This window comes from Cupriavidus sp. IDO, assembly GCF_000812465.1.
In the GTDB taxonomy this organism is placed as follows: Bacteria; Pseudomonadota; Gammaproteobacteria; order Burkholderiales; family Burkholderiaceae; genus Cupriavidus.
The window spans coordinates 1-56,909 of sequence record NZ_JWMA01000073.1; the positions used below are offsets into that span (position 1 = coordinate 1).

Below are 56,909 nucleotides of genomic sequence, written 5' to 3' on the forward strand. Positions count from 1 at the left end.
CCCATCCCCCCGGGCTCCCCGCCCCGCCGCTGACGCAGGCCACCACGCTGACGCCGCTGACCGCCCTGGCACCGAACCCGGCGCCGCCGCCGGCTGCAACGTCCACGACGCCCGCCCAACTGGTGCGCCTGCCCGGTGAAGCCGGGATGCCCACGCTGACCGCCTACTGGTTCGTCCCGCGCGAGGGCACCGTGCCGCGCACCCAGCCCTTTCCGGTGGTGGTGGCGCTGCATGGCTGCGGCGGGCTGCTTGGCACCACGCGCACCGACGGCCGCGGCAATGCCGCCGAAGGCGCCGATGCCGGCATCGCGCTGCAGGGCCGCTATCGCGAATACGCACAGTGGCTGACCGAACGCGGCTACGCCGTGCTGATGCCAGACAGCTTCAGCGCCCGCGGCAAGCCGCAGGGCGTATGCCCGGAGCCAGTGGAATCGCGCGCCATCGACGACCGCACGCGCCGCGCCGATGCGCTGGCCGCGCTGCGCTGGGTGGCGCGCCAGCCCGGCATCGACACCGGACGCATCGTGCTGCTGGGCTGGTCGAACGGCGCACAGGCGGTGCTGGCCACGATCGACGCGAGCCGGCCGTGGCCGCTGGATACGCCGCAGGTCGAGCGCGCCGTGGCGTTCTACCCGGGCTGCAAGCGCGCCGTGCAGCAGCACAATTTCAGGCTGCGCGCGCCGATGCTGCTGATGATCGGCGGCGCCGACGACTGGACGCCGGCCACCCGCTGCGCGATGCTGCAAAGTGCCGTGCTGGCCCGCCAGCCGAATGCGCGCTTCCGCCTGGAGATTTACCCGGGCGCGTATCACGGCTTTGACGGCACCAGCGAACTGCACATGCGCCGCGACGTACCCGGCGGCACGCGGCGCGGCCGCGGCGTCACCATCGGTGGCGATGCCATGGCACGCGTGGCCGCGCTGGCGCAGCTCGATTCATGGCTGGCCAGCCCCGACCCCTGACGCCGCTCAGCAGGCAAGCCTCGACAAGAACATGGGCCAGGCGGATGCCTCCGCCGCCCGGATGCCACAACAGAAACAGACAGAACCGAACAGGAATACCGCCATGCAATGGGAAGTGGTGATCGGCCTCGAAACGCACACGCAGCTCTCGACGGCCTCCAAGATTTTCTCCGGCTCCTCCACCGCCTTCGGCGCCGAGGCCAACACACAAGCTTCGCCGGTGGACCTGGCGCTGCCCGGCGTGCTGCCCGTGCTGAACAGGGGCGCGGTCGAGCGCGCCATCCAGTTCGGCCTGGCGATCGGCGCCACCATCGCGCCTCGCAGCATCTTTGCCCGCAAGAACTACTTCTACCCCGACCTGCCCAAGGGCTACCAGATCAGCCAGTACGAGATCCCCGTGGTACAGGGCGGCACCATCACCATCCAGGTCGAAGACAAGCAGGGCGAGGTCTATGAGAAGACCGTGAACCTCACGCGCGCCCACCTGGAGGAAGACGCCGGCAAATCCCTGCACGAAGACTTCGCGGGCATGACCGGCATCGACCTGAACCGCGCCGGCACGCCGCTGCTGGAAATCGTCACCGAGCCCGACATGCGCAGCGCCGCCGAAGCCGTGGCCTACGCCAAGGCGCTGCACTCGCTGGTGGTGTGGCTCGGCATCTGCGACGGCAACATGCAGGAAGGCAGCTTCCGCTGCGACGCCAACGTCTCCGTGCGCCCGGTCGGCCAGAAGGAATTCGGCACCCGCCGCGAGATCAAGAACCTGAATTCGTTCCGCTTCCTGCAGCAGGCCATCGAGTACGAAGTGCAGTGGCAGATCGCCGAGATCGAAGACGGCCGCAAGATCCAGCAGGCCACCGTGCTGTTCGATCCCGATACCGGCGAAACGCGCGCCATGCGCACCAAGGAAGACGCGCACGACTACCGCTACTTCCCCGATCCGGACCTGATGCCGCTGGAAATCGACGCGGCGTGGGTCGAGCGCGTGCGTGGCGAACTGCCGGAGCTGCCCGCCGCGATGCAGGCGCGCTTTGTGTCGCAGTACGGCCTGTCGGCCTATGACGCCAGCACGCTGACCGCCGCCAAGGCGCTCGCCACGTACTACGAGGCCGTCGTCACCGCAGCCGGCGTGGCCAATGCCAAACCCGCGGCCAACTGGCTGATGGGCGACGTGGCCTCGCAGCTCAACCGCGAAGGCATCGCCATCGACGCCGCACCGGTAAGCCCCGCGCAGCTGGCCAGGCTGCTGACGCGCATCGCCGACGGCACCGTGTCCAACAACACTGCCAAGAAGGACGTCTTCCCGGCCATGTGGGCAGGCGAATCCGGCGGCGACGCCGACGCCATCATTGCGGCCAAGGGCCTCAAGCAGATGTCGGACTCCGGCGAACTGGAAAAGATCATCGACGAGGTGCTGGCCGCCAACGCCAAGTCGGTGGAGGAATTCCGTTCGGGCAAGGAGAAGGCGTTCAATGCACTGGTCGGGCAGGCGATGAAGGCGACCAAAGGCAAGGCCAATCCGGCACAAGTGAATGAGTTGCTGAAGAAGAAGCTGGGGTGAGGTTTTCGCTTTCGCGAAGCGTTGCCGCCTTTGACGTTGAAGGAGGCAGCGCGTCGCGAGAGCGATAACACTACGCCATCAGAAAATCCCCCCGAATCCCCTCCCCCACTTCCTGCACCCTGCGCAGGAAATCCCCCAGCCACCCGTGGATGCCGACGGCAAAAATGTCGTCGATCCGCGCGAACTTCAGCTCGGCGTGCAGCCGCCCGGCGCGGCGCTCCGTATCCGCCGAGCGCCGGTTGCGCACCTGCGCCAGGATCCCCACCACTTCATGCATGCTCGCCACCAGCGAGCGCGGCATGTCCGGGTGCACGATCAGCAGCTGCGCCACGCGCTCTGGCGTGATCGCCGAGCGGTAGACCTTGCGATAGGTCTCCAGGCCTGACAGCGAACGCAGCACCGCGGCCCACTGGTACTGATCCTCATGCGCCTCGGTGCCGCCCGTTGCTGCGAACTTCACGTCCAGCAGGCGCGCGGTATTGTCGGCGCGCTCCAGGAAGGTGCCGAGCCGCAGGAAGCAGAAGGCCTCGTCCTTGAGCATGGTGCCGACTTCCACACCGCGCGCCAGGTGCGAGCGGAACTTGACCCATTCGAAGAAACCGGAGGGATCGCGTTGCGGCACGCCGTCTTCGATCATCTGGCGCACTTCCAGCCAGGTGGTGTTGATGGTCTCCCACAGCGGCGTGGTGAGCGCACCGCGCACGGCGCGGGCGTTCTCGCGCGCGGCGCGCAGGCAGGAGAGGATCGAGGAGGGGTGGCACGGCTCGCTGACCATGAAGGCGATGACTTCGTCGCGCTCAAGCGAACCATGCCGCGCTGCGTAGAGGCGGGTGAGGTCGGTGGCATCGAGCATGGCGCGCCAGCCCTGCTCGGCGACTTCGGCTGGCTGCGGCAGCAAGGCGGCCTGGTGGTTCACGTCGAGCATGCGTGCGGTGTTCTCCGCACGCTCGGTATAGCGGGCCATCCAGTAAAGGTGGTCAGCGGTGCGGCTCAGCATGACGGCTCCCCCTTTCGTCGGATACGCGGTCGGCGGCCGGGGACGACATGCCCGGGTCGGGTCGACGCCAATCCATTGAAGCAATTGCCTTGCCAGCCGGCCCGGCTCAGTCCGCCGGCACCACGCTGACTTCCACCTCGATGGTGTGGGCACCGCCGCCGACGATCACGCCGTGCAGCAGCGGCACGTCGCTGTAGTCGCGCCCCACCGCCAGCGTGACGTGGCGGGTATCGGCGAGCATGTCGTTGGTCGGGTCGAGATCGACCCAGCCGTTATCCGGACAGAACACCGAAATCCACGCGTGCGAGGCGTCGGCGCCCAGCAGGCGCGGCTCTCCGGGCGGCGGCTCGGTGCACAGGTAGCCGCTGACGTAGCGTGCGGCCAGCCCCAGCGAGCGCAGGCAGCCGATCATGACCTGGGCGAAGTCCTGGCAAACGCCGCTGCGCAGCGCAAAGGCGTGCAGGGCCGGCGTGTCCACCTCCGTGGCTTCGCTGTGGTAGATGAAATCTGCATGGATCCGGTGCATCAGGTCGATGGCGCCGGCAATAACGGGCATGCCTGCGCCAAAACTGGGCAGCGCGTAGTCACGCAGGTCGGGGTGCAGGGAGATATTGGGCGAGCCGAATACGAACTCCGCCTCCGGACAGTACGGCTGGCTGGCGTGGAATCGCAGCGCCTGCGCCGCCACCTCCCACGGCGTGGATGCCTCCGGATCGAGCGCCTGCCAGCGCGGTGTCAGCACCACGGTGCTGGCGCAGGCCAGCCGCATCACGTCGTGCGGCACGTCGAGCATGAAATGCAGCACGCTGTTGCCGAAGTCATCGGTGCGCACATGCTGGTGCGTGGCGCCGGGCTCGATCTCCGTGCTGTGCGCCACCACGGTCTGCCACGGCAGGCCTGGCGGCGTGACCACGGCGCGCTGCTGCGCGTGCTCGACCGCTCGCGAGTACCGGTAGGTGGTGATATGCGAGACGTTCAGCGTGCTCTGCATCGCAGGCGCGCCGATATCGCCCGGCGCAATGTTTGCCGGCGCATCTTTCGAAGCATCCGTCATGGCAGGTCAGCCTCCGGGTTGACGCCGGCGTGGCTGAAATAGCGCGCGCTGATTTCGTCCGAAACCCGTGCCATGCGCTCGCCGAGCTGGCTGCATAGCGCCGCGAGCGCGGCGTAGTAGCCGCTTGCGTCAGCCTCGCACAGCACCGCGCGCCTCGGTAGCGCGCTGGCGCGCGGCAGCAGTTCCGCAAGCGGCACGCGCGACTGGCCGCTGCCGCCCGGTGTCAGCTGGGCCAGCTTGGCACGCAGCCGGTCCAGTACGCCGTAGATGCCGCGCGGATTGGTCGGCTCCAGCACCAGCAGGTCGACGATGGCAGCGATGTCGGCCCGGCCCGGATACTGCGAGCGATACGACAGCGTGCTGTCGAACAGATGCAGCAGCATGTCGAATCCGCTGCGCGACTGCAGCGCACGGGTATCGACCGCGACCCCAAGGAACGCCGACAACGCCGACAGCCGTTCGATGTGCCGGCCGACAAACAGCAATCGCCACGCTTCGTCGCGTGTCATGCGGTCACCCTGCGCGCCGCTGATCGCGCCGAGCTGCATGGCGAGATGCTCCAGCGCGGCCAGCACGCGGGGACGGTCGTAGCTGACGGCAGAGCCTTCGCCCGATGCCATGGTGGCATCGACCATGGCATCGCCGAAGTCGTTGCGTGCCGCGAGAACGGTGCGCCAGTGGTCATTGGAGAGCCGGTTGCGGATCTCGCTGACGGCGCGCGCGTGGCCGGCCAGGTTCTGCACCAGGCCCGACGCCCCTTGCGCATCGGCCAGCACCGCGACCAGGCTGCGCTCGAACACGCGCAACGAGGCCTGCGGCATCGGCGTCTCGGGCGGCACCAGCCCGCCCAGTTGCGCGAGCCTGCCCATCATCGACAGCGTGCCGTCGTCGGTATTGTCGCTGCTTTCGATCGATCCCAGGATCTGCCGGCACAGCCGCACGTTATTCTCGGCACGCTCCGCGTAACGCCCGGCCCAGAACAGGTTCTCGGCGGCGCGGCTCGACACGGCCAGCGGGCGCGCCACCGCGGGCGCAGCCAGCCCGCCCCGGCCGGTCAGCGGCGCGGCAGGCACCGGCTGGCTGGACAGCACCCAGGTATCGGCACTGGTGCCGCCAAGCTGCATCGACACCGATTCAAACCGCTGCGCGGCCAGCCGCGTAAATCCACCGGGCATCACCTGCCAGCCGCCGTTGCCGTCCGCCACGGCAAAGACACGCAGCATCGCCGCGCGCGAGCCGATCTGCCCGCCTTCCCAGCAGGGCGTGTGCGAAAGCGGCAGCGCCGGCTGCAGCGTATAGCGATCCGGCATGCGTGCGATCTGCTCGCGCCAGTTGTCCAGCGACTGCAGGCCAATCTCCATGCCCAGCGCCGGCTCGTCCGTGACGTCGTACCGGCGCGGATAGGTGGGCATGACGAAGGCCTCGCCCAGCGTGGCCAGCGCCTGCTCGCGCGCCGCATCTTCGCCGCACCAGCAGCTCGGCACGCCCGGCAGCACCAGCGGCTCGCCGAGCAGGTCTTCGGCAATCGCCGGCAGGAAACCGTGGATGGCCGGCGACTCGAGAAAACCCGATCCCGGCACGTTGGAAACCATCACGTTGCCGGCGCGCATCGCCTCCAGCAAGCCCGGCACGCCCAGCGTGGAATCGTGGCGCAGTTCGAGCGGATCGCAATACACGTCGTCGAGCCGGCGCAGCACCACGTCCACGCGTTCGAGGCCGCCGAGAGTCTTCAGGTAGACCACGTCGTTGCGCACGGTGAGGTCCTTGCCTTCGACCAGCGTGACGCCGAGGTAGCGCGCCATGAAGGTGTGCTCGAAGTAGGTCTCGTTGTACGGACCCGGCGTCAGCAGCACGATGTGACGGCCCGAGCCGGCGCCGATGCTCCCGGCCGCGCCGGCGGGGTTGTCGGATTCAGCGGCGGCGGCCAGCGGCGCATGCGCCAGCGTCGACACCAGCTGCGCGAATGATGGCGGCAGCCGCCGCACCCGCAGCTCGCGGAAGGCATCGGCAAACAGGCTGGAGATGATCAGGCGGTTTTCCAGCGCGTAGCCCATGCCGGATGGCGTGTCGGTGCGATGCGCCATCACGGTCCAGCCTTCGTCGGTATGCACCAGGTCCACCGCCACGATCTGCAGGTAGCTGCCGCCGGGCGGCACATAGCCCTTGAGCATATGCAGGTAGCCGGGATGGCCGAACACCAGCCCCGGCGGCAGCATCACGCGTGTCAGCAGCGTCTGCGGCCCGTAGATGTCGGCCATGATGGCGTTGGCCAGCGCGGCGCGCTGCGCGGCGCCGCGCTCTATCAGATGCCAGTCTTCCTCCGAGACGAGGAAGGGAAACAGCTCCAGCGGCCATGACCGCGCCGCGCCCTGATCGGCATAGACGTTGTAGGTCACGCCGTTTTCGCGGATCTGCCGCGCCATCACGGCCGCGCGCGGCGCCAGGATATCGGCACGCGGCTCTCCCAGCACCGAGAAGAAGCTCGCCCAGGGCGCGCGCAGCGTGCCGTCCGGCAAGCGCAGCTCGTCCAGGTGCCCGGCGGTCACCGGCCGGGCGATGCGACTCGCCTCAGCGGAACCGGCCGAACGGGCCGGTGCGTCCGGTCCGCCGAGGGGCAGCGTGGAGGGCTGGGGCAAGTGACTGTCTCCTGTGTGGCGATGGCGCGTGATGTTATGGGTGGCGCGTCCGTTATGCCGTTATCGGCCTTAGCCCTCTCGCAGATCCAGCGTGAAGGGAAACTCCAGGCTGCGCCGCACGGCAGGCGCCACGCTGCGCCCGGGTGTGTGGCCGTGCGCGGAGAACCGCGCCAGCCGCCGGCTCTCGGCCTCGTAGGCGTTGACGGGGAAGGTCTCGTAATTGCGGCCGCCCGGGTGCGACACATGATACTGACAACCACCGATGCTGCGCTCCGTCCACGTATCGACCACGTCGAACGTCAGCGGCGCATGCGACCCGATGGTGGGATGCAGCGACGAGGGCGGCGCCCATGCGCGATAGCGCACGCCGGCCACGAACTCGCCGGCGCGACCGGTCGGCTGCAACGGCAAGGCGTGGCCGTTGACGGTAACGACGTAGCGGCTGTCGTTGAGGCCAAGCACGCGCACCTCGATACGCTCCACCGATGAATCCACGTAGCGCACCGTGCCGCCCGCCGAGCCCTCTTCGCCCATCACGTGCCACGGCTCCAGCGCCGCGCGCAGGGTCAGGGAAAGGCCAGCGGCGTTGAGCTCGCCCACGCGCGGGAAGCGGAACTCGAAATGCGGTGCGAACCACGCGGCATCGAATGCATGGCCGGCGGCCCGCATTTCGGCCAGCACGTCGTCGAAGTCCATCTGCACGAAGGTGCTCAGCATGAAGCGGTCATGCAGCGCGGTGCCCCAGCGGGTCAGTCCCGCCGTATAGGGCGCTTTCCAGAAGCGCGCCACCAGTGCGCGCAACAGCAACTGCTGCACCAGGCTCATGCGCGCGTGCGGTGGCATCTCGAAGGCACGCAGCTCCAGCAGCCCGAGGCGGCCGGTGGGTCCATCCGGCGAATAGAGCTTGTCGATGCAGAACTCCGCGCGATGCGTATTGCCCGTGACGTCAATCAGCAGGTTGCGCAGCACGCGGTCGATCAGCCAGGGCGCCACGTAGCCGTCGCTGTTCGTTTCGCGCGCCTGGTCGAGTTGCCGGCGCAGTTCGGCAAAGGCGATATCGAGCTCGTACAGCTGGTCGTTGCGCGCCTCGTCCACGCGCGGCGCCTGGCTGGTGGGTCCAATGAAGAGCCCCGAGAACAGGTACGACAGCGACGGATGGTTGTGCCAGTACGCGATCAGGCTCGCAAGCAGATCGGGCCGGCGCAGGAACGGGCTGTCGGCCGGCGTCGCGCCGCCCAGCACGAAGTGATTGCCGCCGCCGGTGCCGGTGTGACGGCCATCGAGCATGAACTTCTCGGTGGACAGGTAGGTTTCGTGCGCGGCCTGGTAGAGGAACTCGGTGTGGTCCACCAGCTCTTCCCAGTTCGATGCCGGATGGATGTTCACCTCGATCACGCCGGGATCGGGCGTGACCTGCAGCACCTTCAGGCGCGAGTCGCGCGGCGGCGGGTAGCCTTCCAGCACGATCTTCACGCCAAGGCCGGCAGCCGTGGCTTCCACTGCCGACAACAGCTCCAGGTAGTCCTCGAGCACGGTCAGCGGCGGCATGAAGACGTAGATTACGCCGCGCTTGTCTTCCATCTGGCTGGCTTCCACTGCCGGGCCGGCGGCGCGGGACGGATGGCGGACTTCCACGCAGAGCGCGGTACGGATGATGTCCGGCGCCGATTCGCCGCGCGCCGGTGCGCTGGCCGAGGCCGCTGCACGGCCCGCGCCACCAGCGACAGTGCCGCGCGCAGCAATCGCGGCGGACGGCACCGTCGCCCCTGGCCGCTGCCAGCGTTGCGCGGCCGTGGCCGCGAGCGGCGCCCGCGGCGCGAACGGGTCCTGCTCAATCTGCGCCGGACGGTCGGCGGCTTTCGCCCACGGCAGGGAATCCAGCGGCAGCCGGTAGCCCATCGGCGAATCGCCCGGCAGCAGGTACAGCCGTTCGCCGCGCAGGAACCACTGGCTGCTGAGCCAGCCACGCGTGGCATCGTCGGGCTCGCCTTCGGTGCGGGCCATCGGCAGCACGTAGCCGGTCACGCGGGCGAGCCCGGCGTCGAACACGCGGCGCAGGCGCACGCGCTCCATCTCGTCGTCGAGCCGCGCATCGTGCGGATCGACATTGACCGGCAGCCTCCGCTCGCGCCACAGGTAGTACCAGGCGTCTTCGTAGGCGGGCTGGATGCAGGTGGCATCGAGGCCGAGCCTCGCGCCCAGCGCTTCCATGAAGCGGCGCGCGTCCTTGTCGGTGTACTCGCCCGGATGGCGTTCATCGGCAAACAGCGCGGGATCCTGCCAGCATGGCGCGCCATCGGCACGCCAGCAGATCGACAGGGCCCAGCGCGGCAGCTGCTCGCCCGGATACCACTTGCCCTGGCCAAAGTGCAGGAAGCCGCCTGCACCATAGTGTTCGCGCAGCTTGTGCACCAGTTCGGTGGCCAGTCCGCGCTTGGTGGGGCCGAGCGCATCGGTGTTCCATTCCGCGCCTTCGCGATCCCGGACCGAGACGAAGGTCGGCTCGCCGCCCATGGTGAGACGCACGTCCATCGCGTCGAGCTGCTGGTCGACACCGGCGCCGGTCTCGTACACGGCCTGCCACTGCGCCGCGGTATAGGGCAGGGTGACGCGCGGCGATTCGTAGATGCGCTTGATCGCCATCTCATGATGGAACTCGACCTCGCTCTTTTCCACGGCGCCGCTGACCGGCGCGGCGCTGCCGGGCTCGGGCGTGCACGCCAGCGGGATATGTCCTTCGCCGGCCAGCAGGCCCGAGGTCGGGTCGAGGCCGATCCAGCCCGCGCCCGGCAGGTAGACCTCGCACCACGCATGCAGGTCGGTGAAATCGGTCTCGGTGCCGCTGGGGCCGTCGAGCGCCTTCACGTCCGGCGCGAGTTGCAGCAGGTATCCCGACACGAAGCGCGCGGCCAGCCCGAGGTGGCGCAGCGTCTGCACCAGCAGCCAGCCGGAATCGCGGCACGAGCCCGAGCCCGTGGCGAGCGTGGTCTCCGGACTCTGCACGCCCGGCGCCATGCGGATCAGGTAGCGGATCTCGCGCTGCAGGCGCTGGTTCAGCGCCACCAGGAAATCGAGCGTGGCCGAATCGGTGCGGTCGATGCTGTCGACGAAGGCAGCGAAGCGCGGCGTCAGCTCGTCCCGGACCAGATACGGTGCAAGCTCGTGCGCGAGGCCCTCCTCATAGGTGAACGGAAACCGCTCGGCCGAGGGCTCCAGGAAGAAGTCGAACGGGTTGTAGACCGACATCTCGGCCACCAGGTCGACGGTGATCCTGAACTCGCGCGTGGCCTCGGGGATCACGAGCCGCGCCAGGTAGTTGGCGAACGGGTCCTGCTGCCAGTTGATGAAGTGCTGCGCCGGCTCGATGCGCAATGAATAGGAAAGGATGGGCGTGCGGCAATGCGGCGCGGGGCGAAGCCGCACTACCTGCGGCGACAGTTCCACCAGGCGGTCATACCGGTAATGGGTGACATGAGTCAGTGCGACATGCGTAGCCACGACGGCCTCCCGGGCGTGCGGTTAGGGTCATTTATTCCAAGCAAGACTTGTACCGCCCCGCAACCGGGCCGGATAAACGACAGCGCAAGCACTCTCACATTGCGCTGCCGGTACGGGCACGCACGGACTCTTCCAGCAGCGAACGCAGCTTGGCCAGGGCCCCGGGATCGCCATGGGCGGCCGAACGCGCATACCAGATCTTGGCCTGCTCGACGTCCTTGTCGACCACACCGGGCTCGCCATGCTCGTAAAAGCTGCCAACGATGTACTGCGCACCACCGTCGCCGGCGCTGGCGGCACGGCTGTACCACTCGAACGCCTTGCCGTAGTCGCGCGGCACGCCGCGGCCGGTGAAGTAGTTGGTCGCCAGCGCCATCTGCGCCTGCACGTGGCCGCCCTGCGCCGCGCGCTCGTACCAGCGATTGGCTTCCACCAGCGATTTCGGCACCAGCTCGCCGCGTTCGTACAGGTCGCCCCAGGTGAACTGGGCATGCGTCATCTGGTTGTCGGCGGCCTTCTTCAGCCAGACCAGCGCTTCCTGCGGCCGGGCCGGAGTGCCCTCGCCGCGCAGCAGCATCATGGCGTAGTTGAACTGGGCCAGGCGGTTGCCCTGCTGCGCGGCGCTGGCAAAGCCGCGCAACGCTACATCGAACGACCCGGCCTCGTACGCGGCCAGTGCATCGCGCGTCTGCGCCTGGGCGGGCGCGGTGGGCACGGGCGCGGCGTGCGCGAGCGGCAACGGACCGAGGGCGCCAAGCGTTACGCCGACGGCACAAAACCAGCGGAGGATGAGGTGGCGGGCAGTTGGCATGGCGGGCTCCCTGCGGTTCGCTGCGCCTTCTTTAATTCAGTGTAGGAGCCGCAAGGAGAGGACGGAAGCGGATGCCCAGATCGGCCAGTCACCCGCGGGCCATAGGCCCAGGGCTACGAAATATCTGCGCGAATGATGAACTTCGCCGAGTTTGCAAGCACATCATTCTTCAGGTAAATATACCTAGTGCCCTTGCGCCGGCTCAGATCCAGCCCGCCCGATGCAAGCGCCGCCACAGCCCCGCGCACGCCACGGCCGTCACGCCGACCACCACCGGGTAGGCGTACTGGAATTTCAGCTCGGGCATGAATGAGAAGTTCATCCCGTACAGGCTGAACACCACGGTCGGAATCGCGAGAATCGCCCCCCAGCCCGCCAGCCGCTTGACCACTTCGTTCTGGCCGACCGTGACCAGGGCCAGGTTGACCTGCACCGCCGTGGTCAGCATTTCGCGCACCACGTCGAGCGTTCGCACCAGCCGGCTGGCATGGTCCGCAATGTCGCGGAAGTACGCGCGCAGTTCCTTCGGCACCAGGTCTTCGTGCAGACGGATCAGCTGGCCGCAAATATCCTCGACCGGGCTGACCGCGTTGCGCAGCCTCAGCACCTGCCGCTTGATGTCATAGAGCCGCTCGATGGCCCGGCGATCGAACTCGTCACGGAAGATGCCCTGCTCCAGCTCCGCAAAGGTGTCTTCGAGACGCGCCGCCAGCGGCATGTAGTGATCAACCACGAAGTCCATCAGCGCGTACAGCACGTAGCCCGGGCCGTTGGCGAGCCCGTGGGGGTCGTGCTCGCAGCGCTCGCGCACCGGCGCGTAGGTGCTGCTGGCGCCGTGCCGCACGGAAACCACGTAGTTCGGACCGACGAAGAGGTGCGTTTCGCCGACCACCACTTCCTCTTCCACCAGCTGTGCGGTGTTCAGGACGACAAAGACCGAATCGCCATAGGATTCCAGCTTGGGCCGCTGATGCGCATCGAGCGCATCCTCCACCGCCAGCGGGTGCAGGCCGAACACCTGCTGCACCTGGCGCAGCAGCGCCAGGTCGGGCTCATGCAGGCCCAGCCACACGAACGTGCCCGGTACGCTGATGGCGCCGGGAATCTCGCCGATCTCCACCGAGCCGATACGCTTGCCTTCGCGATAGGCCACGCAGTTGACGATTGCGCCCATGGGGACTCCCTTATCAGATGGCGCAATCGTAACAAGGCTTTGCCGCATCGGCCCGGCCCACGAGCCCGCCAGCGCAGGCGCGCCACGCGAACCACACTTTTGCAGCGACGTGCGGCGCATATCCGCGGCGCAAAGGAACGCACGGGCCACGCGGGAAACATCTTGCGCCAATTGTTACAGTTCGCGCCGGAGACGACGTTAGAATGTGGCATTTCCACGGTCACCCGGCTATGTCCCAGAAGAAATCGCCACGATTCGAGCTGCGCAGTGGCAACGTAGACGCCCTCCTCCTCGCCCTCCAGACCGCCGACATGGCTGCGCTGCGGGATGACCTCCTCTCCCGCTTCGAAGCAACCCCCGACTTCTTCTCCAATGACGTGATCGCGCTGGACCTGCGCACGCTGGAAGACGATCAGCAAGTGGCGCTCGAACAGGTGATCGACACGCTTGCCGCGCTCAAGGCCCGTGCCATCGGCGTGGTGGCGCGCGAGGCACAGCGCGGCTGGGCGGAAGGCTTCGGCCTGCCGCTGCTCGACAGCCAGAGCCGCCGCGGCGGGCGCGCGTCGGAATCGCCCGACCGTGCCGCCGCGGCAAAAGCCGCCGAGCAGGCCGAGCGGGCCGCCGCCGAACAGGCCGCGCAAGCGGAAGCGGCAATTGCCGCGGCACATGCCGCCACCGACGCAGCAGTCGCCGCCGCGGTACGCCAGACCCAGACCATCCTGATCGACAAGCCGCTGCGCTCCGGCCAGCAGGTGTACGCGCATGGCGACGTGGTGATCCTCGATGTGGTCAGCTACGGCGCCGAGGTGATTGCCGAAGGCAATATCCATATTTATGCCCCGCTGCGCGGCCGCGCGCTGGCGGGGGTCAAGGGCAACCAGCAAGCGCGCATTTTCTGCACCTGCCTGGAGGCCGAACTGGTTTCGATCGCCGGCATCTACCGGACCGCGGAGCAGACGCTTCCGGCCGATGTGCTCGGCAAATCGGCGCAGGTACGCCTGGCCGAGGAAAAACTCATTCTCGAACCGCTGCGGACGAAGTAATCGCGGCCCATCGGGATCTGAATCACAGCAGCAACAACCCATTACTGGACCAAAGAGCCATGGCAAAAATCATCGTTGTGACCTCCGGCAAGGGAGGCGTCGGCAAGACCACCACCAGCGCCAGCTTTGCCGCCGGCCTGGCCCTGCGCGGCAACAAGACTGCCGTGATCGACTTCGACGTCGGCCTGCGCAACCTCGACCTGATCATGGGTTGCGAGCGCCGCGTGGTGTATGACCTGATCAATGTGGTGCAGGGCGAAGCCAACCTGAACCAGGCCCTGATCAAGGACAAGAAGTGCGAAAACCTGTTCATCCTGCCGGCCTCGCAGACTCGCGACAAGGATGCGCTGACCAAGGACGGCGTCGAGAAGGTCATCAAGGGCCTGATCGACATGAACTTCGACTACATCATCTGCGACTCGCCCGCCGGCATCGAATCCGGCGCGCTGATGGCCATGTACTTCGCCGACGAAGCCCTGATCGTCACCAACCCGGAAGTCTCCTCGGTGCGTGACTCGGACCGCATTCTCGGCATCCTGGCCTCCAAGACCAAGCGCGCCAGCGAAGGCGGCGACCCGATCAAGGAACACCTGCTGATCACGCGCTACAACCCGAAGCGCGTGCACGGCGGTGAAATGCTTTCGCTGACCGACATCCAGGAGATCCTGCGCATCAAGCTGATCGGCGTGGTGCCCGAATCCGAGGCAGTCCTGCATGCCTCCAACCAGGGCACGCCCGCCATCCACCTGGAAGGCACCGACGTGGCGGACGCCTATGGCGACATCGTCGATCGCTTCCTGGGCAAGGACAAGCCGATGCGATTCACCGACTATCAGAAGCCGGGGCTGCTGTCGCGCATCTTCGGCAACAAATAAGGAGGACTCATCCCCATGTCGATCCTGTCCTTCCTGCTGGGGGAAAAGAAGAAGTCGGCTTCAGTCGCCAAGGAACGGCTTCAGATCATCCTTGCCCACGAACGCACCGGCCACTCGGCGCCCGCCGACTACCTGCCGGCCCTGCAACGCGAACTGGTCGCGGTGATCTCGAAGTACGTCAAGATCAGCGACCAGGACCTGCGCGTCAGCCTCGAACGCCAGGACAACCTGGAAGTCCTGGAAGTCAAAATCGAGATCCCGCAGAGCTGATTCCCTGCTCTTGCCTCAATACGGCCGCTCCCGGCTTCCGGGAGCGGCCGTGTTTATTTGCGCGCGCCGTCTGTTGCCATAAAACGTCGTCCAATCTGCCGCAAAGCATCAAATCGGTATTGTGTAGCGGCCAGACAACGCTTTTGCACCAAAATCCTGCTCAAATCCGTGCGCCAGCGAGGATTTGTGTCCGAAGCTCCGGTGTTTTGTTAAATTTTCGCGGCGTTTACACGAAACGTAGACCCCGTCCCCGTCGTGATCCGACGGAGAACAGTACAAGACAGAAAAGGAGCACCATGAAGAAATCGGCCATCGTTCTCGCAGCCGGCAGCCTGTTGGCAGGTTCGGCTTTCGCACAAAGCTCGGTTACCCTCTACGGTATCGTCGACCAGAGCATCCGCTTCACCACCAACTCCGACCCTCAGAACCACAGTCAGACGCAACTGACCAATGGCGCGGTCACCAACAGCCGCTGGGGCCTGAAGGGCAGCGAAGCCCTGGGCAATAACCTGAAGGCGATCTTCCAACTGGAAAACGGCTTCGATCCGGATACGGGCAAGGCCAACCAAGGCGGTCGCCTCTTCGGTCGTCAGGCATATGTTGGCCTGAGCGGCGAATTCGGTGCCATCAAGCTGGGCCGCCAGTACACCGAAGGCTTTAATTTCTTCGGCGACTATGATCCGCTGACCATTGGTAACTACGACAACAACGCCTGGCCCTTCTTCCTCACGCAGTTCCGCAGCGACAACGTGGTCAGCTACTCCGGCAAGTTCGGTGGTCTGAATGTTGGCGCCAGCTATGGCTTCGGTGAGAAGCCTGGCAGCTTCACGCACGCACAAACCAACCCGCCTAATGGCAATGCGCCCTACTTTGGCGCCCGCGCTGCATATGAAGTCGGCCCGTGGGGTGTTGGCGGCGTGTACCAGGAATTCCGTGACACGAACGGCAACAAGCAGCAAATGTGGGGTGCCGCCGGTAAGTACGCCTTTGGCCCGGCCAAGGTTTTCCTCGGCTACATCGGCGGCAAGGATAAGACTGGCCTGATCGACGCCGCTTTCTTCACGCCGTCGAGCAGCGCCAATCCGATCCCGGCTGGTGGCAATTACACGGCAAGCCCGCGTAAGGACAACATCGGCTACATCGGCGCGACCTACCAGGCCACTCCGGCTCTGGCGCTGACCGGCGTGTTCTATGGTGATCACATTAAGAACACGAACGGCCTGGCTGATGTCAGCGGCAACCGCTACACCGGCGTCCTTCTGGCTGAATACTCGCTGTCCAAGCGTACCCAAGTCTATGGCACCGTGGACTACAACAAGGTGACCGGTGGCGCGAAGACCCAACTGCCGGGCAGGGACAACCAGCTCGGCCTGGGCGCTGGCATTCGCCACATCTTCTGATTGTTATCTGATCAGTCTGGCAAAAAGCCGACCTTCGGGTCGGCTTTTTTTTATGCCCGCGGCCTGCGCGGCAGCCAGAGATACCAGCCTGCCTCGGTGAAGCCAGGGGCTCGCGCGCATCGTCGCTACCACGTCGATCCATCTTCGCGCACGGTGGACAGCCACCTGTCGCGCATCCGGACCAAGCTGTCACTGTGGCCGCACAATGGCGTGCTGCTGTCTGCCATTTATGGCTGCGCAGCCGTCCTGATCCGGCCTAGCTCAGTCGGCCTTGATGCCCGCTTCCTTGACGATACGGGCGTTCTCCGTGGATTCCTCGCGAATTGCCTTGGCAAATTGCGCAGCGGTGCCGCCGGTCGGCACTTCGCCGCCCTTCAGCAGTCGCTCGCGGACCTCGGGCTCGGCCAGCGCCTTGTTCAGCTCGGCGTTCAGGCGCTGGATGATGGCGGGCGGCGTCTTGCCCGGGGCGAAAACGCCGAAGGTGGACGTCAGGTTCGCCTTCGGATAGCCGAGTTCGGCCAGGGTCGGCACGCTGGCCAGTCCGTCGATGCGCCGGGGCGCTCCGACGGCAATGGCGCGCAGGCGGCCGGCCTGCATATGCTGGGTCAGTATCGGGCTGGCGTTGGTGCTCATCACCTCGAACTGGCCGCCCAGCGCATCGTTCATCTGCTGGCCGGCGCCCTTGTAGGGGATCAGCGTCAGCTCAGCCTTCGATTTGGCCTTGACCTGTTCCAGCACGACATGACCGACCGTGCCCAGGCCCGATGTCGCCCAGCGCACCGAACCCGGCTTGGCCCTGGCCTGCGCGACCAGGTCCTGGAAGGTCTTGCCGCCGAAGCTCTGCGTCGCAACGATCAGCACGGGCGAGTACATCACGCTCATCACCGGCGCCACGTCGCGCTGCGGATCGTAGTTGACGCGGCCCACGTGCGGATTCAGCGTCAGCGGGCTGGAGGAGGCAAAGCCCAGCGTGTAGCCGTCCGGCGCCGCCTTGGCCACGGCTTCGATGCCAATGCTGCCGCCGGCGCCGGCCTTGTTCTCCACCACCACCGACTGCCCCATCTGCGCCGACAGGCGCTCCCCCAGGGCGCGTGCCACCGCATCGCTGATGCCGCCGGTGGGATAGGCGACGATGATGCGGATCGGGCGGCTGGGATAAGTGTCGGCTGCGGCGGCGGGTTGTGCGGCCATCAGGCTGACGGCGCCAAGGGCGGCCAGCAGCGGCAAGCGGGAAGAGAAGGCCATGACGGAGAAAGGACCGCGAAGAAATGGATGGATGGAGGCGGCGCGCGGAAGATCTGGAACCCGCATCGCTGCGCCTGTGAAGGCAGCCGTAATCTTAGCCGATCGCCCTCAGCGCACGAGCGGGTGTTCCGGCACCCAGGACACGAACAGCTCATTGGCGCGATCGTACAGCCGCCACACGGTGCCGCAGTCGCGGCAGCTGAAGGTCATCATGCTGAACGGCACGCCTGCCGCATTCTGGCTGATTGCGGTCGCCGAGTTGCGCAAGGTCAGGCATGAAGGTGGCTCGCGCCGGCGCGGATCGGCGGCCAGCGCCAGGCAGTTGGCGCAGGCCGGCACGGCAGGCGCAGCGGATGCGGCAGAAGGGGAAGGCGTGGGGGGCGGCGGTACGGCAGACTTCATGTCCGCCATGATGCCGCAAAACTGGCGCCGGCAACTACCTCCGTTGCACGGCCGCGCGCTGGCCCAGCCAGACGCTGGCCAGCACCAGCGCGGCGCCGGCGGCCTGCACCAGTGTCAGCGCCTGGCCCAGCACCACGAAGCCGAGCACCGTGGCGCTGACCGGACTTAGCAGCCCTAGCGCCGAGACGGCGGAAGTCGGCAGCCGGCCGATGCCGCGGAACCACAGTGCGTAGCTGAAGCCCGCCCCGGCGATGCACAGCCACGCGTATCCAAGCCAGTTGGCGAGCGTAAAGTGTCCGGGCAAAGGTTCCAGCGCCAGCGCAAACGGCAGCAGGAACAGGCCGCCCGCGCACAACTGCCACGCGGTCATCACCAGCGGCGATACCGGCGGATGCCAGTGCCGCGTCAGCACCGTGCCAACCGCCATCGACATCGCACCCGCCGCCGCCGCGCAGACCCCGATCGCGTCCAACCGCGCCGCCGGCCCGAGCACCAGCAGGGCCACCCCCAGCACGCCACCAGCGCCGGCAAGCCACGCCGCCCGGCCCGGCCGTATCCGCAGCGGCGCCCACGCCAGCGCGACCACTATCAGCGGCTGGATCGCGCCGACGGTCGCCGCCACCCCGCCCGGCAGCCGGTATGCCGCGATGAACAGCATGGCCTGGAAGAAGCCGATATTGAGCACGCCCAGCACCGCCGCCCGCCACCACCAGCCGCCTCTCGGCAGTTGCCGCCCCACCGCCAGCATCGCCAGCCCCGCCGGCAGCGCCCGGATCACCACCGACAGCAGCGGCTGCCCCGGCGGCAGCCACTGGCGCGTTCGAGGTCATTGCAGACCTCGGCTGCGGCATGAACTCCCACAAGAAGGGCCTCAAGCGCCTGCTCGAGGATGTGGTGGAGGGGCGCGTCGGGCGGCTGGTCATCACGCACAAGGACCGTTTGCTGCGTTTTGGCGCGGAACTGGTATTGGCCATCTGCGAAGCAAAGAACGTCGAGGTCGTGATCCTCAATCAGGGCGAGGACACCACGTTCGAGGAAGACTTGGCCAAGAGGTTCGGCTTCATATCTCGATATCAAGATAGTCTGAACTTTACGAAGCAGATAGTTTGATGTCAAGATTCTTGAATTCGATGAATCCACCCTGCCCCGCCATGTCCGCCCGCAGCAAGCCTCAGCCACCCGACCGCGCCGACCATGTCGACGCCATCCTCGCCCAATGGGCGCGCGAGAGGCCAGACCTGGATGTCTCGCCGATGGGTCTGATCGGCCGGCTCGGCCGGCTGAACCGCCATACCGGGCGCGCCGTCGAGGCCGCGCTTGCCGAAACCGGGCTGTCGCCGTGGGAATTCGATGTGCTGGCCACGCTGCGCCGCTCCGGCGAGCCCTATGCCTTGTCGCCCGGGGCACTGATCGAATCGCTGATGATTACCTCGGGCACAATGACCAACCGGCTCGATCATCTCGAGCGCGCAGGGCTGATCCGGCGCCAGCCCAACCCCGAGGATCGCCGCGGCCTGCTGATCGAACTGACCGCCGCGGGCCGCGAGCGCGTCGACCGCGCGCTCGAGATCCATGTCGCCAACGAGCATCGGCTGCTCGAGGCGCTGAGCGCCGCGGAACGCGCTCAGCTGGCCGGCCTGCTGCGCCGCTGGCTGCTGGCGTTCGAGCCGGCCGACTGAGGCCGGCGGGGAATCAGCCCGCTTTCTTGCGCCCGCCCAGGTCCGGCAGGAACACCGCCAGCAAGCCCAGCAGCGGCAGGTAGGCGCACAGCTGGTAGACCGCGCGGATGCCGTGCGAATCGGCCAGCCCGCCCAGCACCGCGGCGCCGATGCCGCCCATGCCGAAGGCAAAGCCGAAGAACATGCCCGACACCATGCCGACCTTGCCCGGGATCAGCTCCTGCGCAAAGACGAGGATGGCCGAGAACGCCGAGGCGAGGATAAAGCCGATGACGAAGGTCAGCACGCCGGTCCAGAACAGGTCCACGTGCGGCAGCACCAGCGTGAACGGCGCCACGCCGAGGATCGAAGCCCAGATCACGCGCTTGCGCCCAATGCGGTCGCCGATCGGTCCGCCCAGGATGGTGCCGGCCGCCACCGCGAACAGGAACACGAACAGGTAGAGCTGCGCTCTCTGGCGCGCCAGCCCGAAGCGCTCCATCAGGTAGAAGGTGTAGTAGGTGGTCAGGCTCGCCATATAGAAGTACTTGGAGAACACCAGCACCATCAGCACCAGCATGGCGCGCACCACCACGCGGGTCGGCAGGCGGGCCGCCGTTGCGCCGGCACCCTTGCTCTTGCGGGCGCCGTGCGCGAGCTGGCGCGCATACCAGCCGCCGATCTGCCACAGCACGAAGATTGCCAGCAGCGCCGCCAGCGAGAACCACGCCACGCTCGATTGCTGCTGGACGATGCCCGCCGCCAGCAGCGGCCCCATCGCGCTGCCGCCATTGCCGCCAACCTGGAAGATCGACTGCGCCAGTCCGTGCCGCCCGCCCGAGGCCATGCGCGCCACGCGCGACGACTCCGGATGGAAGATCGACGAGCCGGTGCCGACCAGCGCCGCCGCCACCAGCAGCACGCCGTAGGTCGGCGCCACCGACAGCAGCAGCAGGCCTGCCAGCGTGAAGCCCATGCCGATCGCCAGCGAGTGCGGCCTGGGATGCTTGTCGGTGTACAGGCCCACCACTGGCTGCAGCAGCGACGCCGTGATCTGGTAGGTCAGCGTCAGCATGCCGATCTGGGTGAAGCTCAGGTTGAAGCCGCCCTTCAGCATCGGATAGATCGCCAGGATCAACGACTGGATCATGTCGTTGAGGAAGTGGGCGAAGCTGATTGCCGACAGCACGCGGAAACCGGTACGTTCGGCCTGCTGGCCGGGTTGCTGTGCGGCGGTCTGCGATGCGCCTTGCGGCGCGGAGTCGATGGTTGTGCTCATTGGCGGCTCTCGACGGGGTAGAAGCGGACAGCGGGGCGCTGGCCATGATGTGGATGAGAACCGATGCTAGCTGGCGCGTTTTCGCCTGTCCTGCGAGAATGGGTCCGCAACCTTGGAGAAAAGGACATGCAGCGCCCTGCTCGTCGCTCCTTCACCACCTCCGGCGGCTTCCAGCAGCCTGACATTCCCCGCGCGCCGACGCCCGAATCGCTGGCGCTGGGCAACACCTACGGCGACTCGCCGCCCTACGTCCGCTTCGACCGCAGCCCGATGCCGGTCACCGCTATGGCGGCCGATTACCTGCCCGGCCACGTCACCAATCCGCACCAGCATCCGCATGCGCAGCTGATCCATGCCGTGCACGGCGTGATGGTGGTCTGCACCGCCGAAGGCCAGTGGATCGTGCCGCCCACGCGCGGCATGTGGATGCCGGGCGGGACCACGCACTGGATCCGCATGGTCGGCCGCGTGCAGATGCGCACCGCCTATATCCGCCCCGATGCCGCACCCGACCTGCCCGAGCGCTGCACGGTGCTGGGCATCTCGCCGCTGCTGCGCGAACTGATCCTGGCGGCGATCGACATTCCCCTGCCCTACACCGCAGATTCGCGCGATGGCCGGCTGATGCGCCTGCTGCTGGATGAAGTGATGCTGGTGCCGTCGCTGCCGTTGCACCTGCCGAGCCCCACCGACGACGGCCTGCGCCAGATCTGCAGCGCAATCGTTGCCGCGCCCGATACACCGCTCACGCTGGCGGACTGGGGCCAGCGCCTCGGCGTGGACCCCAAGACCATCCAGCGCCGCTTTGCGCGCGAAACGGGGATGACCTTCGGCCAATGGCGCCAGCAGGCGCGGCTGCTGGCCGCGCTGGAAAAACTGGCGGGAGGGAGCAAGGTCGTGGATGTGGCGCTCGACCTGGGCTATGAGAGCCCGAGCGCCTTTGCCACCATGTTCCGGCGGCAGTTCGGCGTGCCGCCCAGCGCGTTCTTCCGCTGAGCGGCCATGGCTGGCGGCGCTGAAGGACTCAGCGCGCCAGGTAGCGTTCGACCAGCCGCGTCCAGTAGGCCGCGCCCACGGTCAGGTTGTCGTCGTTGAAGTCGTAGCCGGCGTTGTGCAGCAGCGGCTGGTTGGCGCCGTTGCCCAGCCGCACGAAGCAGCCCGGGCGCTGCTGCAGGAAATAGGCAAAGTCCTCGCTGCCGGCGATGCGCGCGGCCTGCGACACCACCTTGTCGGCGCCCACCAGCTCTTCGGCGATCTGCTGCGCGAACTCGGTTTCGCGCTCGCTGTTGATCAGCACCGGATAGCCGCGCACATAGTCCACCTCGGCCACGGCGCCGTAGCCTTCGGCCTGCGCAGCCGCCAGCGCGCGGATGCGCGTTTCCAGCGAGGCGCGCACCTCGGGGCTGAACGAACGCACGCTGATCTCCATGCGCGCGCTGTCCGGGATCACATTGGGCGCATGGCCGGCGTGCAGCGTGCCGATGGTGACCACCGCGGTCTCGTTCGGATCGACATAGCGCGACACCACCGACTGCAGCGCCATCACCAGGCTGCCCGCCACCAGGATCGGGTCGATCGACTGGTGCGGGCGGGCCGCGTGGCCGCCCTTGCCGCGGATGGTGATGGTGACCGTGTCGCAGGCCGCCATGAACGGTCCGGCGCGGAACAGGAAGGTGCCCTGCTCCACGCCTGGGTGATTGTGCAGGCCGAAGATGGCATCGCACGGAAATCGCTCGAACAGGCCATCCGCCAGCATCCGCTCGGCTCCGCCGCCGGCGCCGATTTCCTCGGCCGGCTGGAAGATCAGGTGGACGGTGCCGTTGAAGTTGCGCGTGCGCGCCAGCTGTTTGGCGGCGCCCAGCAGGATCGCGGTGTGGCCGTCGTGGCCGCAGGCGTGCATCCGGCCCTCGTTGACGCTCGCGTACGGCAGACCGCTGCGCTCGTGGATCGGCAGCGCGTCCATGTCCGCGCGGATGCCGATGCTGTGCCCGCCCTGCCCGCTGCCCGCGGTGCCTGTCAGCGAGCCGACCACGCCGGTCCCGCCCACGCCGCGCGTAACCTGGTAGCCCCAGGCTTCCAGCAGGCTGGCGATCAGCCCGGAGGTGCGGACCTCGTCAAAGGCGAGTTCGGGATGCTGATGGATATTGCGCCGGATCGCTTCGAGTTCCGCGCGGCTGTCCAGGGTGTCGGCCAGCGCGCAGAAGCGGCGCTTCAGTGTGGTACCGAGGTAGGACTCGATCTCGGGGGCGTGTTCAGACATGGCATTGCTCTTCCGGCGGAACCTGTATAACCAGTATTTCACGCAGGAATGGCAACGGAAATGCCAAGTGTGCGATTTCCCGTAAAACTATGTAATCCGGCCGTTTTCGACACCAGAACTGTTGCTCGCACGGCACGGTTTGTATGGAAGTCCAACGCTTTGTATGAAAGCGTTTCGACGGGGAACCATTGCGATGATGTCTTTCGTCCCCTCTCCCGCTCGCGAGTGAGGGAACGGCCTGTGTCTCACCGCTCTGCGTAGGCCACCACCCTCTGCGTCTGCACGCCGAGCCCGTCGACGCCCAGCCGCATGGTGTCCCCCGCCTTCAGGTAGCGCGGCGGCTTGAAGCCCATGCCCACGCCCGGCGGCGTGCCGGTGGCAATCAGGTCGCCCGGCAGCAGCGTCATGAAACGGCTGACATAGCTCACCACCGTGGCCACGTCGAAGACCATGGTGGCCGTGCTGCCCTTCTGCACGCGCTCGCCGTTGACCTCCAGCCACAGGCCCAGCGCCTGCGGATCGGGCACTTCGTCGCGGGTCACCAGCCACGGGCCGGCCGGGCAGAAGGTGTCGCAGCCCTTGCCCTTGTCCCAGGTGCCGCCGCGCTCGATCTGGAATTCGCGCTCGGAGACGTCATTGACCACGCAGTAGCCAGCCACGTGCCGCAGCGCCTGGTCGCGCGAGACGTTGCGGGCGGTGCTGCCGATGACCACGCCCAGCTCCACCTCCCAGTCGGTCTTTTCCGACCCGAGCGGCAGCATCACGTCGTCATCGGGGCCGTTGAGCGAGCTGTTGGCCTTGAGGAAGACAATCGGCTCGGCCGGCAGCGGCATGCCGGCCTCGGCGGCGTGGTCCGCATAGTTCAGGCCGATCGCGATGATCTTGCCGATACCGGTCCAGGGCACGCCGAAGCGCGCGCCCTCCACCACCGGCAGCGATGCGGCGTCCACCTGCGCCAGGCGCGCCAGCGCCGCCGGCGCGAGGTCGGCCGCGCCGATATCGGCGATCACGCCGGACAGGTCCCGCACGCGCCCCTGCGCGTCAATCACGCCCGGGCGCTCCGCGCCGGGCTGGCCCACTCGTACCAGTTTCATAGTCTCCCTCAGGCTGCTGTCTTCGAATTGGCGAGGCGGCCGGCGGGCTCGGCGAGCGAGCGCTCGACCACACTCAGGACTTCTTTCGCGGTGTTTTCGGAGTGCCAGCGCATGACCTGCGCCAGGCGCGGCCGACCGGGCTCGCGCAGCGCGGCCATGATGGCCTCATGTTCCTCATGCGACTCCTGCCAGCGCAGCATGTCGGCATTGGCGGCGCCGCGCGCGCGATGGACCTTGCTCATCAGCGAGGCATAGATGCCAGCCAGCACCGGATTGGCGGCGCCGTCGATGATGAGCTGGTGGATTTCCTGATTGATGCGGAAATAGTCGGTGCGGCGCCCGGCCGCATGGGCATCGATCATGGCCTGGTGGCGGCGCTCCAGCCGCGTCATGGAGGCGTCGGTCAGGCGTTGCGCGGCCAGTTCACCGGCCGTGGCCTCCAGCCCGTGCAGGGTTTCGAACGTGGCGCGCAGCTCGTCCAGGTCCAGCGGCGCGACGCGATAGCCGATGTATTGCCGGTGCAGCACCAGCCCTTCGGACACCAGCACCTTCAGCGCCTCGCGCAGCGGTGTCTTCGAGACATCGAAGACCTCGCAGAAGGCCCGCTCGTCGATGCGGACGCCGGGTGGCAGTTCGCCCTCTTCGATCATCGTGCGCAGGCGGGCCGCAATTTCGGCAGACATGCCCAGCGTGCGCAATCGGGCGTTTTTGGGAAGCGTTTGTGTCACGGACGTCACCAGAATTGGGAAATGCACCACGAGAAGGCTATCACACCCTCAAATTGTGCACACGCACCAACGTAAAATCAATGACTTACGAGAGTTGTAATTACAGATTACGTATCCTATACTCCGGCCAGTTGCGCGACACCTGATCAGAAACGCCTCACCCAAAGGACTAAAAGGAGACAACCGTCATGCAAACGACAAGCCGGGCAGCCACGCTCGCGGAGAACAGGAGCTCCGTGCGCTGGAAGATTTTCCTGATGATGCTGTTGCTCGTCGCGATCAATTACATTGACCGCGCCTCGCTGTCGGTGGCCATGCCACTGATCGCCAAGGAGTTCGACCTCAGTCCCGCCATGCAGGGGCTGATCCTCAGCTCCTTCTTCTGGACTTACGCATTCATGCAGATCCCGGGCGGCATGCTGGCTGACAAGTACAAGCCACGCATCGTGATTGCCTGCGCCACCGTGTTCTGGGGCTTCTTCCAGGCGATCGCGGCGGTCTGCACCAACGCCACCTCGCTGCTGCTCACCCGGCTCGGGCTGGGCGCCTCCGAAGCACCGATCTACCCGGCCGGCGGCAAGCTCAACGCCATCTGGATGACGCAGAACGAACGCGGTCGCGGCGCCACGCTGCTGGACGGCGGCGCGCCGCTGGGCGCAGCGCTCGGTTCTCTCATCATTGCCGGGCTGATCAGCGAACTCGGCTCGTGGCGCATGTCGTTCGTGGTAGCCGGCGTCGGCACCGTGCTCGCCGGCTTCGTGGCCTGGTGGTACATCCGCAATTCGCCGCGCGAACACAACGGCGTCAATGAACTCGAAGCGCGCCATATCGAGGATGCGCATGCCCTCGAGCACAGCGCCGAGCCGACCAACCTGTCCGGCCGTTCGCTCGACTTCTTCAAGTACCGCTCGGTGTGGTGCATGGCCATCAGCTGGATGTGCTTCAACGCCGTCTTCTACGGCCTGCTCACCTGGATGCCGACCTACCTGAGCAAGGCCCGCGGCTTTGACCTCAAGACGATGGGCGGCGCGAGCTTCATCATCTTCATGAGCGGCTTCGTCGGCGAACTCGTCGGCGGCTGGATCGCCGACAAATGGAAAGAAGCCGGCGGCCGCCCCAACGTGGTGATGCGCACGCTGTTCGGCATTGCGGCCGTCGTCGCCACCGTGTCGATCTTTTCGGTGGCCTATGTCACCGACGCAGTGGCCGTTGTGGCGCTGCTCTCCTCCACCCTCTTCTTCCTGCGCTGGTGCGGCCTGTTCTGGTCCGTGCCGTCGATGCTGGGCACCCGCAACAAGATTGGCTTCCTGGGCGGCCTGATGAACCTGGGCGGCAATATCGCCGGCATCAGCGTGCCGATCATCGTCGGCCTGATCGTGCAGGCCACGGGCTCCTACTTCCTGGCGCTGATGTTCTTCGCGGCCGCCGGCGTGGGCCTGCTGTTCGCTTCCACGGCGATCGACTACGAGACGAAGATTCCGGTCTGACCCCCCGGGGCGCTGCACGCGCCCATCCACGCAAACCCGATTTGCACATGCCGCGCTGCCATCGACAGCGCGGCAGTGGAGGAGACTCCCCATGAAACGTCTGTCCCCTGTGTTCGCGGCTGCCCTGCTGGTGCTGGGCGCCGCGCAAGCCCACGCCGCCCCGGCCACGTCCGTCAGAGCCACTGCCGAAGGCATCCCCACAGCCCAGCCGGAAGCGGTTGGCGTCGATTCAAGCAAGCTCGTCGCGCTGTCCGAATGGATCCGCCATGACAAGCTCGATGTGCGCAGCCTGCTCGTCATCAAGGACGGCAAGCTGGTGTTCGAGCGCTACGGCGACGGTCTCTCGCGCGACTACAACCACGAGCTCTATTCGGTCACCAAGTTCATCAGCGCCCTGCTGGTCGGCACGCTGGTCGGCGACGGCAAGCTGAGCGCCGAAGAGTCGCCGGTACCGCGCCTGGCGGCTGCACGCCCTGACCTCGCCGCCGCGCTGGCCGACAAGCAGGCCATCCAGCTGCGCCACCTGATGTCGATGTCCAGCGGACTGTCGTACAAGCTGGTGGAAGGCACCGACACGCTCTACTACGGCGTGCCGGACCGCCTGCGCGTGGCGGCCTCCGCCGCCGTGCGCACCAGGGCCGGCGCCGAGTTCGACTACATCGACGTCAACCCGGTGCTGGTCGGTGCCACCGTCACCCAGGCCGCGGGCCAGCCCGAAGACCAGTATGCGAAGGCCCGCCTGTTCGGTCCGCTCGGCATGAGCCACTACCGCTGGGACGGCGCCGACGGCAAGGGCGCGGTGTCAGGCGGCTGGGGCCTGCGGCTGCGCTCCATCGACATGGCCAAGCTCGGCATGCTGATGTTGAACCAGGGCCGCTGGAACGGCCAGCAGATCGTGCCGGCCTCGTGGGTCGCGCGCATGACCACACCGGCCGGGCCGGCGAAGGACTACGGCTTCTACTGCTGGGTCAACAACATCGTGCAGAGCGAACGCGAGTTCAGCGCGATGGGCTACAAGGGGCAGTTCATCACGGTGCTGCCGAAGCAGAACGCCGTGATCGTGATGAACAGCATCATGTCGACGCAAGGCGGCCTGCGCGATGCGGCCTACCTTGACCTGTACCGGCGCATGGTGAACCAGTATGTGCTGCCCGCGCTGCAAGCAGGCAAGTCCGTCCGGCCAGATGCCGCGCGGCAGGCTGCGCTGCAGAAGGAACTGGAACTGGCGCATGCCAGCCAGGGCGTGCCCGGCACCGCCCTCGCCTTCAACGACAAACCCGAACAATAAGAATGCAGAGGCGCCGCTCATGCAGTAGCGCCCGCCCAACTCCTGAGAACAACTGAAATGACCAAGAAAATCCGACTCGGCATGCTGACCCCGTCTTCCAACACGGCGCTCGAACCGATCACCAGCGCCATGGTCAGCGGCCTGCCCAACGTCAGCGCGCATTTCTCGCGCTTTACCGTGACCGAGATCTCGCTGCGCGACCAGGCACTCGGCCAGTTCAATCTCGACAAGATCCTCGCCGCCGCCAGCCTGCTGGCCGATGCGCGCGTCGACGTGATCGCCTGGAACGGCACCTCGTCGGGCTGGCTCGGCTTCGACAAGGACGAAGCGCTCTGCAGGCAGATCACCGAAGCCACCGGCATTCCCGCGACCACCTCGGTGCTGGCGCTCAACGAGATCCTGGAAAAGACCGGCGCGCGCCGCTTCGGGCTGGCCACGCCGTACCTGGACGATGTGCAGCAGCGCATCGTCGCCAACTACCAGCGCAGCGGCTTCGAGTGCGTGGCCGAGCGCCACCTCGACCTGCACGTGAACTACAGCTTCGCAGAAGTCCAGGAGCAGACCATCGGCGAAATGGTACGCGAGATTGCCGCGCAGAAGCCGCAGGCCATCACCACCTTCTGCACCAACCTGCACGCGGCGCACCTGGTCGAAGCCCTCGAAGCCGAGATCGATATCCCCATCTACGACACCATCTCGACCGTCGTATGGAAATCGCTGCGCCTGGCCGGCGTGGACACGCGCGAGCTGCGCGGCTGGGGCCGCCTGTTCCGCGAAGTGGAGTAACGAAGATGAGCGCCAACGACAGTCTCGACCTGGTGATCCGCAACGCGGATGTGGTCACCGCCTCCGATCGCTTCCGCTGCGACATCGGCGTGCGTGACGGCAAGATCGTCACGCTCGGCCACGGCTTGCCGCAAGGCGTGCGCGAGATCGATGCGCACGGGCTGCTCGCGCTGCCCGGCGGCGTTGACGGCCACTGCCACCTCGACCAGCCCATGCCGGAAGGCATGCGCATGGCCGACGATTTCTTCACCGGCACGCGCGCCGCCGTGTGCGGCGGCACTACCACGGTGATTCCGTTCGCGGCGCAGGAAAAGGGCGGTTCGCTCAAGGCTGCCGTGGCGGACTACCATCGCCGCGCAGAAGGCCGTGCCGTGATCGACTACGCCTTCCACCTGATCGTGGCCGACCCCACGCCCGCCGTGCTGGCGGACGAACTGCCGGCGCTGATCCGCAAGGGCTACACCTCGTTCAAGGTCTACATGACCTATGATGACCTCAAGCTATCGGACCGCGAAATGCTGTCAGTGCTCGACGTCGCCAGGGAGAACAACGCGCTCGTCATGGTGCATGCGGAGAACGCCGACTGCATTTCGTGGCTGACCGACAAGCTGGTCGGGGAAGGGCGCATCGCGCCGCGTTTCCACGGCATCGCACGTCCCGCCGCGGTCGAGCGCGAAGCCACGCATCGCGCCATCACCTTCGCCGAACTGGTCGATGTGCCGATCCTGATTGTGCACGTCTCCGGCAAGGAAGCGATCGAGCAGATCCGCTGGGCACAGGGCAGGGGACTGCAGATCCTGGCCGAGACCTGCCCGCAGTACCTGTACCTCACGGCGGAAGACATGGGACTCGAAGGCGATCACGGCTACGAAGGCGCCAAGTGCGTCTGCAGCCCGCCGCCGCGCGACCCGGAGAACCAGGCCGCCGTCTGGCGCGCGCTCACCAATGGCGTGTTCAGCGTGTTCTCGTCCGACCATGCGCCGTTCAACTACGACGATCCGCAGGGCAAGAAGCTCGGCGGCACGGCACAACCGTTCGACCATATTCCCAACGGCGTGCCGGGCATCGAGACGCGCCTGCCGCTGCTGTTCGACGGCGTGGCGCGCGGCAAGCTGTCGCTGCACCAGTTCGTGGAGCTGACGTCCTATCGGCCCGCCAAGGTGTACGGCCTGTATCCGCGCAAGGGCACCATCGCAGTAGGTGCCGATGCCGACATCGTGCTGTGGGATCCGTCGCGCAAGGTCCGCATTGCCAACGAGGCGCTGCATCACGCGGTGGACTACACGCCGTATGAAGGCATGGAAGTCACCGGGTGGCCGGTGCATTGCCTCTCGCGCGGCGAACTGCTGGTCGAGGATGGCAAGTACCTGGAACCCGAGGCGGGAAGAGGGCGTTTCCTGGAAGCCGGCGCGCCGGAACTGAGCTGAGTTGAGCGGAATGCAACCATGAACATCCTGATCGTCAATCCCAATACCTCGCAGTCGGTTACCGACCTGATCGAGGCCGAGGCCCGGCGCACGGCGTCGCCGGATACGACGCTGACCATGGCCACCGCGCCGTTTGGCGTTGCCTACATCGAGACGCGCTTTGAAGCGCTGGTGGGCGGCTACGCGACTGCCTGCGCCGCCGCCGAACACATTGGCAAGTTCGACGGCCTGATCGTCGCCGCATTCGGCGACCCGGGCCTGGCGGGCATCAAGGAGCTGTTCGATGTGCCGGTGGTCGGCATGACCGAAGCCGCGCTGGCAAGCGCCTGCCTGCTTGGGCAGCGCTTTTCCATCATCGCCATCTCCAACCGCATCCAGGCCTGGTACCGCGAATGCGTGGCGGCGAACGGCCTGAGCTCGCGGCTGGCCAGCGTGCGCTCGCTGCAGGAGCCGCTGCGCGATATCGGCAGCGTGCAGGAAGATCACTCGGCGCGGCTGGAGCAGATGGCCCTGCAGGCCGTGGAGCAGGACGGCGCGGACGTGATCATCGTTGCCGGCGCGCCGCTGGCGGGGCTGGCGCGTTCGCTCAAGGGGCGCATTCCGGTGCCGGTGGTGGACGGCGTGTCGAGCGCGGTCCGGCACTGTGAATCGCTGGTCGCGCTGTCGGCAGGCAGCGCAAAGCAGGGCAGCTTTGCACGCCCGCCGCGCAAACCCAACCTGGGGCTGCCGCCGGCGCTGGCAAAGCTGCTGGACTGAGGCCGGCCCGCGTGGGTCTGCACGATCCGCGCGGCCCTCGTCAGCGCATGACGGGGGCCGGCATCCGGTAGTTGTCCTGCGTCAGCAGGTCCAGCCCGCACGCGAGCGCATCGATCCAGTCGATGAATCGCGCCACCATCTCCTTGCCGCGAAACGACGGCCCGTGCTGCGGCACGATCCATTCGATGTCCATGGTTCGCGCCATCGCGGCCCACAGCCGGCAGGCGCGGTTGCCGCTCATGTAACGGCGGTGGAACGGCAACATCAGGCGGATGTGCGCATCGAAATCCGTCACTGTAGTGGCGGCCACGTCCGCGCCTGTCATCGCCGCGCCAAGGTCGCCGGAGAACAGGATCTTGCTGACCGGATCGTAGAACTGGAAATTTCCCTCGGAATGCAGGAAGTGCGCGGGCACCGCGACCAGTGAGCTGTGCCCGAGCGGGATATGCGTGCCTGCATCGGGAATCGTCACGATGCGCCCGGCCGTCTTGCCGGCCTGGCAGAAATGCGGCAGGAAGCGCGCCCACACACTGGAAATCATGATGCGGCAGTCGGAACCAGTCAGCCAGCGCCCGACCGACGCGACGATGTCCGGATCGGCGTGCGAGGCCAGCACATAGTCGAGCTGCTTGGGCGGAAAGTAGCGGCTGATGGTGAGGTACAGCTCGCTGTAGGTCATCTGCCCGCCGGGATCGATCAGCGCGCCATGCCCGTGATCGACGACCAGGAACTGGTTGGTCTGCACGACCTCGCCATGCGCCTCTTCGACCAGGTCGGTGAACATCAGGCAGGTATGCCCGTCCGCGTCGTACAACGTGATTCCCATCGTCTCGCTCCGCTCTTTGCAAGCGGCGACGTTACTCAGCGAATCCCGTTGCAATCTTGATGCGAATCAATGCAGATGGGAAAAACCTCCGCCTGCTGCCGGACTGTCGTCAGGCGAGGACACCTCGCCTGCGTGCCGGGGATTTCAGCGCGGCGCTGCCAGCAATTCCTCGACCTTCGCCACGAACTGCTTGTCGTCAGGCTTGGTCATGCTGTTGTAGCTGCCCACCACCTGGCCATTGCGGCCGATCAGGTATTTGTAGAAGTTCCACTTGGGCGAGGTGCCGGTTTCCTTCGCCAGCAGCGCGTACATCGGGTTGGCATCGCTGCCGCGCACGTGCGACTTGCCGAGCATCGGGAACTTGACGCCGTAGGTGTTGTAGCAGAAGTCCGCGATCTGCTTCTCCGAGCCCGGCTCCTGCGAGAAATCGTTCGACGGGAAGCCCAGCACGACCAGGCCGCGGTCGCGGTACTTGCTGTAGAGCGCCTCCAGCCCTTCGTACTGGGGCGTGAAGCCGCAGTAGCTGGCGGTATTGACCACCAGCACGACCTTGCCGGCGTACTGGCAGAGGTTCTGCGGGGCTTCGTCCTGCAGGCGCGGGAACTTGAAATTGAGCGATGCGGGACAGGCGCCCTCGGCTTGCGGGGCTAGCGCGGGCGCCGGCTTGTCGGCGGCGCGGGCAGGGTGCGGCAGCAGCGCGGCGCCGGCCGCGGCCAGTGCCAGCGCGCCGGCGAGGGCGGCCGGGCGAAGTTGTCGGAGGGTGGCAGGCGAAGAGAAACGACGCGTCATGGCGATGGGGCTCCGGATGGCGGCTCGCTGTATCGGGTACGCCATAGTCTACGCCGGTAGCGGCTTTGCGGCTGGCCAGCTCAGTCCATCGCCAGCGTTGCCGCGTGCTCCGTCACGCTGCCGCGCAGCTCCAGGTCCGGCATGCGGCGCACGATCAGCAATGCCAGGACGGCCGCGGCGGCGCCGGCGGCAAAGATCAGCTGGAAGCCCGATTCCACGCCGCCGGACAGGATCTGCCGTACTGCCGGCGACAAGTGCGCGAGCGCTTCGCTGCCGTGCCGCAGCGCGCCCAGGTCCAGCTGCTGCGTCACCCCGGCAGCCAGGGTAGCGTGGCGGAATTCCAGCGTCAGCAGCGTGCCGGCGAGGGCGCCGCCGAGCGCGCTGCCGAGCGAGCGCAGCACCAGCAGCGCGCCGGTGCCCGCGCCGGTATCGCGCCGCTCCAGCGTGTTCTGCACGCTCATCAGGGTGCCGACCATGGTCATGCCCAGGCCGACGCCGGCCACCGTCATCGCCAGCAGCACCAGCACCACCGGCAGGGCGGGCGAGATCAGCGCCAGCGCCACCAGTCCCAGCGTGGCGGCGATAAAGCCGCCGGTCAGGATGCCGCGCATGCGGCCCAGGCGCGGCGCCAGCCAGGCGACGACGAAGTTGCCAGCCACCGTCGCCAGCAGGAAGGGCATCACAAGCAGGCCGGACATCGACGCATCGGCGCCGCGCACCAGCTGGAAGTGCAGGGGCAGGGCGAAGATGCACAGGAAGATATTGAGCGCAGCCAGCGCCGATGCCGCCGTGCCCATCACATAGGCGCGATTGCGGAACAGCCGCGGCGGCAGCATCGGATCCGCGGCGCGGCGCTCCTGCCACGCCAGCGCCGCGATAGCGCCCACGGTGGCCAGCGCCAGCAGCCCCATCTCGGGCGAGATCCATTGGAATACGTCGCCGCCCCAGCTCATCGCCAGCAGGAAGGCCACGATGGCCACCGCCAGTAGCAGCGCACCCAGCCAGTCCACGCGCGGGCGGCCGCCGCGCGCCTGCAGCATTGCCAGTCCGCGGTAGCACATGAACATGGCCAGCAAGCCCAGCGGCACGTTGATCCAGAACAGCCAGCGCCACGACATGTGATCCGATACCCAGCCGCCCACCAGCGGGCCGGCGATCGACGCCACCGCCCACACCGTGGCCAGGTAGCCCTGGTAGCGCCCGCGCTGGCGCGGCGCCACCACGTCGGCGATGGCCGCCTGCGCCAGCGACATCAGGCCGCCGCCGCCGATCCCCTGCAGCGCGCGGAACAAGATCAGCTGGCCCAGCGACTGCGCCATCGCACATGCGACCGAGGCCAGGATGAACAGCGTGATTGCCACCATCAGCAGGCGGCGGCGCCCGAAGCTGTCGGAGAGCTTGCCGTACAGCGGCGTCGCCACGGTCGAGGTGATCAGATACGCGGTGACGATCCATGACAGATGCCCGAACCCATTCAGGTCGTTGGCGATGGCCGGCACGGCCGGGATCACCACGGTCTGGTCGAGCGCGGCCAGCAGGATGCACAGGACGATGCCGCCGATCACACGCATGATCGCGTGGTGGTCATGCACGGGAACGGGCGAAGACTGGGCCTGGCTGGAGGAAAGGGGGGAAGACATCGGGCAACGACCAAAAGCGCAGCCATCGGCTGCAAACGCACGGCAAATGCGGGAAATTTCCGACCCGAAACCCTGTCGCGCGGCATGGGAGACCGTGGCGGGCGGCCGAATTCAGCAACCGCATAATTATATGCGGTTATCGCATATCGGGTTGAACCCTCAACGACGGGCGAAAGGCGCCTCGCACGTCACCTGCATGAGGTCGGAGTCGCGTAAAGCCTGCATTTTCCAGCGGGCAAGACTGCGGGAACTCCGCTCACCGGCAACAAAGCCCCGCAATCGCATTCCCGGCCTCGAAGCGCCGGCTAGTGGCCGCCGCCCGTAATGTAGTGCTCCAGCTGACTGATGATGAACTGCTGCTCCGAGATGATGTCCTTGACCAGGTCACCGATCGACAGCATCCCGATCAGCTCCTCGCCGTTCATCACCGGCAGGTGGCGCAGGCGGTGCTGGGTCATCAATGCCATGCATTCATCGGTGCTCTGGTCGGCGCTGACATAGATCACCGCCGAGGTCATGATGTCGCGCACCAGCGTCTCGCGCGAGGTGCGCTGCATCAGGATCACCTTGCGCGCATAGTCGCGTTCGCTCAGGATGCCCACGATCTTGCCGTGCTCGATCACCAGCAGGGCGCCAATCCCCTTCTCCGCCATCAACTGAAGCGCGGCGTACACCGTCGCCGTGGGGGGAACGCTGAAGATGGCCTGACTCGGCTTGGATTCCAGAACCTGGCGTGCGGATTTCATCACCCCTCCTCTTCTGTCGTGAATGCATTGCGGCTGACGCTGGCCACGTTCATCCAGATTAGCAAAGGATCGCGCCCCCTTACAGGGTGACTTACACGAATCTTTGTAAAAACTGATCTGCACGCGATCGCGTCTGTAGCAATGACTTCATTCCATGGCTGCCCCGGCAAGTGCTGCAATGCACAGTTTCTGCATCTGCCTCATCCATTCCGCGTGCGGCACGGCAGCCTCCTGCACCAGCAAGCGGTAGCGCCGCGCGCCCCAGACCGCGAGCAACAGCGACTGCGCCATCGGTGCATCGACCGGGACCGGGAGATCCTCGCAGGCAGCCAGGGCCCGCTGCCACGCCGCCGAGAGTTCCTCGAACACGCGCCGGTGATGCTTGGGCTCCGCAATGCGCGATTCGAGCCTCAGCATGTCGTGGTCGTACACGATGCCGGCCGCTTCGTCATCAGCACCACAGGTGATGGCCACCAGCCGGCCCACGCGCGTGCGCCAGTCCAGTGCATTCGCCTGCGTGACGTCTTCGTCGATGCGCGCCAGCAGCCATTCCACCGTATGGCGCACGTAGCCGGACAGCAACGCATCCTTGCTCGGGAAGTATTCGTACAGCGTGCCGACCGAGAAGCCGGCTTCCAGCGCCACCGCACGCGTCGTCACCCCCTCCCAGCCGTGCCGGCGCCAAATCCGAACAAAAGCGTCGTAGATCGCGTTGACGGTGAAGTGCGCGCGCTGCTGCGAAGGCCGCTTGAGCGGCTTGCTGCGCGGCGTGGCGGGCGCGGGCGGGGCCGTGGCGGCAGCCGCGTCGTTTCCGAACCCGGCGGCGCGCGCGCGGCGATAGATTCTTGGCATCGGCCTCAGGGATTCATTGAGCAGCGAACCGGACAAGGAGACAGCATGACAGCCACGCAGCAGACAATCGCCGTGACCCGGCTTTTCACCCGCAAGGATGCCTTAAACGAAAGCCGGCTGGAAGCCAGCGAGGAGCCGGCCGGCGCCGCACCCGGCGAAGTGCTGCTGCGCATCGACCGCTTCGCCCTCACCACCAACAACATCACCTACGCCGCCTTCGGCGAGGCCATGCAGTACTGGGGGTTCTTTCCCACCGGACAGCATGAATGGGGACATATGCCAGTGTGGGGCTTTGCCGACGTGGTGTCGTCCACGGTGGACGGGGTCGACGTCGGTGAGCGCTTCTACGGCTACTTCCCCATCGCCAGCCACATCCGCATGCAGCCCGAACGCGTGACGGACCGCGGCTTCTACGACGCTGCGGAACATCGCGCCAGGCTGACTTCCGCGTACAACCAGTACACCCGCGTGCGCAACGACGCCGCCTACGCGCCCGAGCTGGAGAACTACCAGATGCTGTACCGGCCGCTGTTCATCACATCGTTCATGCTGGCCGACTTCCTGCAGGACAATCACTTCTTCGGCGCAAAGCGGCTGGTCGTGTCCAGCGCCTCGAGCAAGACTGCATATGGCACTGCCTTCTGCCTGGAGGATTTCCCGGAAATCTCGCTGGTCGGGCTGACGTCGAAACGCAACCGCGGCTTTGTGGAAGGCCTGCGCAGCTATGACGAGACGGTGACCTATGACGAGCTGGAAACGCTGTCAACGGATGTGCCGACGCTCTATGTCGATTTCTCCGGCGACGAGTCCCTGCGCGCCCGTATCCACCAGTATTTCGGTGCGTCGCTGGTCTACGACTGCTATGCAGGGTCCGCACAGAACACCGGCTTCCTGCGCGACCTGCGGTTGCCCGGGCCGAAGCCGGAGTTCTACTTCGCACCGGTGCAGATCCGCAAGCGCAATGCGGACTGGGGGCCACAGGAGGTCAATCGCCGTTTCAATGCGGCGCAGCGCCAGTTCATCGACCATGCGCGTGAGCCTGGCAATGGCTGGTTGTCGCTGATTCAGGAACGGGGATTTGGGGCGGCGCAGGAGAGGATTGCGCGGTTGGTGGCAGGGGGTGGGGAGCCGAAGGAAGGGTATGTGGTGGTGCTGGGGGATTGAGCGCAGGCGCTTCACAGGCCAATTGCATGTTCCCTCTCCCGCAAGCGGGAGAGGGAGCAAACCAGCGGTGCGACTCACTCCGTCAGCATCCGCACCTTCACCTTCTTGCCCTTCACCTTTCCATCATTCAGCCGCTTGACCGCCTCACGGCCAATCGCGCGATCCACCGCGATGTAGGTCGACATCTCCATCACGTTGATCTTGCCGATCTGCTCCTTGGTGAACCCGGCCTCGCCGGTCAGCGCGCCGAGGATATCGCCAGGACGGATCTTTTCCTTGCGGCCGCCCAGCATCTGCAGCGTGACCATCGGCGGCAGCAGGCGTTCGTCGCTCGCAGGCCTGAGTTCGGCCAGCGCGTGCCATTCGAACTCGCCGCCGTGGTGCTGCTCGATATTGCCCACGCGGCCCATCTCTTCCATGCTGACCAGGCTGAAGGCCCAGCCTTCCTGATCGGCGCGGCCAGTGCGGCCGATGCGATGCACGTGCACTTCCGGATCGGGCGTGATGTCGACGTTGATCACGGCTTCCAGCTGGGCGATGTCCAGCCCGCGCGCAGCCACGTCGGTAGCCACCAGCACCGAGCAGCTGCGGTTGGAAAACTGCACCAGCACCTGATCGCGCTCGCGCTGTTCCAGTTCGCCGTGCAGCGCCAGCGCCTGGAAGCCCTGCGCGCGCAGCAGGTCCACCAGGTCGCGGCAGCGCGCCTTGGTGTTGCAGAACGCGAGCGTGCTGGCCGGGCGGAAATGATCGAGCAGGCGGCCCACTGCCTGCAGGCGTTCGCCATTTTCCACTTCGTAGAAACGCTGGCGGATCTTGCTGCTGTCGTGCTTCTCTTCCAGCTTCACTTCCTGCGGATTGCGCAGGAACTTCTGGCTGAGCTTGTCGATGCCGGGCGGGTACGTTGCCGAGAACAGCAGCGTCTGGCGGTCCCTGGGGCAGCGGCTGGCCACGTAGGCGATGTCATCGAAGAAGCCCATGTCGAGCATGCGGTCGGCTTCATCAAGCACCAGCGTGTTGATGCCCGCGAGTTCCAGGCTGCCGCGATCGATGTGGTCGAGGATGCGGCCGGGCGTGCCCACCACGACATGCGCGCCGTGGATCAGGCTGTCCACCTGCGGGCGCATCGGCGCGCCGCCGCACAGCGTCAGCACCTTGATGTTCTCCTCGGCACGCGCGAGGCGGCGGATTTCCTGCGTGACCTGGTCCGCGAGTTCGCGCGTGGGGCACAGCACCATGGCCTGCACGTCGAAACGCCGCGCATCGAGACGGTTGAGCAGCGAGAGCGCGAACGCGGCGGTCTTGCCGCTGCCGGTCTTGGCCTGCGCAATCAGGTCGTGGCCGGCCAGCGTGACAGGCAGGCTGGCGGCCTGGATCGGCGTCATTTCGTCGTAGCCGAGCTGCGCGAGTGTCGCGAGCATGGCCGGCGAAAGCGGGAGGTCGGAGAAGGGGGCGCCGACGGGCGGCTGAGCGGGACTTGAGTTCATGCCGGATTATAGCGAGGGCCAGTCGTACAAAGCGCCACTTACCACCAGTTGCACGGCGCCATCCTTGGACAAACGCGCGTTTATTTTCGCTTTTTCTCTGGTACCCATTCCTGCGGCTCCCAGTCCAGCCGCGAAAGCAACGCCTGCGCCGCAGCGGGCGCCCGCTCCTTGGCGCCGTTGATGAAGAAGACGAACACCTCGCGCTTCTTGCGGGCCGGCTGCTTGTCCCCAATCACAGGCAGGTCCGCCGGCGCCTTGCCCTGTGCCCACGTGCGCGCGTGCTGCGCCCATGCATCAAGCGCCTTGGGTCCGTAGCCGGTCTTCAGCTTCTCGCTGCTCTCCATCAGCCGCGCATAGACGAAGTCCGCAGTCAGGTCCGCCATCGACGGAAATTTTGGCGAGTCCGTGAACACGGTGGCGGCCTTGTATTTGCTCGCGAGCTTCAGGTAATCGGGTGACATGAAACTGTCATGCCGCACCTCCAGCACGTGCCGCAGCTTCACGCCTTCGACGGAAGCGGGCAACAGTTGGAGGAAGGCTTCGAAGTCCTCGGCCTCGAATTGCTTGGTCGGCGCGAACTGCCAGACCAGCGGGCCCAGCTTGGGGCCGAGTTCGGCGATGCCGCTGTCGATAAAGCGCTCGATCGATTCACCCGACTCCGCCAGCACGCGGCGATTGGTGGCAAAGCGCGATGCCTTGACCGAGAACACAAAATCATCGGGCGTCTCGTCGCGCCATTTGGCGAACGACGTGCGCTTCTGCGTGCCGTGGTACGTGCTGTTGATTTCGATGGCGCTGAGATGGCGGCTGGCGTATTCCAGCTCGCGCGATTGCGTCAGTCCGGCGGGATAGAAGTTGTCGCGCCACGGCGCGAAATTCCAGCCGCCTATGCCGACGCGAATGACGTCGGCAGTTTTGCTCTTCGCTGCGTTGCGTGCTGCCATGGCGCGATCTCCCGGGACGCGAGAATGGCAGTCTAGCGGGAAATCGTGCGGTGTGGGGGACGCTGCCCCCTCCTTCAGCCTTGCAGGCGAGCGTTCAGACGCCCGCGCGTGATGGCGGCGATTTGCGCCAGCGCTTCGTCCAGTTCCTGCGGCGTGCTGCGCCCGATGCGGCGTTCGAACGCGGCGAAGATGCCTTCGCGCGTGTAGTGCCGCACGCAGATGATGAACGGAAAGCCGTGGCGTTCCTGATAGTCGGCATTCAGGCGGTCGAGCGCGGCTTCCTGCTGCTGCGACATCGCATCGAGCCCCGCGCTCTTCTGCTCCGCGTTGGAATCCGCCGTCATGGTGCCCGCGCGGATATTGCGCGCCGACAGCTGCGGGTGCAGGTTGAGAAAATCGCGCTGGCCCTGTTCGTCGAGCTTGCGCACCACGTCCATCATGGCCGCATGCAGCGCCGACACCGAAGCAAACGGCCGCTGCGCCCACGCGCCCTCCGCCGCCTGCGGAAAATGTTCGAACACGCTGCCAAAGGCGCTGGCAAAGCCCGTGCTGTCCAGGGCGTTGACCGAAGCCAGATCGAGTGGCTGTGACATGGACTGCTCTCCCGTAAGGATCCCGAGGAATCGTTGAATACGGGCCGAGTATAGGAAGGGCCCGCCGCAGCGGCGAGGGCCCCGGCCCTATAGATCGCATAACAGAATCCGATACCGGCTACCGGCGCATGTCACGCAGGTTGCGCAGCTCCTGCGATGCCGCAGTCAGCATGCCGCGCAGCCAGATATGCGCGGCCGAGCGATGGCGCGACGGATGCCACAGCTGATAGAAGCGCATGAACGGGAATTCGATGGGCGGCGCCAGCACGGCAAGCGGCACATGCTGCGCGTGATAGTTGGCAAAGTGGCGCCCCGTGGTCAGGATCAGGTCGGTGCCGGGAATCAGGCTGGGCGCCAGGTTGAAGTACGGGCAGCTCACACGGTTGTCGCGATGCACGCGCATCGTGCTGAGCCCCGAATCGACCAGGCCCCGCTGGTCGCGCGAGTAAGGCGTGGGCACGATGTGCGACGCGCCCAGGTAGGCCTGCGCCGTGAACTTGCCGGGCTGCGTGTGCACGCTGTCCTGCGCTACCACGCAGACCACCTCGTCCTCCAGCAGGACCGACAGGTGCAGATGCTCGGGCGGATTCGGCCAGTTGCCGATCACGATGTCCGCCGTCCCTTCGGATAATGCCTGTTCGTAGTCGAAGCTGGAGCCAAGCGGCATTGCCACCAGCCGTGCGTGCGGCGCGGCGCGGCGGAACTCGCGCACCACGTGGGCGAAGAAGGGCGGCGCCAGGTAGTCCGGCATGGCCACGACAAAGCTCTGCTCGGTGGTGGCCGCGTCGAAGCGGTCATCGGACACCAGCAGGTTGTCGAGCGCACTCAGTGCCGCCTGCGCGTTGCGCGCCAGCTGCAGCGCGCGCTCGGTGGGCACCATCACGTTCTTCTCGCGCGTGAGCAGCGGGTCGTTGAAGATGGCGCGCAGCCGCTTGAGCGCCGAGCTGATCGCCGGCTGCGACTGGTTCAGGCGGATCGCGGTGCGCGAGACGCTCTGCTCCGCGATCAGGATGCACAGCACCCGCAGCAGGTAGGTATCGAACGGATCGTCGGCGCGAATCATGGTGGGTCCCGGATGGATGGTTGGCGAGTGCGTCGGGCGCCGCAAATGGTGGCACGCCCGGGCCGCCAATGGCGACTTTGTAGCGTGTCGCGCACCGCGCGGCAACGCGGTGGAACCCGGACATGCGGCATGGGCGGCCATCATGCCCTGTGCGCGAGGCGCGTCCCACGATGGCGCAATGGCCCGCCTAGGGGTAATCCATAGGTCCGCCAGACGCCCTGCCGAATCCCCTGAAACCCGCGCCACATAAGGCTTTGCAGCCCATATCGAGGCTGCTATAGAGCCTATACCAGCACCCCCGTTTCCCATTGCCGGGCCGTTCCTATACTTGCTTCCAGCCACGCGGACCAGAGCCGCGCAAGACAAGCCAGACGACACTGACACGACCAGACAGGAGACACCATGTCGATCACCAAACAAGGGATTCCGATCTTCGCCGGCGCGGCGGACGACACGGAAGACAGCGTCTACCGCAAGGTCTCGTGGCGCCTGCTGCCGTTTCTCGGCGTGCTGTGGGTGCTGGCCTGGCTGGACCGCGTGAACATCGGCTTTGCCAAGCTGCAGATGCTCGACGCGCTGCACTTCAGCGAAGCGGTGTACGGGCTGGGCGCGGGCATCTTCTTCCTCGGCTACTTCTTCTTCGAGGTGCCGTCGAACATGCTGCTGCAGAAGATCGGCGCCAAGAAGACCGTGATGCGCATCACGATCTGCTGGGGCGTGATCTGCATGCTGCAGACCTTTGTCACCACGCCCACGCAGTTCTATATCCTGCGCTTCCTGCTCGGCGCGTTCGAGGCGGGCTTCTATCCGGGCGTGATCCTGTACCTGACCTACTGGTACCCGTCGCAGCGGCGCGCCAGGGCGTTCGGCACCTTCATGTCCGCCTCGGCCATCGCCGGCGTGCTGGGCGGCCCAATCGCCGGCTGGATCATGACCTCGATGGGCGGGGTGCACGGCATGCACGGCTGGCAGTGGCTGTTCGTCATCGAAGGCATCCCGTCCGTGCTGGCCGGCATTTTTGCGTGGTTCTACATGACCGACAAGCCGGAGCAGGCGCGCTGGCTGACCGATAACGAAAAGCGCGTGGTGCTCGAGGCCCTGAAGCGCGACAACGCCGCCATGGGCGAGCGCGGCCACGACTGGCGCTCGCTGTTCACCAACCCCAAGGTGTGGCTGCTGATCGCGATCTTCTTCTGCCTGCTGTGCGCCAACTCCACGCTCACCTTCTGGATCCCGACCGTCATCAAGGACGTCGGCTTCACCACCCCGATGGCGGTGGGCTGGATCGCCGCGGTGGCGTACCTGTGCGGCGCGGTCGGCATGATCGTCAACGGCGCGCATTCCGATCGCCGCAACGAGGTGCGCTGGCACTTCAGCGGCGCGGCCATCATCGGCGGTGCCTCGATGGCGCTGCTGGCGGTGATGCTCGGTGCGCAGGTGATCTCGCCCGTGATTGCCCTGCTCGCCATGACCGCTGCGCTGGTCGGCACCATGAGCGCCATTCCGGTGTTCTGGCAACTGCCCAACCGCTACCTGGCCGGCAGCGCCGCCGCGGTGGGCGTGGCCCTGATCAACTCGGTGGCGAACCTGGCCGGCTTTGGCGCGCCGTATGTGATGGGCCTGATCAAGAACGCCACTGGCAAGCTCACCACGGGCCTGTATATCGTCGCCGTGATCGAAGTGCTGGCAGCACTGCTGGTGCTGATCGGCATCCGCCAGCTCGGCAATAAGCGCGAGGCCTGACATGAGCCACGACAACCACGATACCTTCGATGCCAGCCGCCGGCGCTTTGCGCTGCAATCTGTGACGCTCGGCGGCGGCGCGCTGCTCGCCGGCGCAAGCTTCGCGGCGACGCCGGAAGCCACCTCCCCTGCCGCGCCCAACCAGACCACCGGCCCGGTGCAGCAAGGCGGCCTCAGCCCGCGCCTGACCATGCACGCGCTCGACACCTGGCACGGAACTCCCGCCGCCGGCATGCGCGTGGACATGTTCCGCATCGAGAACGGCCAGCCCCGGCTGATGCAGACCGTTACGCTCGCCGCCAACGGCCGCAGCGAACCGCCGCTGCTGATCGGCGACACCTACCGCACCGGCACCTACGAGCTGCTGCTGCACGTGGACGAATACTTCGCCGCGCGCAAGGCCAACCTGCCGCAGCCGCTGTTCCTGTCGAAGATCCCGCTGCGTTTCCGCGTGACCGACGCCAGCCAGCGCATCCACCTGCCCGTGCTGTTCGGGCCGTGGAGCTACAACTACTATCGCGGCAGCTGAAGCCGCGCATATCCGGAGGCATCGCATCATGGCAGGCATCAGCACGCATGTGCTCGACGTATCGCTCGGCAAGCCAGTCGCCGGCATGCAGATCGAGCTGTTCGACGTAGGCACGCAGCCGCCCCGGCTCATCGCCCGCGCCCGCACCAATAACGACGGCCGCACCGACGCACCGATGCTGCCCGCCGCGCAGGCGCGCACCGGTGACTTCGAGCTGCGGTTCTGGGTGGCGGATTACTTCAAGACGCCGGACATATTCGCCGACATCGTTCCCGTGCGATTCACCATCGCGGACGCCGCGCAGCACTATCACGTGCCGCTGCTGTGCTCGCCGTGGAGCTTCGGGACGTATCGGGGGAGCTAAGAAGGGTTCTAGGGAGTTTCCGTGGTTGTTGAGCGCTGAGGATTGCGCCCGGGCACCGAGAGGTAGCCCGGTTTTTCTTTTGATGGCGCCGGAATGCCGATAAAAAAGCCGGGAAGGGTAAGTTTCCCCTTCCCGGCTAGTGCGCCGTCACGAACGCCGGCGCATATCAACCATCAGAACGAGAAGTTCTGGATCGCGTTGGCGGACGTCACATTCACCGCCTGCGTGCTGACCGTACCGGTCGCGCTGGTGGCCTGGATGTTGTACTTGCCAGCGGAGCCGGCATCGGCCGACAGCGGGATCGGCAGCGTGGTCTGGTACGTGCCGATCATGGTTGCAGCCGCAGGCAGAGCAGGATCAGCCAGCGAGAACAGGCTGTACGCGCCAGTGTCCGATGCCGCGGCCGTGGCAGCAAACTCGAACGTGCCGCCGCTGGTCACCTGCAGTGCGCGGATGGTTGCCAGCGCGCTCGCCGGGGTGACCGTACCCGAGACCAGACGATATGCCGAGGTCGGCAACGTGATCGGCGAACCGGCCGTGGAGATGGTCGTGCTGCCGCCGGCCACCACCGGCACGCTGCGCACAACGCCGGCGGCGCGCAGATTCGCCGAACCCGGCACGATCACGACATCAACCGGCCCGGCCGTGCTGCTCTGCTCGATCGGCGACAACGTGAAGTTGCCGCTGCCATCGGCCAGCGTCGCCTTCACCACCACGCCATTGCGTTCAGCATAGACGCGCGCGCCAGGCGCGGCGCCCACTACGCCGGTTACGGCACCGCTCACCAGCGTCGGTATCGCCGTCACCACCGGCTTGAGGTTGAAGCTGCCATTGCCGCGCGCCACCACCGACTTGCAGGCATCGAAGTCCAGCACCAGGTCAGTCAGCGTGCCCGGGGCCACGACGAAGGGACGGTTGATCTTGATGCCGGACTGCACGGCGCTCGGCGTATCCATCGCCTGCTCCGTGCCGCCCGTCGGCACGACGGAATTCGACAGCGCACTGGCGCCACTACCATTCGGATCCAGCACCAGCCGCACCTGCTGGTAAGTGCCTGCCGGCAGCGGCGTCTGGCCCAGCGTAGTCAGCACGCCATTGGTGAGCGACAGCAGGTCAATCTTGCGCGATGGGCTGAGGCTGATATCCACCCAGCCGTTTGCGCTCGGATCGGCATTGGCATCCGTATGGACACGCACCTTGTTAACCGTGACAAAGACGTGGTCGAAGCCACAGGACGGCGCATCGGTCATCGACACTTGCAGCGTGCCCTGGCCGGAGCCGGAGGAATTGTCACCGCCGCCGCCGCCGCAAGCGGCCAGTGCAAGCGCACCGCTCAGTGCAAGAATGCGCAAGGGCGCGGAGTAAGAGGAAAAGGCTGGCACGATAATCTCTCCGTTCATGGTTATTTGTGGATGTACCGGAGCATATGTTGCAGTTCCAATACCGGCTGTAAATCTTTGTAATACGTTGTGAAAATGTTCACAGCATGTCTGCATGAGAAACCAGGAACCCGTTGACACACAGCGTTCATGGTTGTGCGGCATTACCGTGCGTAGCGACATTTCTTTCCCGCGAGAATCCTCGCGCTTATTCAGGGATGATCGCGCATCGCAGGTTCTTCACCGCCATCGCCGCAGCGCAATGAGTCCCACCACATTGCAGCGCACCAATGCGCCGCCGCAAAGCGATCACCCCGGGCCCATCCGGCGCCGTGCGTGTCTTTAAAACAAAACAACTGCCGCGCCAAAAGCGCCCAATTGCGCACCAAATCGGCGCCTTCCTCTGTAATTCACACAAGAATTCCCGACCTCTGCGTGTCTTTCCTCAAGGAAGCGTTGGTGGCTCCGTATACAGCCACGTGGCAACCCCACGCCCAAACGCCGCCAAACGATTCCTTACGAAGGAACCATCAGTATGTTCACTACCATCCGCGCGGATCGTGGCCCTTAGCGTGGCCATTGTCATCGCCGCGCTCGCCATCAACACCGCACTCAACCAACTCGTTGCCAATTCCTATAACAAGGACGCGATCGACAGCAGCCTGAGCGCCGTGCAGAGCGGCCACACCAGCGCCATCGCCGAATGGGTGGCCTCGCACAGCCAGATGATCAACTCGCTGCAGGACGCCGCGCTGGAACCCGATCCTATCGCCGCGCTCAAGCAGATTGCCGACGCCGGCGGGTTCACCAACGTCTACGTCGGCTATGCGGACAAGACCGCCAAGTTCTCCAAGCCCGAAGGCATTCCGCCGGACCATGACCCCACCGGCCGTCCCTGGTACAAGCAGGCAGCTGGCGCCGGCAAGCCGGTGGTAACGCCGCCTTATGTGGATGCCGGCACCGGCAAGCTGGTGGTCGCGTTTGCTGCGCCAATCGTGCGGGATGGCAATGTGAAGGGCGTAGTGTCTGGCGACGTGGCCATGGACACCGTCATCGCCAGCGTCAAGGCGATCCACCCCACGCCCGCAAGCTTCGGCATGCTGGTGGCGAAGAACGGCCAGATCGTGGCGCATCCCGACGACAAGCTCACGCTCAAGCCCGTATCCGAACTCGTCCCCGCGCTGAACGCCGACAAGCTCGGCGCGCTTATCGGTGCAAAGGCGCCGATGGAAGTGGACGCAGGCGGCAGCACCAAGCTGCTCGGCGCCCGCGAGATTCCCGGCACCGACTGGATGGTCATCGTCGCGCTCGACAAGGCCGAAGCCACTGCCGGCATGCGCTCCGTGCTGATGGCCTCTGTGCTCGCGCTGGTCATCATCGCCTGCGTGGCCGCCGCCGTGGTGGGCGCCGTGGCGACCATCTCCTTCCGCCGCCTGTCCACCGTGCGCGACGCCATGCACGCCATCGGCACCGGCGACGGCGACCTGACCCAGCGACTGCCCGCCGACGGCAGCGACGAAGTCGCGCAAATCGCCCGCGCCTTCAACAACTTCGCCGACAAGCTCACCACCACCATGCGCCAGATCCGCGACGCCAGCGAATCCGTGCGCGCCGCCTCCGACGAAATCGCCGCCGGCAACGTCGACCTCTCGCGCCGCACCGAATCCGCCGCTGCCAGCCTGCAGCAAACCGCGGCATCGATGGAAGAAATCACCGCCACCGTCAGCCAGTCCGCCAGCTCGGCCAGACACGCCAACGAGCGTCGGCTCCGCCTCGCGCGTGGCCGCCAACGGCGGCGTGGTGATCAGCGAGGTAATCACCACCATGGGCCAGATCGAACATGCCTCGGTCAAGGTCTCGGACATCATCGGCGTGATCGAAGGCATCGCCTTCCAGACCAACATCCTGGCGCTCAACGCCGCCGTAGAAGCCGCCCGCGCCGGCGACCAGGGCCGCGGCTTTGCCGTCGTGGGCGGTGAAGTGCGCGGCCTGGCCCAGCGCAGCGCCCAGGCCGCCAAGGAAATCAAGGCCCTGATCGAATCCACCGTCGGCAGCGTCACCTCCGGCTCCGACCAGGTCCGCCGCGCCGGCGACACCATGAACGAGATCGTCAGCAACGTCTCGAAGGTGACCAGCATTATTTCCGAGATCACTCACGCGGCCGTGGAACAGACACGCGGTATTCAAGAGGTGAATAAGGCGGTAAGCCAGCTCGACGAGATGGTGCAGCAGAATGCGGCGCTGGTAGAGCAGTCGACCGCGGCTGCGGCGGCGTTGCAGACGCAGGCGGGGAGCCTGGCGGGGGCGGTGGGGCAGTTCAGGTTGGGGTGAGGGCAACTTACTGCCCGACGCAGGCGCAGCAGCTTTTCCTGCGCCTGCCCACCAGGTGCCCGGAGTCAGACATTCACTTCTTATCCTTGTCGTCGGGGATAACGAAGTGTTGCCTGAAGAGCCTCTCGGCTTCGCGCAAGCCCTCCTCACTGAAGACCACGGACTTCGTCTTGTTGACGGGATCGCCGATGAATCCTCGTTCGTGGAGCCGATTCAGCGCCTCCCAGTCAAAACCCTTCCATGCCCGGTAACGGTCATGCAGAGTCAGATATAGGAGTGCCAGGACCATCTCGTCGATCGCTTCGGTGTTGATATTCATGGTGCTCATCCAAAAAAGGCACGAACCCGAAAATCGCTTTGAAACATAGCGGCCAGGAGAGCACTGTCAAGGCCGATGACGACCTGCCTATCGATCTTGGCGCGCAAATTCGTCTTCCCGGACTATCTGGTACCCCATCGCCCGGTACTTCTGAACGATCAGTGGATATCAGTCTGCCAGCTCATACGAAGTACTCCGCCCTCCAGCCCCCGATTTCCGCAACACACCCAGCGCAACCAGCTCGTTGATATCGCGCAGCGCCGTATCTGCCGAGCACTTGGCAATCGCCGCCCATTTGCTACTTGTGAGCTTGCCGTCGAAGCCATCAAGCAAGCGATTGAGGAGCTTCACCTGCCGCTCGTTCATGGGCGTTGCCGCCCAGCGCTGCCAGAAGCGCGTTTTCACCAGCACGGCATCCAGGGTGTGCTGCGCGTTCTGCACCGCACGCAGAAGCGTTCCGAGAAACCACGAAAGCCAGGCCGTCACGTCCAGCGTATCTTTTTGGGTCTGCTCGAGGATGTCGTAGTAGTCCTTGCGCTCGCGCTGAATCTGGGCCGAGAGGCTGTAGAAACGCTGCGGGCTGCCGTCCGCCCTGGCCAGCAGCAGATCGCCGATCGCCCGCGCAATGCGGCCATTGCCATCGTCGAATGGATGCAGCGTCACGAACCAGAGATGGGCGAGCCCGGCCTTCAGAACCTGCGGATCAGGGGTATCCGCATTGACCCAGTCGAGGAAGCGGCTGGTCTCCATATCCAGCCGATTGGCAGGCGGCGCTTCGAAATGCACGCGCTGGCGACCATACGGGCCCGAGACCACCTGCATGGCGCCTTTCGCATCGTCGCGCCAGGCTGCAACCCGAATCTTCGACATGCCGCTATACCCGGTGGGAAACAACGCCGCATGCCACCCGAATACCCGCTCCACGCTTACCGGGGCATCGCAGCGAGTGGTAGCGTCGAGCACCATTTCGACCACGCCCTCCACATGGCGATCGACCGGTGCCAGTGCGCCGATATCCACGCCCAGCCGCCGCGCGATGGACGACCGCACCGAATCAGCGTTGAGCCGCTCGCCCTCGATCTCGCTGGTCTTCAGCACATCCTCGGTGAGCGCAGCGAGGCTGGCTTCATCGCGCAGTGCCATGCCAACATCGGCCAGACGCCCCAGCAGCATACCCTGGGCGCGAGCGACCTCGGCGAGAGGCTCCGCCAGCTTTGCCAGATCGTAGTGCAGGGCCGGCCAGTCAGGTGCCTGCCAGATATAGAGCCAATCTCCGCGTTCCATGCGGAGATTATGGATGGCAATCCCTGCACGGGCAATCTATTTGACGCAAATTATGCGGAGAATAAACAGGCTATTCACTGCAGCATGTGAATGTGCTCAATGAGATGCCTAAGGCAACGTCACTTCCGGATCCGAGCACGTCCGCCGCGCCGGCGACACCATGAACGAGATCGTCGGCAATGTCTCGAAGGTGACCAGCATTATTTCCGAGACCACTCACGCAACCGTGGAATAGGCACGTGATATTCAAGAGGCGAATAAGGCGGTGAGCTAGCTCGCCTTTTGGCAAATTCACACGATCATAGGGGTCGCCGTCCGAACATTTGATCTGTGCTTCCCCGGCGGGAATGTGTGCGATATCGCACTGCGCATTTGCGGCGCCGTACCAGAATAAAGGCCTCATCCGGCGCCAGCCCCCGGCGCAGGATTTTCTATGCCGATGGGAAGGGCAGGATGAAAGGGCTCCCGGGCGGTCTGGCCGCGTACATCGCGTTCGGTCTTGTCGTTTCCACCAGCTCGCAGGCGTCAGATATCGCCTGCAGGACGACGCTGCGCCCGGCGGGCTGTGATGACCTGATGTCAGCCGGCGAGCATTGCCAGAGTCAGCCGGACAGGCACGCGAGCGCAAGGCGCCTGATCTGTGACTACGCGCTCCTTCACATAGCGTATGAGCGCATCTATGCCGAGCAGCAGCGAATGCTGCGAGCGGATGCCATCGACGATACGGACATCATGGCGTGGCGCAAGCGTCGGGACGCCTGCACCTCGGTGGACTGCCTCGACGGGGTCTTTGCCAGCTGGTGGCAGTCCACGGCCCAGAAGAGGCCGGCGCGAGGCGTCACGCAGCCGCAGAAGCCGGTTGAAGCGCCTTTGCACGATGCGCCGAGAGCGAAGGTGGCTCGCGATCGGCCGAAAGACAAGACGGCTCGTACTGTGCCGAGAGAGAAGGCGGCCTCTGCCGTGCCAAAGCGCGGCGAGCCATCACTGGCGATGGCACCGATAGTGAATCCGTCCGCGCTCCAGCCACTCATCGGACCAGAGGCCAACAACGCGCAACCGGCCGTGCCTGTGCCGGTGCCTGAGTCAGAGGTACAGCCAGAGGTACAGTCAGAGGCGCGGCCAGAGGCACCACCAGCGGCACAGACCCGGTGGATCAAGACGCCTCTCCCGCAAGAACGGGGAGCGCGCTCCTGGGGACCGCTTAGCGCGCTGGCGTGGCTGGGGATGTGCGGCGCGGGCCTGGCCTGCGGGTCCAGGCGCATGCGGCGTCAGTGGATGCCGTACATGGCAGGCATCTGCGAACAAGTGCGTGGCCTGCCAGCAAGGACGCTTGTACTGGCTGGCCTGGCGGCAGTGAACGGACTGCTTCTGCTTCTGATACTGACTGAAAGTTAGTGTCCTGCTCCGCGGTTGAATAAGCAGTCGCACCGCGACGCAGGTCGCCACCTGGTGGAAAAATGCGAGGATGTGTGCGGTATCGCACTGCGCATTGGCTGCGCCGTACCAGAATAAAGGCCTCGTCCGCGCCGGACCCCGGTGCCGGATTCGCTATCACCTGAGAAAGACAGGATGAAAGGGCTCATAGGCCATCTGGCCGCCTTCATCGCGTTCGGTCTTTTCCTTACCGCCAGCTCGCAGGCGTCGGATATTGCCTGCAGGAGGACGCTGCGCCCGGCCCCGATCGGCTGTGAAGGCCCGATGACAGCTGGCGAGCATTGCCAGGACCAGTCCAGCAGGCACCCGAGTGCTAGGAGCCTGATCTGCGATTACGCGCTCCTCCAAATCGAGCACGAGCGCATCTACGCCGAACAGCATCGAATGCTGAAAGCGGGTGCCATCCGCGAGACAGACATCATGGCGTGGCGCAAGCGCCGGGACGCCTGCACCTCGGTGAACTGTCTTGACTGGGTCTTTGCCAACTGGCGGCAGTACGCCGCGCATAAGGGGCCGGCGCGAGCCGCCATGCAGCAGCAGAAGAAGCCGCCGGAAGCGCCCATGCGCGATGCGCCGAAAGACCAGGTGGCTCGCGCCATGCCGAAAGACGAGGCACCGGCATTGGCGATGACACCGACACTGAATCCGCCTTCGCCCCAGCCACTCCTCCAACCTGAGGCCGCCGCAGAACCAGCCGCGCCTGCGCCCGAACCCGTGGCTCAGCCAGTGGCACCGTCTGTGGCACAGCCCCGGTCGGTCAAGGCGCCTCTCACGCAGGAGCGGGCGGTGCGCGCGTGGGGATCGCTTGGCGCGCTGGCGTGGCTGGGGATGTGCGGCGTGGGCCTGGCCTGCTGGTCCAGACGCATCCGCGGTCATTGGATGCCGCACCTGGCAGGCCTCTACGAACGGGTCCATGTCCCACCGGCAAGGGCGCTTGTGCTGGGTGGCCTGCTGGCCGCGAACGGACTGCTTCTGCTTCTCATCGTGACCGGCGGCTAGGCGCGCCAGCCAGCTCAGGCCGCCGCATAGCCGCACACCGGCTCATCCAGGCTCTGCCACCAGCACTTCAGCATGTCCGCGGCCAGGCGCAGCCCGCTCAGCGGATGCACCAGGCAGTGCCGCACCTGCTCGCTGCGGCTTTCGCCATACAGGCACCACGTGCAGAAGTGCTCGCAGTTGTTGGTCAGCAGGCGGTAGCGGTCCTCGCCCAAGCGTGAGCGGGCGCGCCTGATCGACTCAGCGGCGTCATACCGGGCCAGCGGCGTAGCCAATAGCGCGATGCCGTGACCCGCGGCGAACCGGGCCAGGCTAAGCTCCTCCACCGGGCCGCTCTGTTGCCGATGGCAGTAGCCGGCGTAGTGCACCACCATGCCGTTGCCGACATAGATGCCATGGTGGTGGTAGCCGTGGCGTGGGGTAGTGAGGTGGGCGCCGAGGGGCGGTTCCGCAACGGCAGCGAGATCCGTAATCGCGCGTTCAGGTGTATCGGCACGCAGGCTGCGGGCGGGTTGCCTGGCCGCTCCTGCGTGTTCGCTGCTGTGTGTCATTGCCGTCTCCCACCTGCCCGGGCCGTTGCTGGCCTTGTCCTATCCACTGCATTCGGCGTGCCAAGGGCGCGGAGTGCTGGCGTGGGGTGCAGTGCGCGGTGCGGAGTGGCGAGTCGCGCAGATGAGGCCGAAGGAAAGTGGATGAAAGCTGGCAGGAACGCAGTGGCGCGGGCCAGGTGACTTGATCAAATGATCAAAGGCCGGTCGTGGCTGATCAAATGATCAAACGGCTTTGTTCGGGTACCTCGTGCGGCTCCCTGCCAGAGCAGAGAGCGGCACGCTCCCTCGCTTGCCATGTGCCTTCGGCACAGCCTGTCCGGCAACTGCGGCGAGTGGATCGCCGTGGGCGTTTGTTCCGGTTGATCAAATGATCAAACAGGGCTGTGAAGCGGCTGCGCGCCTCACTCGGGTAACGGGTACTTCTTCGCGTTCATTTCCATCTTCGCCCGGATTGCTGCGTCGAGGTCGACGCCCAGCGCTGTCACGAGTTGCGCCAGGTAGATGGTGATATCCGCCAGCTCCTGTTCAACGTGCTCGCGTTCCGCCGTGGCCATGACATCGCGTGACTCGGCTTCGGTCTTCCACTGGAAGATCTCCACCAGCTCGGCCATTTCCACGCTCAGCGCCATGGCCAGGTTCTTGGGGCTGTGGTACTTGGCCCAGCCGCGGGCATCGCCAAATTCCATGGCGGCTTGCTGGAGGTTTTTGATGTCGATGAGAGGCATGGGTGACAACGGCGGAAATGCTGAAAGCTGTATTGAACCACGCCGAAGTAGCCACCGGCATGCCTATGCCTGGAGAAATGAACCATTGACCAGGCGCCGGCAGATCCGCAGCAAGCGCGCCCCCCACAGGCTATCAGCGCTTCGTTAGGTGCGAATCCCCCAGCACTTCGGAAACGTGACACATCCCCAGAAAGTATTGCCGGCGTTCGCGCCTTGCTTGGCAACGCGCTTTACCATTGCGCTTCCGCAGCGCGGGCATGCCGGATCTTGTGCCGGCCTCAACGGCGCTGAAGCAGTCGCCTGCGGCCTCTGATGCTCCTGCGCTTTGGCGCTAGTCCTGGTGTCCGACGCCGCGCGCGCAGCCTTGATCATTGCAGCAAGCGCTACGCCCCCAATCAACTGTATGTTCCGCCCCTGGGCGAATGCCTTTGCGTCAGCCGTGAACTCACCGGACGTCACGACAAACCCGCCGGCCGCCCCCTGCGCCGCCATGACGCCATACAGTTCACGCACCACGCTGACGGACACCTTGTAGGCACGCCACTGCTTGCATTGCACTAGGAGCGTCTCCGTACCCTTTTGCAGCTTGAGGTCAATGCCTCCGTCCGCACCGCCGCCACCAGTTTCGACGACGGCGTAGCCCCGCATCCGAAACGCCTCACCCACAAGCAACTCGAAGTCCCGCCAGCTCATCTGGCGCAGCGCATCACCAGACTTGTCGCCGGCGACGCCGCGCACCAACCCTTCACGCTTGCGCCGTCCAAGGACGGAGGCGACTGCGCCAGCCAATAACACCAGCGGCACCATGTACTGACCATAAGTCGCGAGGACCTTCGTCATCTGCCCGACGACCATCTGGCCGATCTGTCCCGGCACGGTAGTGGTAGGCACTTCGGCCACTGCATAGCGATGTAGCACCACATATGCGACGAGCGCCAAGGAGGTACCCACCCACCAAGGCAGCATTGCTGCGATCTCATACAAGTCTTCAAATACGCTGGTGTTTTTTCTTCTTGCCATCTCTTACTCCCTAGAACTTCGATCTAAGAAGGCCTAACAAAATGACTTCCTGAGGTGGCGCCAGCAGATGATGCAACAGGCCAATTTCAGGAAGGCTTCATGAATGATGGCGAGGCGCTCGAAGCGCACGCGCAATCGCTTGAAGTTGTGCAACCAGGCAATCGTTCGTTCGACAACCCCGCGAGTCTTGCCAAGACCGCTGCCGTGAGGTTCACCGCGACGGGCAATCTCTGTGGCAATACCATCGGCATGAAGTGGCTTGCGGTACTTGTCGTAGTCGTATCCGCGGTCGCCCTGGACGATGGTGGGCTTGGACAGTGGCCGACCACGCTTACCGCGGATGGGCGGGATCGCCTCAATCAGCGGCAGTAGTTGTGTGACGTCATGATTGTTGGCGCCGGTCAGTATCAGCGCCAGTGGAATGCCTTGAGCTTCCGTCAGGAGGTGGTGCTTTGAACCTGGTCGCGCGCGATCGGTGGGGTTGGGTCCTGTTTTTGACCCGACCCCACGGCACGAATGGAGGAGGAATCGACGATGGCACGTGACCAATCGATGCGGTCGGCCGCCCGTAGCTTGGCCAACAGCACCTCGTGCAGGCGATCCCAAACACCGGCGGCCTTCTGCCAGGTGTGTAGTCGTCGCCAGCAACTCATTCCGGAGCCACAGCCCATTTCCTTGGGCAACATCTCCCAGGGAATGCCGGACTGAAGGACGAAAAGAATGCCGGTGAGCACGACCCGATCGTCCAGGGGCTTGCGCCCGGGATAGCGAGCGCGCCGAGCTTTCGGTGGTGGCAGTAGTGGCTGGATGAGTGCCCACAGTTCGTCGTCGAGTATGAGTTTGGCCATGTCCTTTGCGCTGATGAGACAACGCAAAGGTTAACAAAGATCACTTGAAGTTAACAGCCCTGCAGATTCATTTTGTTAGGGCCTCTAAGAGGCGCCCTCTTGCTGAGCATTCCCAACGCTCATGGCGGCGCATCGGCCTTGCCTTGACAGGCCGCCGCGCTGCCTGGCGATGCCAGCGCACTGATGTCGATGGGGCTGAATAGCCCCTGAACGTGCTACACCTCCCCGCCACCCTTCAAAAAATCCACAAACGCCCGCAACGGCGCCGGCAAATGCCGCCGCCCCGGATAGTAAAGAAACGGCCCCGAAAACCACTGCCACCACGGCTCAAGAATCGGCTCCAGCGCCCCGCTGTCAAGATCCGGCCGCAGCTTGCCCTCAAAGATGTGGGTCACGCCAATGCCCGCCAGCGCCGCGCTGATCGCAAGATCGATGGACGCCCCGGGCCGGACCAGCAGGCGGTTCGGCGGATCCAGCCTCAGTTCCTCGCCGTCGCGCTCGAAGATCCACGGTGGCGTGGCGCCGCTGGCGAACTGGCCGCGCAGGCAGACGTGGGAGAGCAGCTCGCGCGGGTGCTCCGGTCTGCCGTGGCGGTCGAGATAGCCAGGCGTTGCCGCTGTCGCGAAGCGTTGCATGCGCGGTCCGATCGGGATGGCGACCATATCCTGCTCAAGCCGCTCTTCGTAGCGGATGCCTGCGTCGCAGCCGATGGCCAGCACGTCGACGAATCCATCCTCGACCACCACCTCTACGCGGATGTCGGGGTAGGCCTCCAGGAATGGCGGGAGGATGGATGGCAACACGGTCCACGCGGCGCTTGATGGCACGTTCAGCTTGAGCGTGCCGGCTGGTTTGTCACGGAAGGCGTTCAGGACGTCCAGCGCGGATTCCATCTCGCTGAACAGGGGCGTGAGCCGCTCGAGCAGGCGCAGCCCAGCTTCGGTCGGGGCGACGCTGCGTGTGGTGCGGTTGAGCAGGCGCAGGCCCAGCTTCGACTCCAGGCGGCGCACGGCGATGCTGAGGCTTGACGCTGAAACGCCGCTGATGCGCGCCGCATCCCGAAAGCCCCCGGCGCGGGCCACGGACACGAACGCGGCAAGATCGTTGAATTCCATGCCAGTGTTCAATTTTTGGAACAGCCCATTCAATCTAGGCCGGATTTTCAAACACTGCAATGCCAAACATACTGGCTCCACCTGTTCAGCCAAACCGAATCAAGGAGAGCGCCATGTCCCAATCCCACCGCCCCGCCACCACCTATACGCTTGCCGGCCGCACCGTGAGCCGCATGGGCTACGGCGCCATGCAGCTGGCCGGGCCAGGCGTGTTCGGACCGCCGAAGGACCGTGATGCAGCGATCGCCGTGCTGCGCGAAGCCGTCTCATCAGGCGTCAACCACATCGATACCAGTGACTTCTACGGCCCGCACATCACCAACCACCTCATCCGCGAAGCCCTCCATCCGTACCCGGATGACTTGGTGATCGTCACCAAGGTAGGCGCGCGGCGCGGCGAAGACGCCTCGTGGCTGCCGGCGCTGGAGCCGGAGGCCATCCGGCAAGCGGTCCATGACAACCTGCGCAATCTTGGCGTGGATGTGCTGGATGTCGTCAACCTGCGGATCATGGGGGATATCCATGCGCCGACTGAAGCCTCGATCGAAAGGGAGGTCACCGCGCTGGCCGAGCTGCAAAGGCAGGGGCTGGTTCGCCACATCGGGCTGAGCAACGTAACGTCGGCGCAGGTGGCGCAGGCGCGGAAGATTGCGCCGATTGTTTGTGTGCAGAACCAGTACAACCTTGTGCAGCGTGGGGATGATGCGCTGGTGGATGAACTGGCGGAGCAGGAGATTGCGTACGTGCCGTTCTTTCCGCTTGGCGGGTTCTCGCCGATTCAGTCGGCGGGGTTGTCCAGGGTGGCTGAAGCGATTGGGGCGACGCCGATGCAGGTGGCGCTGGTGTGGTTGCTGCATCGGGCGCCGAATGTGTTGCTGATTCCCGGGACTTCGTCGGTGAAGCATTTGCGGGAGAACATCAAGGCGGCGCAAATCGCGCTGTCGGATGTGGTGCTTGCAGAGCTGGATGCGTTGGGTCGAGCCTGACGTATGCCAACAGCCGCTGTGCAGGTTCCCCGGCTGTCGCGACTGGGGTCCATCACGCGCGGTATGCTTCACGCCAACGAGTTCAACACACAGGACGAAGTTGGCACGAACCACAACGCATGGCATGAAGGCCGGCGCCCCGTGGCGGCGCATCGGCCTGGCATTGGCGGGCGCCTTGCTGCTGGGCGATACCATCGCGCTGATGCTGACGGGGCCGTTCAATTTTGGCGTTGCGCTGCCCGGCGCGATCGGCGCTGCATGCCTTGCGCTGTCATGGCGCTGGGAAGCCGTGGCGCAATGGCGAGCGGCCAGCGTGGGGCGCCGATGGATCTGGCGGGCAGGGTGGACGGCATTCGCGGTATGGCTAGCGACGGTGGCGGCGTTCTTCTATCTCATCCACCGCGGCATTGCCGAATCCGCGCCGAAGGCAACGGCGGCCAGGGCCATCATCATCCTTGGCTCTGGTACGCCGCATTGCATTGCGTCGCCGACG

At 65.8% G+C, this 56,909-nt stretch carries 51 protein-coding genes and 3 pseudogenes (1 of these 54 running past the window's edge); 24 read left to right on the forward strand and 30 right to left on the reverse strand.

The window, feature by feature from the left end:
* Together RM96_RS21220 and gatB are read left to right on the forward strand one after the other, a co-directional pair.
* Positions 1-962: dienelactone hydrolase family protein (locus tag RM96_RS21220; RefSeq protein ID WP_039013453.1), on the forward strand; the 962-nt coding region annotated here is incomplete at its 5' end.
* A 103-nt stretch (positions 963-1,065) separates the two neighbouring features.
* A complete protein-coding gene (gene gatB, locus RM96_RS21225; protein WP_039013454.1) occupies positions 1,066-2,523 on the forward strand; it encodes an Asp-tRNA(Asn)/Glu-tRNA(Gln) amidotransferase subunit GatB in 1,458 nt (485 codons plus the stop codon).
* Between the two features lie 70 nt (positions 2,524-2,593).
* On the opposite strand, the gene RM96_RS21230 is transcribed toward gatB, so the two are convergent.
* The 6 genes from RM96_RS21230 to RM96_RS21255 all read right to left on the reverse strand — a co-directional run bounded on the left by RM96_RS21230 (position 2,594) and on the right by RM96_RS21255 (position 12,693).
* Positions 2,594-3,520 carry an alpha-E domain-containing protein gene (locus RM96_RS21230; RefSeq protein WP_039013455.1) on the reverse strand — a complete coding sequence of 309 codons (927 nt, stop codon included), beginning with the start codon at positions 3,518-3,520 and terminating at the stop codon, positions 2,594-2,596.
* Positions 3,521-3,626: 106 nt separating this feature from the next.
* On the reverse strand, positions 3,627-4,511 hold the full coding sequence (locus RM96_RS21235; RefSeq protein ID WP_039013521.1) for a transglutaminase family protein: 885 nt from the start codon (positions 4,509-4,511) through the stop codon (positions 3,627-3,629).
* Between the two features lie 59 nt (positions 4,512-4,570).
* The gene (locus RM96_RS21240) at positions 4,571-7,210 is read right to left on the reverse strand and encodes a circularly permuted type 2 ATP-grasp protein (protein ID WP_039013456.1); all 2,640 of its coding nucleotides are present in this window, start codon (positions 7,208-7,210) and stop codon (positions 4,571-4,573) included.
* Between the two features lie 69 nt (positions 7,211-7,279).
* Positions 7,280-10,708 carry a transglutaminase family protein gene (locus RM96_RS21245; RefSeq protein ID WP_039013457.1) on the reverse strand — a complete coding sequence of 1,143 codons (3,429 nt, stop codon included), beginning with the start codon at positions 10,706-10,708 and terminating at the stop codon, positions 7,280-7,282.
* Positions 10,709-10,802: 94 nt separating this feature from the next.
* Positions 10,803-11,519: a tetratricopeptide repeat protein gene (locus tag RM96_RS21250; RefSeq protein ID WP_082016641.1), complete on the reverse strand. Its 717-nt coding sequence runs from the start codon at positions 11,517-11,519 to the stop codon at positions 10,803-10,805.
* Positions 11,520-11,721: 202 nt separating this feature from the next.
* Positions 11,722-12,693, reverse strand: a complete 972-nt coding sequence (locus tag RM96_RS21255) for a magnesium and cobalt transport protein CorA (protein WP_039013458.1) — start codon at positions 12,691-12,693, stop codon at positions 11,722-11,724.
* Between the two features lie 230 nt (positions 12,694-12,923).
* Here RM96_RS21255 and minC point away from each other — a divergent pair, with 230 nt between their 5' ends.
* The 5 genes and pseudogenes from minC to RM96_RS40140 all read left to right on the forward strand — a co-directional run.
* Entirely contained in the window at positions 12,924-13,736 is an 813-nt protein-coding gene (gene minC, locus RM96_RS21260) for a septum site-determining protein MinC (RefSeq protein ID WP_039013524.1), read from the forward strand.
* A 59-nt stretch (positions 13,737-13,795) separates the two neighbouring features.
* Positions 13,796-14,611 (forward strand): septum site-determining protein MinD, encoded by an 816-nt coding sequence (gene minD, locus RM96_RS21265; protein WP_039013459.1) that lies wholly within the window; start codon positions 13,796-13,798, stop codon positions 14,609-14,611.
* A 15-nt stretch (positions 14,612-14,626) separates the two neighbouring features.
* Entirely contained in the window at positions 14,627-14,881 is a 255-nt protein-coding gene (gene minE / locus RM96_RS21270; RefSeq protein WP_039013460.1) for a cell division topological specificity factor MinE, read from the forward strand.
* Between the two features lie 296 nt (positions 14,882-15,177).
* A complete protein-coding gene (locus tag RM96_RS21275) occupies positions 15,178-16,281 on the forward strand; it encodes a porin (protein ID WP_039013461.1) in 1,104 nt (367 codons plus the stop codon).
* A gap of 123 nt (positions 16,282-16,404) precedes the next feature.
* A pseudogene (locus tag RM96_RS40140) lies at positions 16,405-16,530 on the forward strand (DNA-binding response regulator); the annotation flags it as partial.
* A gap of 12 nt (positions 16,531-16,542) precedes the next feature.
* Here RM96_RS40140 and RM96_RS21280 read toward each other — a convergent pair.
* The 3 genes from RM96_RS21280 to RM96_RS21290 form a co-directional block, all read right to left on the reverse strand.
* Complete coding sequence (locus RM96_RS21280; RefSeq protein WP_039013526.1) at positions 16,543-17,526, reverse strand: Bug family tripartite tricarboxylate transporter substrate binding protein; 984 nt, start codon at positions 17,524-17,526, stop codon at positions 16,543-16,545.
* A gap of 108 nt (positions 17,527-17,634) precedes the next feature.
* Positions 17,635-17,937 carry a hypothetical protein gene (locus RM96_RS21285; RefSeq protein ID WP_039013462.1) on the reverse strand — a complete coding sequence of 101 codons (303 nt, stop codon included), beginning with the start codon at positions 17,935-17,937 and terminating at the stop codon, positions 17,635-17,637.
* Between the two features lie 25 nt (positions 17,938-17,962).
* Positions 17,963-18,709, reverse strand: coding sequence for an EamA family transporter (locus tag RM96_RS21290; RefSeq protein WP_443112270.1), 747 nt, complete (start codon positions 18,707-18,709; stop codon positions 17,963-17,965).
* A gap of 38 nt (positions 18,710-18,747) precedes the next feature.
* Here RM96_RS21290 and RM96_RS21295 point away from each other — a divergent pair.
* Both RM96_RS21295 and RM96_RS21300 read left to right on the forward strand, forming a co-directional pair.
* A pseudogene (locus RM96_RS21295) lies at positions 18,748-18,978 on the forward strand (recombinase family protein); the annotation flags it as partial.
* Positions 18,979-19,079: 101 nt separating this feature from the next.
* Entirely contained in the window at positions 19,080-19,607 is a 528-nt protein-coding gene (locus tag RM96_RS21300; RefSeq protein WP_039013464.1) for a MarR family winged helix-turn-helix transcriptional regulator, read from the forward strand.
* 13 nt (positions 19,608-19,620) lie between these two features.
* Here RM96_RS21300 and RM96_RS21305 read toward each other — a convergent pair whose 3' ends face one another.
* Positions 19,621-20,865 carry an MFS transporter gene (locus RM96_RS21305; protein ID WP_039013466.1) on the reverse strand — a complete coding sequence of 415 codons (1,245 nt, stop codon included), beginning with the start codon at positions 20,863-20,865 and terminating at the stop codon, positions 19,621-19,623.
* Between the two features lie 126 nt (positions 20,866-20,991).
* On the opposite strand from RM96_RS21305, the gene RM96_RS21310 reads away from it, so the two are divergent.
* Positions 20,992-21,861 (forward strand): AraC family transcriptional regulator, encoded by an 870-nt coding sequence (locus RM96_RS21310; RefSeq protein WP_082016643.1) that lies wholly within the window; start codon positions 20,992-20,994, stop codon positions 21,859-21,861.
* 28 nt (positions 21,862-21,889) lie between these two features.
* Here the strand turns inward: RM96_RS21310 and RM96_RS21315 are convergent, their stop codons facing one another.
* From RM96_RS21315 to RM96_RS21325, 3 genes are all read right to left on the reverse strand, one after another.
* Complete coding sequence (locus RM96_RS21315) at positions 21,890-23,125, reverse strand: M20 aminoacylase family protein (protein ID WP_039013467.1); 1,236 nt, start codon at positions 23,123-23,125, stop codon at positions 21,890-21,892.
* A gap of 245 nt (positions 23,126-23,370) precedes the next feature.
* Positions 23,371-24,219, reverse strand: a complete 849-nt coding sequence (locus tag RM96_RS21320; RefSeq protein WP_039013469.1) for a fumarylacetoacetate hydrolase family protein — start codon at positions 24,217-24,219, stop codon at positions 23,371-23,373.
* 8 nt (positions 24,220-24,227) lie between these two features.
* Positions 24,228-24,902 carry a GntR family transcriptional regulator gene (locus RM96_RS21325; RefSeq protein WP_238587356.1) on the reverse strand — a complete coding sequence of 225 codons (675 nt, stop codon included), beginning with the start codon at positions 24,900-24,902 and terminating at the stop codon, positions 24,228-24,230.
* 233 nt (positions 24,903-25,135) lie between these two features.
* Here RM96_RS21325 and RM96_RS21330 point away from each other — a divergent pair, with 233 nt between their 5' ends.
* The 5 genes from RM96_RS21330 (at position 25,136) to RM96_RS21350 (ending at position 30,691) form a co-directional block, all read left to right on the forward strand.
* Complete coding sequence (locus RM96_RS21330; RefSeq protein ID WP_039013472.1) at positions 25,136-26,434, forward strand: MFS transporter; 1,299 nt, start codon at positions 25,136-25,138, stop codon at positions 26,432-26,434.
* Between the two features lie 91 nt (positions 26,435-26,525).
* On the forward strand, positions 26,526-27,722 hold the full coding sequence (locus tag RM96_RS21335) for a serine hydrolase domain-containing protein (RefSeq protein WP_039013473.1): 1,197 nt from the start codon (positions 26,526-26,528) through the stop codon (positions 27,720-27,722).
* A 57-nt stretch (positions 27,723-27,779) separates the two neighbouring features.
* A complete protein-coding gene (locus RM96_RS21340; protein ID WP_039013475.1) occupies positions 27,780-28,508 on the forward strand; it encodes a maleate cis-trans isomerase family protein in 729 nt (242 codons plus the stop codon).
* Positions 28,509-28,513: 5 nt separating this feature from the next.
* Positions 28,514-29,935 carry a dihydropyrimidinase gene (gene hydA / locus RM96_RS21345; protein WP_039013476.1) on the forward strand — a complete coding sequence of 474 codons (1,422 nt, stop codon included), beginning with the start codon at positions 28,514-28,516 and terminating at the stop codon, positions 29,933-29,935.
* A gap of 18 nt (positions 29,936-29,953) precedes the next feature.
* A complete protein-coding gene (locus RM96_RS21350; protein ID WP_039013478.1) occupies positions 29,954-30,691 on the forward strand; it encodes an aspartate/glutamate racemase family protein in 738 nt (245 codons plus the stop codon).
* Between the two features lie 40 nt (positions 30,692-30,731).
* Here RM96_RS21350 and RM96_RS21355 read toward each other — a convergent pair whose 3' ends face one another.
* From RM96_RS21355 to RM96_RS21375, 5 genes are all read right to left on the reverse strand, one after another.
* Complete coding sequence (locus RM96_RS21355; RefSeq protein ID WP_039013480.1) at positions 30,732-31,517, reverse strand: MBL fold metallo-hydrolase; 786 nt, start codon at positions 31,515-31,517, stop codon at positions 30,732-30,734.
* 144 nt (positions 31,518-31,661) lie between these two features.
* On the reverse strand, positions 31,662-32,306 hold the full coding sequence (locus RM96_RS21360) for a glutathione peroxidase (protein ID WP_039013481.1): 645 nt from the start codon (positions 32,304-32,306) through the stop codon (positions 31,662-31,664).
* Positions 32,307-32,386: 80 nt separating this feature from the next.
* On the reverse strand, positions 32,387-33,877 hold the full coding sequence (locus tag RM96_RS21365; protein ID WP_039013482.1) for an MDR family MFS transporter: 1,491 nt from the start codon (positions 33,875-33,877) through the stop codon (positions 32,387-32,389).
* A 374-nt stretch (positions 33,878-34,251) separates the two neighbouring features.
* Entirely contained in the window at positions 34,252-34,692 is a 441-nt protein-coding gene (locus RM96_RS21370) for a CBS domain-containing protein (RefSeq protein ID WP_039013483.1), read from the reverse strand.
* A 147-nt stretch (positions 34,693-34,839) separates the two neighbouring features.
* The gene (locus RM96_RS21375) at positions 34,840-35,544 is read right to left on the reverse strand and encodes a TetR/AcrR family transcriptional regulator (protein WP_039013485.1); all 705 of its coding nucleotides are present in this window, start codon (positions 35,542-35,544) and stop codon (positions 34,840-34,842) included.
* A gap of 45 nt (positions 35,545-35,589) precedes the next feature.
* On the opposite strand from RM96_RS21375, the gene RM96_RS21380 reads away from it, so the two are divergent.
* Complete coding sequence (locus tag RM96_RS21380) at positions 35,590-36,708, forward strand: DUF2855 family protein (RefSeq protein WP_039013487.1); 1,119 nt, start codon at positions 35,590-35,592, stop codon at positions 36,706-36,708.
* A 74-nt stretch (positions 36,709-36,782) separates the two neighbouring features.
* On the opposite strand, the gene dbpA is transcribed toward RM96_RS21380, so the two are convergent.
* From dbpA to RM96_RS21400, 4 genes are all read right to left on the reverse strand, one after another.
* Positions 36,783-38,192, reverse strand: a complete 1,410-nt coding sequence (gene dbpA, locus RM96_RS21385; protein WP_039013488.1) for an ATP-dependent RNA helicase DbpA — start codon at positions 38,190-38,192, stop codon at positions 36,783-36,785.
* Between the two features lie 80 nt (positions 38,193-38,272).
* Entirely contained in the window at positions 38,273-39,136 is an 864-nt protein-coding gene (locus RM96_RS21390) for a DUF72 domain-containing protein (protein WP_039013496.1), read from the reverse strand.
* 74 nt (positions 39,137-39,210) lie between these two features.
* Entirely contained in the window at positions 39,211-39,729 is a 519-nt protein-coding gene (gene uraD, locus RM96_RS21395; RefSeq protein ID WP_039013497.1) for a 2-oxo-4-hydroxy-4-carboxy-5-ureidoimidazoline decarboxylase, read from the reverse strand.
* A 118-nt stretch (positions 39,730-39,847) separates the two neighbouring features.
* Positions 39,848-40,792 (reverse strand): LysR family transcriptional regulator, encoded by a 945-nt coding sequence (locus RM96_RS21400; RefSeq protein WP_039013498.1) that lies wholly within the window; start codon positions 40,790-40,792, stop codon positions 39,848-39,850.
* A 402-nt stretch (positions 40,793-41,194) separates the two neighbouring features.
* Here RM96_RS21400 and RM96_RS21405 point away from each other — a divergent pair, with 402 nt between their 5' ends.
* From RM96_RS21405 to uraH (RM96_RS21415), 3 genes are read left to right on the forward strand one after another with little or no spacing between them, the layout of a single operon-like run.
* On the forward strand, positions 41,195-42,535 hold the full coding sequence (locus RM96_RS21405; protein WP_039013501.1) for an MFS transporter: 1,341 nt from the start codon (positions 41,195-41,197) through the stop codon (positions 42,533-42,535).
* A gap of 1 nt (position 42,536) precedes the next feature.
* A complete protein-coding gene (uraH, locus tag RM96_RS21410) occupies positions 42,537-43,064 on the forward strand; it encodes a hydroxyisourate hydrolase (protein ID WP_039013502.1) in 528 nt (175 codons plus the stop codon).
* Between the two features lie 28 nt (positions 43,065-43,092).
* Entirely contained in the window at positions 43,093-43,428 is a 336-nt protein-coding gene (gene uraH / locus RM96_RS21415) for a hydroxyisourate hydrolase (RefSeq protein ID WP_039013503.1), read from the forward strand.
* 173 nt (positions 43,429-43,601) lie between these two features.
* Here the strand turns inward: uraH (RM96_RS21415) and RM96_RS21420 are convergent, their stop codons facing one another.
* Positions 43,602-44,810 carry a DUF4382 domain-containing protein gene (locus tag RM96_RS21420; protein WP_238587357.1) on the reverse strand — a complete coding sequence of 403 codons (1,209 nt, stop codon included), beginning with the start codon at positions 44,808-44,810 and terminating at the stop codon, positions 43,602-43,604.
* A 554-nt stretch (positions 44,811-45,364) separates the two neighbouring features.
* On the opposite strand from RM96_RS21420, the pseudogene RM96_RS21425 reads away from it, so the two are divergent.
* Positions 45,365-47,138: pseudogene (locus tag RM96_RS21425) on the forward strand (methyl-accepting chemotaxis protein).
* A 73-nt stretch (positions 47,139-47,211) separates the two neighbouring features.
* Here the strand turns inward: RM96_RS21425 and RM96_RS21430 are convergent.
* Entirely contained in the window at positions 47,212-47,457 is a 246-nt protein-coding gene (locus RM96_RS21430; protein WP_039013532.1) for a DUF6429 family protein, read from the reverse strand.
* Between the two features lie 168 nt (positions 47,458-47,625).
* Entirely contained in the window at positions 47,626-48,741 is a 1,116-nt protein-coding gene (locus RM96_RS21435; RefSeq protein WP_039013504.1) for a Fic family protein, read from the reverse strand.
* Positions 48,742-49,194: 453 nt separating this feature from the next.
* On the opposite strand from RM96_RS21435, the gene RM96_RS21440 reads away from it, so the two are divergent.
* Together RM96_RS21440 and RM96_RS21445 are read left to right on the forward strand one after the other, a co-directional pair.
* Complete coding sequence (locus RM96_RS21440) at positions 49,195-50,136, forward strand: hypothetical protein (protein ID WP_039013505.1); 942 nt, start codon at positions 49,195-49,197, stop codon at positions 50,134-50,136.
* Between the two features lie 141 nt (positions 50,137-50,277).
* A complete protein-coding gene (locus tag RM96_RS21445) occupies positions 50,278-51,174 on the forward strand; it encodes a hypothetical protein (protein WP_238587358.1) in 897 nt (298 codons plus the stop codon).
* Between the two features lie 14 nt (positions 51,175-51,188).
* On the opposite strand, the gene RM96_RS21450 is transcribed toward RM96_RS21445, so the two are convergent.
* The 5 genes from RM96_RS21450 to RM96_RS21475 all read right to left on the reverse strand — a co-directional run bounded on the left by RM96_RS21450 (position 51,189) and on the right by RM96_RS21475 (position 55,430).
* Positions 51,189-51,722 carry a lecithin retinol acyltransferase family protein gene (locus RM96_RS21450; RefSeq protein WP_082016646.1) on the reverse strand — a complete coding sequence of 178 codons (534 nt, stop codon included), beginning with the start codon at positions 51,720-51,722 and terminating at the stop codon, positions 51,189-51,191.
* Positions 51,723-52,123: 401 nt separating this feature from the next.
* Entirely contained in the window at positions 52,124-52,447 is a 324-nt protein-coding gene (locus RM96_RS21455) for a nucleotide pyrophosphohydrolase (RefSeq protein ID WP_039013508.1), read from the reverse strand.
* A gap of 144 nt (positions 52,448-52,591) precedes the next feature.
* Positions 52,592-53,467, reverse strand: a complete 876-nt coding sequence (locus RM96_RS21460; RefSeq protein WP_039013509.1) for a restriction endonuclease — start codon at positions 53,465-53,467, stop codon at positions 52,592-52,594.
* 33 nt (positions 53,468-53,500) lie between these two features.
* A protein-coding gene (locus RM96_RS37445) for an IS5 family transposase (RefSeq protein ID WP_152624179.1) occupies positions 53,501-54,315 on the reverse strand; the annotation gives its coding sequence in 2 pieces (ribosomal slippage) (positions 53,501-53,964 and positions 53,964-54,315; 816 coding nt in all).
* 215 nt (positions 54,316-54,530) lie between these two features.
* Positions 54,531-55,430: a LysR family transcriptional regulator gene (locus RM96_RS21475; protein ID WP_039013512.1), complete on the reverse strand. Its 900-nt coding sequence runs from the start codon at positions 55,428-55,430 to the stop codon at positions 54,531-54,533.
* A gap of 113 nt (positions 55,431-55,543) precedes the next feature.
* On the opposite strand from RM96_RS21475, the gene RM96_RS21480 reads away from it, so the two are divergent.
* Positions 55,544-56,416, forward strand: a complete 873-nt coding sequence (locus RM96_RS21480) for an aldo/keto reductase family oxidoreductase (protein ID WP_039013513.1) — start codon at positions 55,544-55,546, stop codon at positions 56,414-56,416.
* Between the two features lie 100 nt (positions 56,417-56,516).
* Positions 56,517-56,909 carry the beginning of a YdcF family protein gene (locus tag RM96_RS21485; protein ID WP_338011428.1) on the forward strand. The gene runs 420 nt beyond the window's last position, so 393 of the gene's 813 nt are visible here — the first part of the coding sequence; the start codon lies at positions 56,517-56,519; its stop codon lies off the right edge, out of view.

Excerpts from the sequence above, each read along its gene's own strand:
- hydA (WP_039013476.1), top strand. The coding sequence starts at position 28,514 with ATGAGCGCCAACGACAGTCTCGACCTGGTGATCCGCAACGCGGATGTG.
- RM96_RS21355 (WP_039013480.1), bottom strand. The coding sequence starts at position 31,517 with ATGGGAATCACGTTGTACGACGCGGACGGGCATACCTGCCTGATGTTC.
- RM96_RS21325 (WP_238587356.1), bottom strand. The coding sequence starts at position 24,902 with ATGTCTGCCGAAATTGCGGCCCGCCTGCGCACGATGATCGAAGAGGGC.
- RM96_RS21335 (WP_039013473.1), top strand. The coding sequence starts at position 26,526 with ATGAAACGTCTGTCCCCTGTGTTCGCGGCTGCCCTGCTGGTGCTGGGC.
- RM96_RS21480 (WP_039013513.1), top strand. The coding sequence starts at position 55,544 with ATGTCCCAATCCCACCGCCCCGCCACCACCTATACGCTTGCCGGCCGC.
- RM96_RS21405 (WP_039013501.1), top strand. The coding sequence starts at position 41,195 with ATGTCGATCACCAAACAAGGGATTCCGATCTTCGCCGGCGCGGCGGAC.
- RM96_RS21430 (WP_039013532.1), bottom strand. The coding sequence starts at position 47,457 with ATGAATATCAACACCGAAGCGATCGACGAGATGGTCCTGGCACTCCTA.
- RM96_RS21310 (WP_082016643.1), top strand. The coding sequence starts at position 20,992 with ATGCAGCGCCCTGCTCGTCGCTCCTTCACCACCTCCGGCGGCTTCCAG.
- RM96_RS21455 (WP_039013508.1), bottom strand. The coding sequence starts at position 52,447 with ATGCCTCTCATCGACATCAAAAACCTCCAGCAAGCCGCCATGGAATTT.
- RM96_RS21380 (WP_039013487.1), top strand. The coding sequence starts at position 35,590 with ATGACAGCCACGCAGCAGACAATCGCCGTGACCCGGCTTTTCACCCGC.
- minC (WP_039013524.1), top strand. The coding sequence starts at position 12,924 with ATGTCCCAGAAGAAATCGCCACGATTCGAGCTGCGCAGTGGCAACGTA.
- RM96_RS21255 (WP_039013458.1), bottom strand. The coding sequence starts at position 12,693 with ATGGGCGCAATCGTCAACTGCGTGGCCTATCGCGAAGGCAAGCGTATC.
- RM96_RS21475 (WP_039013512.1), bottom strand. The coding sequence starts at position 55,430 with ATGGAATTCAACGATCTTGCCGCGTTCGTGTCCGTGGCCCGCGCCGGG.
- RM96_RS21400 (WP_039013498.1), bottom strand. The coding sequence starts at position 40,792 with ATGATTCGCGCCGACGATCCGTTCGATACCTACCTGCTGCGGGTGCTG.
- RM96_RS21305 (WP_039013466.1), bottom strand. The coding sequence starts at position 20,865 with ATGAGCACAACCATCGACTCCGCGCCGCAAGGCGCATCGCAGACCGCC.
- RM96_RS21440 (WP_039013505.1), top strand. The coding sequence starts at position 49,195 with ATGAAAGGGCTCCCGGGCGGTCTGGCCGCGTACATCGCGTTCGGTCTT.
- RM96_RS21235 (WP_039013521.1), bottom strand. The coding sequence starts at position 4,511 with ATGCAGAGCACGCTGAACGTCTCGCATATCACCACCTACCGGTACTCG.
- RM96_RS21300 (WP_039013464.1), top strand. The coding sequence starts at position 19,080 with ATGTCCGCCCGCAGCAAGCCTCAGCCACCCGACCGCGCCGACCATGTC.
- RM96_RS21315 (WP_039013467.1), bottom strand. The coding sequence starts at position 23,125 with ATGTCTGAACACGCCCCCGAGATCGAGTCCTACCTCGGTACCACACTG.
- RM96_RS21365 (WP_039013482.1), bottom strand. The coding sequence starts at position 33,877 with ATGCGTGTGATCGGCGGCATCGTCCTGTGCATCCTGCTGGCCGCGCTC.
- RM96_RS21390 (WP_039013496.1), bottom strand. The coding sequence starts at position 39,136 with ATGGCAGCACGCAACGCAGCGAAGAGCAAAACTGCCGACGTCATTCGC.
- RM96_RS21350 (WP_039013478.1), top strand. The coding sequence starts at position 29,954 with ATGAACATCCTGATCGTCAATCCCAATACCTCGCAGTCGGTTACCGAC.
- RM96_RS21435 (WP_039013504.1), bottom strand. The coding sequence starts at position 48,741 with ATGGAACGCGGAGATTGGCTCTATATCTGGCAGGCACCTGACTGGCCG.
- RM96_RS21460 (WP_039013509.1), bottom strand. The coding sequence starts at position 53,467 with ATGGCAAGAAGAAAAAACACCAGCGTATTTGAAGACTTGTATGAGATC.
- minD (WP_039013459.1), top strand. The coding sequence starts at position 13,796 with ATGGCAAAAATCATCGTTGTGACCTCCGGCAAGGGAGGCGTCGGCAAG.
- RM96_RS21320 (WP_039013469.1), bottom strand. The coding sequence starts at position 24,219 with ATGAAACTGGTACGAGTGGGCCAGCCCGGCGCGGAGCGCCCGGGCGTG.
- RM96_RS21250 (WP_082016641.1), bottom strand. The coding sequence starts at position 11,519 with ATGCCAACTGCCCGCCACCTCATCCTCCGCTGGTTTTGTGCCGTCGGC.
- minE (WP_039013460.1), top strand. The coding sequence starts at position 14,627 with ATGTCGATCCTGTCCTTCCTGCTGGGGGAAAAGAAGAAGTCGGCTTCA.
- RM96_RS21285 (WP_039013462.1), bottom strand. The coding sequence starts at position 17,937 with ATGGCGGACATGAAGTCTGCCGTACCGCCGCCCCCCACGCCTTCCCCT.
- RM96_RS21375 (WP_039013485.1), bottom strand. The coding sequence starts at position 35,544 with ATGCCAAGAATCTATCGCCGCGCGCGCGCCGCCGGGTTCGGAAACGAC.
- RM96_RS21340 (WP_039013475.1), top strand. The coding sequence starts at position 27,780 with ATGACCAAGAAAATCCGACTCGGCATGCTGACCCCGTCTTCCAACACG.
- RM96_RS21370 (WP_039013483.1), bottom strand. The coding sequence starts at position 34,692 with ATGAAATCCGCACGCCAGGTTCTGGAATCCAAGCCGAGTCAGGCCATC.
- gatB (WP_039013454.1), top strand. The coding sequence starts at position 1,066 with ATGCAATGGGAAGTGGTGATCGGCCTCGAAACGCACACGCAGCTCTCG.
- RM96_RS21280 (WP_039013526.1), bottom strand. The coding sequence starts at position 17,526 with ATGGCCTTCTCTTCCCGCTTGCCGCTGCTGGCCGCCCTTGGCGCCGTC.
- RM96_RS21360 (WP_039013481.1), bottom strand. The coding sequence starts at position 32,306 with ATGACGCGTCGTTTCTCTTCGCCTGCCACCCTCCGACAACTTCGCCCG.
- RM96_RS21230 (WP_039013455.1), bottom strand. The coding sequence starts at position 3,520 with ATGCTGAGCCGCACCGCTGACCACCTTTACTGGATGGCCCGCTATACC.
- uraH (WP_039013502.1), top strand. The coding sequence starts at position 42,537 with ATGAGCCACGACAACCACGATACCTTCGATGCCAGCCGCCGGCGCTTT.
- uraD (WP_039013497.1), bottom strand. The coding sequence starts at position 39,729 with ATGTCACAGCCACTCGATCTGGCTTCGGTCAACGCCCTGGACAGCACG.
- RM96_RS21450 (WP_082016646.1), bottom strand. The coding sequence starts at position 51,722 with ATGACACACAGCAGCGAACACGCAGGAGCGGCCAGGCAACCCGCCCGC.
- RM96_RS21330 (WP_039013472.1), top strand. The coding sequence starts at position 25,136 with ATGCAAACGACAAGCCGGGCAGCCACGCTCGCGGAGAACAGGAGCTCC.
- uraH (WP_039013503.1), top strand. The coding sequence starts at position 43,093 with ATGGCAGGCATCAGCACGCATGTGCTCGACGTATCGCTCGGCAAGCCA.
- RM96_RS21275 (WP_039013461.1), top strand. The coding sequence starts at position 15,178 with ATGAAGAAATCGGCCATCGTTCTCGCAGCCGGCAGCCTGTTGGCAGGT.
- dbpA (WP_039013488.1), bottom strand. The coding sequence starts at position 38,192 with ATGAACTCAAGTCCCGCTCAGCCGCCCGTCGGCGCCCCCTTCTCCGAC.